General features: G+C 72.5%; 52 protein-coding genes and 1 pseudogene (2 of these 53 running past the window's edge). 27 read left to right on the top strand and 26 right to left on the bottom strand.

Translation table 11 applies throughout. The features are described 5' to 3' along the window. The 6 genes and pseudogenes from OG562_RS34125 to OG562_RS34100 form a co-directional block, all read right to left on the bottom strand. Positions 1-889: the 5' portion of a cytochrome P450 gene (locus tag OG562_RS34125; RefSeq protein WP_266404917.1), read on the bottom strand. 296 nt of this gene lie to the left of the window's left edge; the window shows 889 of its 1,185 coding nt (coding positions 1-889); its start codon is at positions 887-889; its stop codon lies off the left edge, out of view. 44 nt (positions 890-933) lie between these two features. Continuing rightward, on the bottom strand, positions 934-1,182 hold the full coding sequence (locus tag OG562_RS34120) for a response regulator transcription factor (RefSeq protein ID WP_266409671.1): 249 nt from the start codon (positions 1,180-1,182) through the stop codon (positions 934-936). A 33-nt stretch (positions 1,183-1,215) separates the two neighbouring features. Then, positions 1,216-1,693, bottom strand: a pseudogene (locus OG562_RS34115) (sensor histidine kinase); the annotation flags it as partial. Between the two features lie 346 nt (positions 1,694-2,039). After that, positions 2,040-2,426, bottom strand: coding sequence for a ribonuclease (locus OG562_RS34110; protein ID WP_266404916.1), 387 nt, complete (start codon positions 2,424-2,426; stop codon positions 2,040-2,042). 115 nt (positions 2,427-2,541) lie between these two features. Then, the gene (locus OG562_RS34105; protein WP_266404914.1) at positions 2,542-3,150 is read right to left on the bottom strand and encodes a dihydrofolate reductase family protein; all 609 of its coding nucleotides are present in this window, start codon (positions 3,148-3,150) and stop codon (positions 2,542-2,544) included. A 190-nt stretch (positions 3,151-3,340) separates the two neighbouring features. After that, entirely contained in the window at positions 3,341-4,159 is an 819-nt protein-coding gene (locus OG562_RS34100) for an AIM24 family protein (protein WP_266404912.1), read from the bottom strand. A 98-nt stretch (positions 4,160-4,257) separates the two neighbouring features. Here OG562_RS34100 and OG562_RS34095 point away from each other — a divergent pair, with 98 nt between their 5' ends. Further along, the gene (locus OG562_RS34095) at positions 4,258-5,025 is read left to right on the top strand and encodes an SDR family oxidoreductase (RefSeq protein WP_266404910.1); all 768 of its coding nucleotides are present in this window, start codon (positions 4,258-4,260) and stop codon (positions 5,023-5,025) included. Positions 5,026-5,724: 699 nt separating this feature from the next. Here the strand turns inward: OG562_RS34095 and alc are convergent. Continuing rightward, positions 5,725-6,861 (bottom strand): allantoicase, encoded by a 1,137-nt coding sequence (gene alc / locus OG562_RS34090; RefSeq protein WP_266404908.1) that lies wholly within the window; start codon positions 6,859-6,861, stop codon positions 5,725-5,727. A gap of 45 nt (positions 6,862-6,906) precedes the next feature. Continuing rightward, positions 6,907-8,244 carry an allantoinase AllB gene (gene allB, locus OG562_RS34085; protein ID WP_266404906.1) on the bottom strand — a complete coding sequence of 446 codons (1,338 nt, stop codon included), beginning with the start codon at positions 8,242-8,244 and terminating at the stop codon, positions 6,907-6,909. Between the two features lie 321 nt (positions 8,245-8,565). Between allB and OG562_RS34080 the strand changes: the two genes are divergently transcribed. Then, positions 8,566-9,360 carry an IclR family transcriptional regulator gene (locus OG562_RS34080; RefSeq protein ID WP_266404905.1) on the top strand — a complete coding sequence of 265 codons (795 nt, stop codon included), beginning with the start codon at positions 8,566-8,568 and terminating at the stop codon, positions 9,358-9,360. Between the two features lie 300 nt (positions 9,361-9,660). On the opposite strand, the gene OG562_RS34075 is transcribed toward OG562_RS34080, so the two are convergent. Further along, positions 9,661-10,011, bottom strand: coding sequence for a DUF5955 family protein (locus tag OG562_RS34075; RefSeq protein WP_266404903.1), 351 nt, complete (start codon positions 10,009-10,011; stop codon positions 9,661-9,663). Positions 10,012-10,200: 189 nt separating this feature from the next. On the opposite strand from OG562_RS34075, the gene OG562_RS34070 reads away from it, so the two are divergent. Together OG562_RS34070 and aceB are read left to right on the top strand one after the other, a co-directional pair. Next, a complete protein-coding gene (locus OG562_RS34070; protein ID WP_266404901.1) occupies positions 10,201-10,800 on the top strand; it encodes an NTP transferase domain-containing protein in 600 nt (199 codons plus the stop codon). 161 nt (positions 10,801-10,961) lie between these two features. After that, the gene (gene aceB / locus OG562_RS34065; RefSeq protein WP_266404898.1) at positions 10,962-12,596 is read left to right on the top strand and encodes a malate synthase A; all 1,635 of its coding nucleotides are present in this window, start codon (positions 10,962-10,964) and stop codon (positions 12,594-12,596) included. A gap of 6 nt (positions 12,597-12,602) precedes the next feature. Here aceB and OG562_RS34060 read toward each other — a convergent pair whose 3' ends face one another. Together OG562_RS34060 and OG562_RS34055 are read right to left on the bottom strand one after the other, a co-directional pair. Continuing rightward, positions 12,603-12,917, bottom strand: coding sequence for a SelT/SelW/SelH family protein (locus OG562_RS34060; RefSeq protein ID WP_266404896.1), 315 nt, complete (start codon positions 12,915-12,917; stop codon positions 12,603-12,605). Next, positions 12,914-13,828 carry a HipA family kinase gene (locus tag OG562_RS34055; RefSeq protein ID WP_266404893.1) on the bottom strand — a complete coding sequence of 305 codons (915 nt, stop codon included), beginning with the start codon at positions 13,826-13,828 and terminating at the stop codon, positions 12,914-12,916. Before OG562_RS34055 ends, OG562_RS34060 begins: the two co-directional genes overlap by 4 nt. Positions 13,829-13,945: 117 nt before the next feature. Between OG562_RS34055 and OG562_RS34050 the strand changes: the two genes are divergently transcribed. Further along, positions 13,946-15,226, top strand: coding sequence for a cytochrome P450 (locus tag OG562_RS34050; protein WP_266404892.1), 1,281 nt, complete (start codon positions 13,946-13,948; stop codon positions 15,224-15,226). An 89-nt stretch (positions 15,227-15,315) separates the two neighbouring features. Next, positions 15,316-16,848 carry a peroxidase family protein gene (locus OG562_RS34045; RefSeq protein ID WP_266404890.1) on the top strand — a complete coding sequence of 511 codons (1,533 nt, stop codon included), beginning with the start codon at positions 15,316-15,318 and terminating at the stop codon, positions 16,846-16,848. On the opposite strand, the gene OG562_RS34040 is transcribed toward OG562_RS34045, so the two are convergent. Both OG562_RS34040 and OG562_RS34035 read right to left on the bottom strand, forming a co-directional pair. Continuing rightward, positions 16,820-17,134 carry a hypothetical protein gene (locus tag OG562_RS34040; RefSeq protein ID WP_266404888.1) on the bottom strand — a complete coding sequence of 105 codons (315 nt, stop codon included), beginning with the start codon at positions 17,132-17,134 and terminating at the stop codon, positions 16,820-16,822. The genes OG562_RS34045 and OG562_RS34040 overlap by 29 nt on opposite strands. Before the next feature lie 5 nt (positions 17,135-17,139). Next, positions 17,140-19,215: an acetoacetate decarboxylase family protein gene (locus tag OG562_RS34035; protein ID WP_266404886.1), complete on the bottom strand. Its 2,076-nt coding sequence runs from the start codon at positions 19,213-19,215 to the stop codon at positions 17,140-17,142. Between the two features lie 344 nt (positions 19,216-19,559). Here OG562_RS34035 and OG562_RS34030 point away from each other — a divergent pair, with 344 nt between their 5' ends. From OG562_RS34030 to OG562_RS34020, 3 genes are all read left to right on the top strand, one after another. Continuing rightward, positions 19,560-20,516 carry an acyl-CoA desaturase gene (locus OG562_RS34030; protein WP_266404883.1) on the top strand — a complete coding sequence of 319 codons (957 nt, stop codon included), beginning with the start codon at positions 19,560-19,562 and terminating at the stop codon, positions 20,514-20,516. Between the two features lie 167 nt (positions 20,517-20,683). Further along, positions 20,684-21,910, top strand: a complete 1,227-nt coding sequence (locus tag OG562_RS34025) for a beta-ketoacyl synthase (protein ID WP_266404880.1) — start codon at positions 20,684-20,686, stop codon at positions 21,908-21,910. 47 nt (positions 21,911-21,957) lie between these two features. Next, positions 21,958-22,965 carry an acyl-CoA desaturase gene (locus OG562_RS34020; protein WP_266404877.1) on the top strand — a complete coding sequence of 336 codons (1,008 nt, stop codon included), beginning with the start codon at positions 21,958-21,960 and terminating at the stop codon, positions 22,963-22,965. Positions 22,966-22,978: 13 nt separating this feature from the next. Here the strand turns inward: OG562_RS34020 and OG562_RS34015 are convergent, their stop codons facing one another. Next, positions 22,979-24,265 (bottom strand): Ig-like domain-containing protein, encoded by a 1,287-nt coding sequence (locus OG562_RS34015; protein ID WP_266404875.1) that lies wholly within the window; start codon positions 24,263-24,265, stop codon positions 22,979-22,981. A 135-nt stretch (positions 24,266-24,400) separates the two neighbouring features. Here OG562_RS34015 and OG562_RS34010 point away from each other — a divergent pair, with 135 nt between their 5' ends. Then, positions 24,401-25,891 (top strand): hypothetical protein, encoded by a 1,491-nt coding sequence (locus OG562_RS34010; RefSeq protein WP_266404873.1) that lies wholly within the window; start codon positions 24,401-24,403, stop codon positions 25,889-25,891. 31 nt (positions 25,892-25,922) lie between these two features. Continuing rightward, on the top strand, positions 25,923-26,672 hold the full coding sequence (locus OG562_RS34005) for a DUF4239 domain-containing protein (RefSeq protein WP_266404870.1): 750 nt from the start codon (positions 25,923-25,925) through the stop codon (positions 26,670-26,672). Positions 26,673-26,681: 9 nt separating this feature from the next. Here OG562_RS34005 and OG562_RS34000 read toward each other — a convergent pair whose 3' ends face one another. Beyond that, positions 26,682-28,205 (bottom strand): IucA/IucC family protein, encoded by a 1,524-nt coding sequence (locus tag OG562_RS34000; RefSeq protein ID WP_266404868.1) that lies wholly within the window; start codon positions 28,203-28,205, stop codon positions 26,682-26,684. Between the two features lie 94 nt (positions 28,206-28,299). Here OG562_RS34000 and OG562_RS33995 point away from each other — a divergent pair, with 94 nt between their 5' ends. The 3 genes from OG562_RS33995 to OG562_RS33985 all read left to right on the top strand — a co-directional run bounded on the left by OG562_RS33995 (position 28,300) and on the right by OG562_RS33985 (position 32,077). Continuing rightward, positions 28,300-29,895 (top strand): IucA/IucC family protein, encoded by a 1,596-nt coding sequence (locus OG562_RS33995; RefSeq protein ID WP_266404867.1) that lies wholly within the window; start codon positions 28,300-28,302, stop codon positions 29,893-29,895. Between the two features lie 95 nt (positions 29,896-29,990). Further along, on the top strand, positions 29,991-31,253 hold the full coding sequence (locus OG562_RS33990) for a VWA domain-containing protein (protein ID WP_266404866.1): 1,263 nt from the start codon (positions 29,991-29,993) through the stop codon (positions 31,251-31,253). Next, entirely contained in the window at positions 31,253-32,077 is an 825-nt protein-coding gene (locus OG562_RS33985) for a hypothetical protein (RefSeq protein WP_266404863.1), read from the top strand. The genes OG562_RS33990 and OG562_RS33985 overlap by 1 nt, the downstream gene beginning before the upstream one ends. Positions 32,078-32,155: 78 nt before the next feature. Here the strand turns inward: OG562_RS33985 and OG562_RS33980 are convergent, their stop codons facing one another. Continuing rightward, positions 32,156-32,782, bottom strand: a complete 627-nt coding sequence (locus OG562_RS33980) for a helix-turn-helix domain-containing protein (protein WP_266404860.1) — start codon at positions 32,780-32,782, stop codon at positions 32,156-32,158. An 86-nt stretch (positions 32,783-32,868) separates the two neighbouring features. On the opposite strand from OG562_RS33980, the gene OG562_RS33975 reads away from it, so the two are divergent. The 4 genes from OG562_RS33975 to OG562_RS33960 all read left to right on the top strand — a co-directional run bounded on the left by OG562_RS33975 (position 32,869) and on the right by OG562_RS33960 (position 35,948). Then, a complete protein-coding gene (locus tag OG562_RS33975; protein ID WP_266404859.1) occupies positions 32,869-34,077 on the top strand; it encodes a pyridoxal phosphate-dependent aminotransferase in 1,209 nt (402 codons plus the stop codon). Between the two features lie 19 nt (positions 34,078-34,096). Continuing rightward, a complete protein-coding gene (locus tag OG562_RS33970) occupies positions 34,097-34,696 on the top strand; it encodes a histidine phosphatase family protein (protein WP_266404857.1) in 600 nt (199 codons plus the stop codon). A gap of 60 nt (positions 34,697-34,756) precedes the next feature. Further along, positions 34,757-35,431: a hypothetical protein gene (locus OG562_RS33965; protein WP_266404854.1), complete on the top strand. Its 675-nt coding sequence runs from the start codon at positions 34,757-34,759 to the stop codon at positions 35,429-35,431. A gap of 94 nt (positions 35,432-35,525) precedes the next feature. Then, positions 35,526-35,948, top strand: coding sequence for a thioesterase family protein (locus OG562_RS33960; RefSeq protein ID WP_266409669.1), 423 nt, complete (start codon positions 35,526-35,528; stop codon positions 35,946-35,948). Between the two features lie 248 nt (positions 35,949-36,196). Here the strand turns inward: OG562_RS33960 and OG562_RS33955 are convergent, their stop codons facing one another. From OG562_RS33955 to OG562_RS33930, 6 genes are all read right to left on the bottom strand, one after another. Next, the gene (locus OG562_RS33955) at positions 36,197-37,570 is read right to left on the bottom strand and encodes an 8-oxoguanine deaminase (protein WP_266404851.1); all 1,374 of its coding nucleotides are present in this window, start codon (positions 37,568-37,570) and stop codon (positions 36,197-36,199) included. Between the two features lie 55 nt (positions 37,571-37,625). Further along, the gene (pucL, locus tag OG562_RS33950) at positions 37,626-38,522 is read right to left on the bottom strand and encodes a factor-independent urate hydroxylase (protein ID WP_266404849.1); all 897 of its coding nucleotides are present in this window, start codon (positions 38,520-38,522) and stop codon (positions 37,626-37,628) included. Positions 38,523-38,529: 7 nt separating this feature from the next. Next, positions 38,530-38,934: a hydroxyisourate hydrolase gene (gene uraH / locus OG562_RS33945; protein WP_266404846.1), complete on the bottom strand. Its 405-nt coding sequence runs from the start codon at positions 38,932-38,934 to the stop codon at positions 38,530-38,532. Next, positions 38,931-39,446: a 2-oxo-4-hydroxy-4-carboxy-5-ureidoimidazoline decarboxylase gene (uraD, locus tag OG562_RS33940; RefSeq protein WP_266404844.1), complete on the bottom strand. Its 516-nt coding sequence runs from the start codon at positions 39,444-39,446 to the stop codon at positions 38,931-38,933. Before uraD ends, uraH begins: the two co-directional genes overlap by 4 nt. A 161-nt stretch (positions 39,447-39,607) precedes the next feature. Beyond that, on the bottom strand, positions 39,608-39,976 hold the full coding sequence (locus OG562_RS33935; RefSeq protein WP_266404841.1) for a helix-turn-helix domain-containing protein: 369 nt from the start codon (positions 39,974-39,976) through the stop codon (positions 39,608-39,610). Beyond that, the gene (locus OG562_RS33930) at positions 39,973-40,221 is read right to left on the bottom strand and encodes a hypothetical protein (protein WP_266404838.1); all 249 of its coding nucleotides are present in this window, start codon (positions 40,219-40,221) and stop codon (positions 39,973-39,975) included. Before OG562_RS33930 ends, OG562_RS33935 begins: the two co-directional genes overlap by 4 nt. Before the next feature lie 133 nt (positions 40,222-40,354). Here OG562_RS33930 and OG562_RS33925 point away from each other — a divergent pair, with 133 nt between their 5' ends. The 4 genes from OG562_RS33925 to OG562_RS33910 all read left to right on the top strand — a co-directional run bounded on the left by OG562_RS33925 (position 40,355) and on the right by OG562_RS33910 (position 43,447). Next, a complete protein-coding gene (locus tag OG562_RS33925) occupies positions 40,355-41,182 on the top strand; it encodes a TIM barrel protein (RefSeq protein ID WP_266404835.1) in 828 nt (275 codons plus the stop codon). A 46-nt stretch (positions 41,183-41,228) separates the two neighbouring features. Then, a complete protein-coding gene (locus OG562_RS33920; RefSeq protein ID WP_266404833.1) occupies positions 41,229-42,122 on the top strand; it encodes a 2-hydroxy-3-oxopropionate reductase in 894 nt (297 codons plus the stop codon). Positions 42,123-42,393: 271 nt separating this feature from the next. After that, the gene (locus OG562_RS33915; protein ID WP_266404830.1) at positions 42,394-42,633 is read left to right on the top strand and encodes a hypothetical protein; all 240 of its coding nucleotides are present in this window, start codon (positions 42,394-42,396) and stop codon (positions 42,631-42,633) included. 121 nt (positions 42,634-42,754) lie between these two features. Next, positions 42,755-43,447 (top strand): TIGR04222 domain-containing membrane protein, encoded by a 693-nt coding sequence (locus OG562_RS33910; RefSeq protein WP_266404827.1) that lies wholly within the window; start codon positions 42,755-42,757, stop codon positions 43,445-43,447. Between the two features lie 147 nt (positions 43,448-43,594). Here OG562_RS33910 and gcl read toward each other — a convergent pair whose 3' ends face one another. Further along, on the bottom strand, positions 43,595-45,379 hold the full coding sequence (gene gcl, locus OG562_RS33905) for a glyoxylate carboligase (protein WP_266404824.1): 1,785 nt from the start codon (positions 45,377-45,379) through the stop codon (positions 43,595-43,597). Between the two features lie 192 nt (positions 45,380-45,571). On the opposite strand from gcl, the gene OG562_RS33900 reads away from it, so the two are divergent. Continuing rightward, positions 45,572-46,354, top strand: coding sequence for a hypothetical protein (locus OG562_RS33900; RefSeq protein WP_266404822.1), 783 nt, complete (start codon positions 45,572-45,574; stop codon positions 46,352-46,354). Positions 46,355-46,365: 11 nt separating this feature from the next. Here OG562_RS33900 and OG562_RS33895 read toward each other — a convergent pair whose 3' ends face one another. Together OG562_RS33895 and OG562_RS33890 are read right to left on the bottom strand one after the other, a co-directional pair. After that, positions 46,366-48,051, bottom strand: coding sequence for an AMP-binding protein (locus OG562_RS33895; RefSeq protein ID WP_323187583.1), 1,686 nt, complete (start codon positions 48,049-48,051; stop codon positions 46,366-46,368). Then, entirely contained in the window at positions 48,048-49,727 is a 1,680-nt protein-coding gene (locus tag OG562_RS33890) for an AMP-binding protein (RefSeq protein WP_266404821.1), read from the bottom strand. The genes OG562_RS33895 and OG562_RS33890 overlap by 4 nt, the downstream gene beginning before the upstream one ends. Before the next feature lie 179 nt (positions 49,728-49,906). Here OG562_RS33890 and OG562_RS33885 point away from each other — a divergent pair, with 179 nt between their 5' ends. The 3 genes from OG562_RS33885 to OG562_RS33875 all read left to right on the top strand — a co-directional run bounded on the left by OG562_RS33885 (position 49,907) and on the right by OG562_RS33875 (position 54,852). Further along, the gene (locus tag OG562_RS33885) at positions 49,907-50,767 is read left to right on the top strand and encodes a helix-turn-helix transcriptional regulator (protein WP_266404820.1); all 861 of its coding nucleotides are present in this window, start codon (positions 49,907-49,909) and stop codon (positions 50,765-50,767) included. A 225-nt stretch (positions 50,768-50,992) separates the two neighbouring features. Further along, positions 50,993-53,809 carry a helix-turn-helix transcriptional regulator gene (locus OG562_RS33880; RefSeq protein ID WP_266404818.1) on the top strand — a complete coding sequence of 939 codons (2,817 nt, stop codon included), beginning with the start codon at positions 50,993-50,995 and terminating at the stop codon, positions 53,807-53,809. Positions 53,810-54,063: 254 nt separating this feature from the next. Continuing rightward, entirely contained in the window at positions 54,064-54,852 is a 789-nt protein-coding gene (locus OG562_RS33875; protein WP_266404816.1) for a trypsin-like serine protease, read from the top strand. Between the two features lie 158 nt (positions 54,853-55,010). Here the strand turns inward: OG562_RS33875 and OG562_RS33870 are convergent, their stop codons facing one another. After that, positions 55,011-56,117 carry a winged helix DNA-binding domain-containing protein gene (locus OG562_RS33870; protein WP_266404813.1) on the bottom strand — a complete coding sequence of 369 codons (1,107 nt, stop codon included), beginning with the start codon at positions 56,115-56,117 and terminating at the stop codon, positions 55,011-55,013. A 214-nt stretch (positions 56,118-56,331) separates the two neighbouring features. Here OG562_RS33870 and OG562_RS33865 point away from each other — a divergent pair, with 214 nt between their 5' ends. Next, positions 56,332-56,747: the 5' portion of a magnesium and cobalt transport protein CorA gene (locus tag OG562_RS33865; RefSeq protein WP_266404810.1), read on the top strand. Its footprint extends 742 nt past the window's final position; 416 of the gene's 1,158 nt are visible here — the first part of the coding sequence; its start codon is at positions 56,332-56,334; its stop codon lies off the right edge, out of view.

Genomic DNA, 56,747 nt, shown 5'->3' with positions numbered 1-56,747 from the left:
CGCCGATCTCCAGGGGCTCGGCGGCGAAGCGGAACGTGGCGTTCTCCACCGGCCCCTCGTAGCGCAGGGCCTCCTCGATCGCGCCGTCGAGGAGGGTCGGGTCGGAGCGCAGGGCGTCGAGCTGCTCGGGGTGTGTGAGCAGGGCGTGGACGGCGTTGCCGATGAGGTTGACGGTGGTCTCGTGGCCCGCGATGAGCAGGATGAACGCCATGCCGCGCAGCTCGCCGGCCGAGAGTCGGTCGCCGTCCTCGGCGGTGGTGCGGATCAGGTCGCTCAGCAGGTCGCCGCCCGGACCCGCGCAGCGCTTGTCCTCGATCAGCTCGGTGAGGTACTCGGCGAGCCGCACGATCGCCTCGTACGAGGTCTCCGCGCTGGTGGGCGCCACGACCTCCGTGGACAGCTTGCGGAACTCCGTGCGGTCCAGCTCGGGGACGCCGAGCAGCTCGCAGATGACCGTGAGGGGCAAGGGGTAGGCGAGCGAGGCCACGAGGTCGGCGCGGCCGTGCGGCAGCATGACGTCGAGCAGGTCGTCGGTGACGGCCTGGATCCTCGGCCGCAGTTCCTCCACGCGGCGCATGGTGAAGGCGCGGGAGACCAGCGCGCGCAGGCGTGTGTGCTGCGGCGGGTCGACGCTCAGCAGATGCGGGCCGATCACCTGCTCGTCGAGGAAGGTGACCCCGATCCGGTCGGCGCTCTTGGACAGCCTCGGGTCGGCGAGGGCCGCGCGCGCCTCGTCGTACCCCACGACGAGCCAGGTCTCGTGGCCCGCGTCGGCGCCGGGCGCACGCACCCTGTGCACCGGGCCCCGCTCGCGCAGCCGCGCGTACACGGCGTGCGGGTCCCGCCGGAACCCCTCGCCGAACTCCCCCAGGTCGATCACCTCGGCCATGACGCTCCCCCTCCCGTCACACCCCCAACGAGCGGGAGGACCGCCTAGTGCCCGCCGCCGCCCGGCCGTTCGTCGGTATCCGGCCGTTCGTCGACGGCCGGGCCCTGCCCCTCCTCCAGGAGCGCCGCGTCGTAGGCGAGCAGGGCGATCTGCACCCGGTGGTCGAGGCCGAGCCTGGCCAGGACGCGGGAGACATGGGCCTTGACGGTGGCGACGCTCATGAAGAGTTCGGCGGCGACCTCGGCGTTGGACAGGCCCCGGCCGACCGCGACCTCGCGTTCACGCTCGCCCATGAGCGGCGAGGCGCTCACGCGCGCGTGCCGGGCGGGATCGGGGCGCAGCCAGTAGAACGCGGGAACCAGCGCGAGGTCGACGCCGCCCACCCAGGCCACGTACCGCAGGGGCCGGTGCACGGTGAGGGTGAACAGGGCGACCATGCAGGCGCCGCCCGAGGTCGCCGAGAGGAAGCCGACGGGGATCATCGCGACGGCGAAGCCCAGCGGCCATGGGCGGCGCAGCCAGAGCGCGGCGCAGGCGAGCACGCCCAGGGCCTGGTCGAGGACGGCGAGGGCGTGCGGGGGGGGCGGAGGCGTCGTCCAGGGCGTCGGCGGCCAGCAGACCGACGGCGACGGCCAGCAGGAAGCAGCAGAAGTCGACGACCCAGTCGCGCGCGGTGCGCCGGGGCCGCCGTCCGGCCCGTTCGGCGTCCGGGTCGAGCTCCGCGACCACGGCGGACGGGAGCAGCCATCGGCGCCCCGTGAACCCCGACGGCGCCGTCCGTGCCGCGCTGTCCTCAGCCTTCATCAGCCTTCACGGTCGACGAATCCACGCAGCGGACGGCCCCGCCACCTCTTCGCGGACCGGATCGGCTACCGAAGCCGACCCGATCCCCTACCAAAGCCGCGGGGCCGCTGCGAAAGTCGCCCAGCCGCCTTCTTTCGCCACGGTCGGCCCGGGTGGGGCCGGGCCTTCCGTCGCAGGCGCCTCGCCCCGCGGGCGATGCGTGTGGGGGATCCGCGGGGTGAAGCGCTTCTTCATGAAGGAGTTGCCGGGCGCACTCGGTCTGCTCACCCGGACGCCGACCGCGCACGGGCCCGGCCGGCGGCCGGTCGCACCGTTCCTGTGGGGTCAACCGTGACCGGACGCCGGCTCAGCAGCCGTAGTTGATCAGGTTGAACGTGACGTAGTGGTCGGACGTGTAGTAGTCCTCCTGCGTCTTCTTCCCGGTCACGATGCGGCGCGCTCCGCGCGTCGACGACCCGGGGGTCTTCACCGTGTACTCGTGGTAGTACCCGCTGGTCTGGCTGGGCAGGACGCCTTCCCGGTTCTGGAAGACGGCCCCGTCCTGCGAGTACGGGAACGGTCCGCCCTCCTCGATCAGCTCGAGCGTGTCGTACGCCTGGGACGGCAGCTTGGTGTAGCAGATGCTGCCGACCGCGGCGTGCGCCGTCGTGGCGGAGACGGTGCCGCCGACGAGGAGGGCGGACAGGACGGCTGCCGAAGCGCCTATGCGGGTGATTCGTGGGGGGAATCTCATGCCCTCCATGATGACGCGCGTAGACCATGGCATGTCAATGACAACTTCAAGGATTTTCCCGGCAAGTCCGTTGAGTTTTCGGGAAGTTAACCTGCGGTCGGCCGTTGCCCCGGAGTCAGAACGAGCCGTACTCCGGACGTCCTGCCAGGTCGTACGACTGGAGGGAGACACCGGCGGCGGTGATGCGGCCGCCCGCGTGCCGGAAGGCGGTCGGCACGGCGCCCTCCGTGAAGAGACGGCGGCCGGCGCCGAGCACCACCGGGAAGGTCAGCAGGTGGAGGGTGTCGACGAGGCCGAGGTCCAGCAGGGAGCGGACGAGGGCGCCGCTGCCGTGGACCTGGAGCTCGCCGTCGGTGCGCTCCTTGAGGGCCGTGACCTCCTTGGCGAGGTCGCCGCCCACGACGGTGGTGCCGGCCCAGGCGGGGTCGGTGAGGGTCGACGAGGCGACGTACTTCGGCAGCGCGTTCAGCTTCGCTGCGACCGGGTCGGCGGGGTCGGTCTTCTTCGGCCAGTACGAGGCGAAGATGTCGTACGTCCGGCGGCCGAGGAGGAACGCCCCGGCGCGACCGAAGGACTCGGTGACGAACCGGCCGAAGTCCTCGTCGCCGTACGGGAAGCTCCAGCCGCCCTGTTCGAAGCCGCCGCGGGAGTCCTCGTGGGGGCCGCCGGGCGCCTGGTAGACGCCGTCGAGGGTGACGAAGACGGTGGAGACGAGCTTGCTCATGGCGATCGCCTGCTTTCCTGTGCGGGGTCCTTGTCATCGACTCAGACCCCGCCCGCCCCCGCAACTCATCGGTCCGCCGGCGCCTCATCGGTCCGCCGGCGCCTCATCGGTTCGTCCTGCGCCTCATCGGTTCGTCCTGCGCCTCATCGGTTCGTCCGGCATTCCTTCGAGTCGGCCGGCGTTCGTCGAGTCAGCCGGCGTTCGTCGAGAACAGTCCGCCCGTCGGGCCCTGCTTGTCTCCGCCCTGGGCCTTCTTGAGGGCGTTGGCGAGGCTCTCGATGGTGAGCGACTGGAGGATGACCCGGCCGTTGCCCTCCAGGGTGGCCAGGGACAGGCCCTCGCCGCCGAACACGGCGTTCATCAGGCCCTGGCGGTTGAGGCCGCCGACGCGCTGGACGCCGTACTGGATGCCCTCCTCGAAGGCGACGACGCAGCCGGTGTCGACCTCGATGCGGCCGCCGAAGTCGGCGGGGTTGAGATCGATGAAGTTGCCGGCGCCCGCGATGATCACCGTGCCGTGGCCGGTGAACTTCTCCAGGACGAAGCCCTCGCCGCCCTTCGTGCCGGTGCGGCCGCCCTGGAAGGCGATGCCGAAGTCGACGGTGGACTCGGCGGCCACGAAGGCGTCCTTCTCGGCGAACCACGCGCGCGTGCCGGTCAGCTCCAGGGCGCGCATCTCGCCCGGGAGGACGCCCGCGAAGCCGACCGTGCCCTCGCCGCCTTGGGCGGTGAAGTACTGGAACGCCAGCGACTCGCCCGCGAGGGCGCGCTGACCGACCTGCATGGCGGTGCCCATGGCCTGGCGCAGCATGCCGCCCATGCCGCCGCTGCCGCCGCCCGGGGGCTGCTGGCCGCCGGCGGTGGACGGGCCGCCGAGCCGGGTCTCCATGGTCACGTTCGTCGTCTTGAAGAGGAACTTGCCGGCTTCGCAGTACACGGTCTGGCCGGGGTGCAGGGTGACGACCGCCATCTGCATGGCGTTGCCGACGATTTCTTGCTGAAGGGTCACGACAGGAGAACGCGGGAGACGGACGGAAGAGTTCCGGCCCCGACCTCGGTGTCCGTTCGCCGCCAGCGCACCGGGACGCCGACCGCTGGGATGGAGCCATGACGACGACACACACGACGGTGACGGCCTCCGGCAGCACCCTGAACGGCAAGACGGCCCTGGTGACCGGCGGCAGCCGGGGCATCGGCGCGGCCACGGCGCTGCGACTGGCCCGGGAGGGCGCGGACGTGGCCCTGACGTACGTGAACGGCGAGGAGGCGGCCGCGGAGGTCGTACGGGCCGTGGAGCGCCTCGGGAGGCGGGCGGTGGCCCTGCGGGCGGACTCCGCGGACGCGACGGAGGCGGCGGGTGCCGTGGCGCGTACGGCGGAGGCGCTCGGCGGGCTCGACGTGCTGGTGAACAACGTGGGCGTCGGGGTGCTCGGGCCGCTGGAGAGCCTGTCCCTCGCCGAGGTGGACCGGGTGCTCGCGGTGAACGTGCGGGGCGTGTTCCTGGCCTCCCGGGCCGCCGCCGGGCGGATGGGACCCGGCGGCCGGATCGTCACCGTCGGGACCTGCATGACCCAACGGGTGCCCGGTCCGGGCGGGACGCTCTACGCCATGAGCAAGTCGGCGCTGATCGGGCTGACGAAGGCGCTGGCCAGGGAGCTGGGGCCGCGCGGGATCACGGCGAACATCGTCCACCCCGGGCCGATCGACACGGACATGAACCCGGCCGACGGACCCTACGCGGCGGGCCAGGCCGAGCTGACCGCCCTGGGCCGCTTCGGCGCGGCCGACGAGGTCGCCTCCATGGTGGCCTACCTGGCGGGGGCGTCCTACGTCACGGGAGCGGAGTTCGCGGTGGACGGCGGGCACGCGGCGTAGGCCTCCGGCGGCCGGGCCGATCCACCGCACGGGTGCGGTGGGCTCCCGCCCCTGAAGGCTCCCCACCCGACGGCCCGCCCCCGACGGCCCGCCCCTGGGGGCCCGCCCCGGGGGCCCGCGAAGGGGGCCTGCGAAGGGGGCCTGCGAAGGGGGCCTGCGAAGGGGGCCTGCGATGGGCCCGTCCCGGAGGAGACATCCCCGACGGGCCGCCCCTCGGGCTCGTCCCCTGAGGCCTCCGACCCTGGAAGGGTCCCGCACCGGAAGGGCCCGACCTGGGGGTCCCGTCGCCGGGGGCTTCCCACCGTGGAGGAGCTTCCGCCCCTGAGGCTTCCCGCCCCTGGGGGCCGACCCTGGGGGCCTGTCCCGGAGGAGACGTCCCCGCCGGGCCGGTCCTGAGGCTTGTCGGCGAAGCCCCCGACCCTGGAAGGGTCCCGCCCCGGAAGGGCCCGATCTGAGGGTCCCGTCGCCGGGGGCTTCCCACCGTGGAGGAGCTTCCGCCCCTGAGGCTTCCCGCCCCTGGGGGCCGACCCTGGGAGGGGCCGACCCGGGGCGGGCCAGGGTCGGCCCCCAGGGTCGGCAGGGGGGCCGCTCACAGCCCTTCCACCCCGCCCCGGACCGGACGCCCCGCCCTCAGCCTCCCCGGGGGAGCACCCCAGACCGGCTCGAGGTGCGACCGGTGTTCGAGAAGCGAGGCGGGCCTCAGCCGCCCAGCTCCTGGTGGCGCGCCGCCAGGCGGTTCGCGCCCTCCTGGGTCAGTGAGCCGAAGAGCCGCAGGCGCGAGATGCCGCCGTCGGGGTAGATGTCCACGCGCGCGTGGGTGCCCACGGCCGGGGTCGGCAGGACGAAGCGGTGGTTGGTGTCGGGCTGGAGGCGGGTGCGCGGGAGGATCTCCGTCCACGTGCCGCCCTCGCCGCCGCCCTCGTCGTCCTCGCCGTCCCTGACGGACACCGACGCCCAGCCGGCGCTGTTGCCCTTCAGATACGCCGTGTCGATCTCCAGGGCGCGGATCTGCGCCTGCGCGGCCAGCCGGTAGCGGATCCAGTCGTTGCCCTGGTCGCGGCGGCGGCGCGTCTCCCAGCCGTCGTCCATCTTGCGGGAGCGGCCCGGCTGGATGGTGTTGGACGCCGGGGAGTAGAAGAGGTTGGAGGCGTCCTCGGCCCGGCCGCCGTTCTCCAGGGCGACCACGTCGAAGGTGCCGAGGATCTCCAGCCACCGCGGATCCGGTACGACCTCGCCGTAGACGCGCAGCCGGGCGATGCCGCCGTCGGGGTGCTGGTTGACCCGCAGGTGGGTGAAGCGCTGTTCCACCGATATGGAGAAACCATTCGCCGCATGGCCGCCGACCGGTGTGCGCGGGACGAGGGTCGTCCACTTCACGTCGTCGCCGAGCAGGTCCTGCGGGGACGGGGAGCCCGGCACGGAGACGCCCTCGACCGACACCGCCTGCGGGTAGTTGCCCCGGAAGTGGGCCGTGTCGACGACGATGCCCCGGATCACGCCGGGTGCGCCGAGGCGGACCAGCGCCCAGTCGTGGTCCTCGGCCGTGGGCCAGGGGTGCTCGGCGGAGGCGCCGCGCCGGCGGCGGGTCTCCCAGCCGTCCATGATCTTGCCCTTGTGCCCGAAGTGCTCGGGGTCGAACTCGGCTGGCCCCGGCGCCAGCAGGTTCTCGCGCTGGGCGAAGAACTCGTCGTTGGCGGCGATGACGCCGGCGCCGAGCTGACGGCCGGCGAGGTCGGTGTACTGGGTGAACGGGAAGTCGGCGGTGCGGTAGTCCGCGTACGGGTCGCCGCCGCCGTAGGGGTTCGCGTCGCCGGTGAAGCCAGGAATCGCCGTCACGAGGTGTGCCTTTCGGTAGTCGGCCGCTGCGGGTGCGGAGGGGGTTCAGGGGGTGCGGGTGAGAAGGCTGCCCTTCGGCTCGGTGAACTCGCCGTCCTCGACGATGCGTTCGCCGCGCAGCCAGGTGGACTTCACGACGCCGTACAGGGTGCGGCCCGAGTACGCCGTGACGCGGTTGCGGTGCTGCAGGGCCGCCGGGTCGACGGTGAAGGTCTCGTCGGGGGCGAGGACGGCGAAGTCGGCGTCGCGGCCGGCCTCGATGGCCCCCTTCTGTCCGAGGCCCACGAGCTCGGCCGTGCGGGCGGACATCCAGCGGACCACGTCCTCGAGCGTGTGGCCGCGCCGCCGAGCCTCCGTCCAGACCGCCGAGAGGCTCAGCTGGAGGCCGGAGATGCCTCCCCAGGCGGTGGCGAAGTCGTCGGTCTTGAGGTCGGCCGTCGACGGGGAGTGGTCGGTGACCACGCAGTCGATGACGCCGTCGGCCAGCGCCTGCCACAGCAGGTCCTGGTTGGCGGCCTCGCGGATGGGCGGGCAGCACTTGAACTCGCTGGCGCCGTCCGGGACCTCCTCGGCGGTGAGGGTGAGGTAGTGGGGGCAGGTCTCGACGGTGATGCGCACGCCGTCCGCCTTGGCCGCGGCGATCAGCGGCAGCGCGTCGCTGGAGGACAGGTGCAGGACGTGCACGCGCGCGTGGAGGCGCTTCGCCTGCGCTATGAGGCTCGCGATGGCGGTGTCCTCGGCGTCGCGCGGGCGGCTGGCGAGGAAGTCGGCGTACCTGGGGCCGCTCTGCTGCGGGGCCGCGTCGAGGTGGTGCGGGTCCTCGGCGTGCACGATCAGCAGCCCGTCGAACCCGGCGATCTCGGCCAGCGACCGGGCGAGCCGCTCCTGGTCGAGGTGCGGGAACTCGTCCACGCCGGACGGCGAGAGGAACGCCTTGAAGCCGAAGACGCCGGCCTCGTGCAGCGGGCGCAGGTCCTTGACGTTGTCGGGCAGGGCTCCGCCCCAGAAGCCGACGTCGATGTGGGCCTTGTCGGCGGCCACGTCCCGCTTCGTACGGAGGTGGTCGACCGTGGTGGTCGGCGGGAGGGAGTTGAGCGGCATGTCGACGAGGGTGGTGATGCCGCCGGCCGCCGCCGCGCGCGTGGCGGTCCAGAAGCCCTCCCAGTGGGTACGACCCGGGTCGTTGACGTGCACATGAGTGTCGACCAGGCCGGGCAGCAGGACGTCGTCGCCGAAGTCCTCCAGGCGGGCGCCCTCGGGCACGGGGGCGTCGTACGGCAGGACGGCCGTGATCTTCCCGGCGGACACGGCGACCGAGGCGGCGCGCGTCCCTTCCGGGGTGATGACGCGCGTCGAGCGCAGCACCAGTTCAGCGTCGGACACCCGGACCCCTCTTTCTGCCGCCGTTCGCTTCCGCCACTCCGGTTCACTTCCGCTTAACGGAATTTACTTCTACGTAACGGAATTCAACGTTCTGTTGAAGGAGTCTTCACTCCCGCCCTCCCGCCGTCAAGGGCGCACTCCCCCGCGCCCTCGCCGCATCACTCCGCACCTCTCCACAGTGCACCCGCCGTCGACACTCTGGATGTTTCCACAAAGCGGAATTATTATTCCAACACGCAGAACGTAGCTACGCACAAGCCGGGAGTCAACCGACCGCCGGGTAGGCTTCAGCCCTTCCGCCAGTTTCGAAAGGAACGCGCCGTGCCGACGTCCGACGCCAGCACCACCGACTCCGCCAAGTCCGCCAGCGGCGGGGTCCAGTCCCTCGAGCGCGCCTTCGATCTGCTCGAGCGGATGGCGGACGCGGGCGGCGAGGTCGGCCTCAGCGAGCTGTCCGCGAGCAGCGGGCTGCCGCTGCCCACCATCCACCGCCTGATGCGCACCCTGGTCGCCTGCGGCTACGTCCGTCAGCAGTCCAACCGCCGCTACGCGCTCGGCCCGCGCCTGATCCGGCTCGGCGAGTCCGCGTCCCGGCTGCTGGGCACCTGGGCCCGCCCCTTCCTGGCCCGGCTGGTCGAGGAGACCGGCGAGACGGCGAACATGGCGCTGCTCGACGGCGACGAGATCGTGTACGTGGCGCAGGTGCCGTCCAAGCACTCGATGCGCATGTTCACCGAGGTCGGCCGGCGCGTCCTGCCGCACTCCACGGGCGTCGGCAAGGCCCTGCTCGCGGGCTTCCCGGACGCCGAGGTGCGCGCCCTGCTCCAGCGCACCGGCATGCCGGCCGCCACGGAGAAGACGATCACCACGCCCGCCGGTTTCCTGGCGGCGCTGGCCGAGGTGCGCGACGCGGGGTACGCGGTCGACGACAACGAGCAGGAGATCGGCGTGCGCTGCCTGGCGGTGTCCGTGCCGAACTCCCCCACCGCGGCGGCCATCTCCATCTCCGGCCCGGCGGGCCGGGTCACGGAAGCGGCGACGGAGCGGATCGTGCCGGTGCTCCAGCAGGTCGCCCAGGACCTGTCCGAGGCGCTGGCCACCCAGAACCAGGCGTGACGGCGGCGGGGATCCGCCGGAGGCGATGTTCTCCTTCTTCGACGGGAGCCTCCGCTCCCGCCTCCTGGAGTGGGACACGCCCTTGCCCGTCGAGATCGGCCGGCGGACGCGCGGACGGCGGGCGGAAGCCGGCCGGCCCGGACATCGGCCCCTGCCCGACCGGGCGGCAGTCGGACCAGGCGCAGGCGATGCACGCCTTGAGCCGCGTCCCGGAGACCTGGCTCTGCGGACGGTTCGAGCACCGCCCCGCGAGCCGGGGCCACCGCGGCTCGTTCCCCGAACGCACCGCGTGGCGTCGTCCTAACCCCGCCCGTCCCCACCCCGCCCGTCCTCACCCCGCCCGCGCGGCGGCTCCCCGAACAGGTTCACCGCGTCGCGGACGTCCGACAGGCCCCGGGACAGCGCGCTGACGGAGCCGATGGCTCCGGCGATCAGCAGCAGGGAGCGGCGCAGCCGGGGGACTTCCGGGACGCCGTGGGTCGCCATCGCGGCGAGCGCGGCGAGTTCGTCCTCGGCGACGACCCGGTCCGGGAACTCGGCCGGATGCGCGGCGAGTTCGCGGCGCAGCCGGGACACCGCCGTCCGCAGCCGCGTCACCCTCGCATCCTCGTCGCCGCCGATCACTGCCCTCTGCCCCACACTTCGCAACACGGCTCTCCCCCTCGCGCTCCGTCGTGCGCCCGTACGCGTCTTCCCCGCCCCGCATCCCCTGGCGCTGGTCGGACGCCGCGGGACGCGCGGGTCAGTAAACGCCACCCGACGGCGGGTACGCCACTGCCCGGACGGAAATTCAGCCCCCGGAAACCGTGCGGTCGACGCTGCGTCAGGTATGCAGGACGCATGACGCAAAAGGAAGGCCAGGTCGTCGGTCTGCTGCTCGCCGCGGGCGGGGGCCGACGGCTCGGCGGCCGGCCCAAGGCACTGCTCGAACACCGGGGCCGGCCGCTCGTGGAACACGCGGTGGCGGTGCTGCGTACGGCGGGCTGCGCGCGCGTGCACGTGGTGCTGGGGGCCGCCGCCGACTCCGTACGGGAGCGGGCGCGGCTCGACGGGTGTGTGCTCGTGCCGAATCCGGACTGGGAGCAGGGCATGGGGAGCTCGCTGCGGGCCGGGCTCGGCTCGCTCGCCGGGTCGGGGGCGCGGGCCGCGCTGGTCTCGCTCGTCGACCAGCCGGGCATCGGGCCCGAGGCGGCGGCCCGGGTGCTGGCCGCGTACGAGGACGAGGAGTCGCTGGCGGCGGCGGCCTACGACGGGGAGCGCGGCCATCCGGTCCTGTTCGGCTCGGCCCACTGGGCGGGCGTCGCGGCGACCGCGACCGGCGACCGGGGGGCGCGGGCCTACCTGAAGGAGCACGGCGCGGCGCTCACGCTCGTCGAGTGCGGGGACGTGGCCCACCCCTACGACATCGACACGCCTGAGGATCTCGCCCACCTCGAGTGAGACCCACCTTGAGTGAAGCCCACCTTGAGTGAGATGCCCGGCGCTCAGAGTCACCTTTCCTCGACACGGAGAATCTTGACGTCAACAAACCATTGAACTTCCACGATGAGGAAACTAGTATCCACTCACAGAAGTGCCGCATGCGAAGGAAGTGACAGCTCATGTCCGCACCAGCGCCGTCCCCGCTGGCCATCGTCGACGCCGAGCCCCTGCCCCGGCAGGAGGAGGTCCTCACCGAGGCGGCCCTCGCCTTCGTGGGCGAGCTGCACCGGCGGTTCACCCCGCGCCGCGACGAGCTCCTGGCCCGGCGCGCGCAGCGCCGCGCCGAGATCGCCCGTACCTCCACGCTCGACTTCCTCCCCGAGACCGCCGCGATCCGCGCGGACGACTCCTGGCGGGTCGCCCCGGCTCCGGACGCGCTGAACGACCGGCGGGTGGAGATCACCGGCCCCACCGACCGCAAGATGACGGTCAACGCCCTCAACTCGGGCGCGAGGATCTGGCTGGCGGACTTCGAGGACGCCTCGGCCCCGACCTGGGAGAACGTCGTCCTCGGTCAGGTCAATCTGGCCGACGCCTACACCAGGAACATCGACTTCACCGACCCGAGGTCCGGCAAGTCGTACGCCCTGCGCCCCGACGCGGAGCTGGCCACCGTCGTCATGCGGCCGCGCGGCTGGCACCTGAACGAGCGCCACCTCGTGGACGAGCACGGCGCCCCGGTCCCCGGCGCCCTCGTCGACTTCGGCCTGTACTTCTTCCACAACGCCCAGCGCCTTCTCGACCTGGGCAAGGGCCCGTACTTCTACCTCCCGAAGACGGAGTCGCACCTCGAAGCCCGGCTGTGGAACGACGTGTTCGTCTTCGCGCAGGACCACCTCGGCATCCCGCAGGGCACCGTCCGCGCGACCGTCCTCATCGAGACGATCACGGCCGCGTACGAGATGGAGGAGATCCTCTACGAACTCCGCGACCACGCCTCCGGGTTGAACGCCGGCCGCTGGGACTATCTGTTCTCCATCGTCAAGAACTTCCGTGACGGCGGGGCCAGGTTCGTCCTGCCGGACCGCAACGCCGTGACGATGACCGCCCCGTTCATGCGGGCGTACACCGAACTCCTCGTCCGCACCTGCCACAAGCGCGGTGCGCACGCCATCGGCGGGATGGCGGCGTTCATCCCGTCCCGGCGCGACGAGGAGGTCAACAAGGTCGCCTTCGAGAAGGTCAAGGCGGACAAGGACCGCGAGGCGAGCGACGGTTTCGACGGTTCGTGGGTGGCCCACCCGGACCTGGTCCCGATCGCCATGGCCTCCTTCGACGCGGTCCTCGGCGAGAAGCCGAACCAGAAGGACCGCCTCCGCGAGGACGTCGACGTCAAGGCGGCCGACCTGATCGCCGTCGACTCCCTGAAGGCCAGTCCGACGTACGACGGTCTCGTCAACGCCGTTCAGGTGGGCATCCGTTACATCGAGGCGTGGCTGCGCGGTCTCGGCGCCGTCGCCATCTTCAACCTCATGGAGGACGCGGCCACCGCCGAGATCTCGCGTTCGCAGATCTGGCAGTGGATCAACGCGGGCGTCGAGTTCGAGCACGACGGGAAGACGGTGAAGGCCACGCCGGAGCTGGCCCGCGAGGTCGCCGCCGGGGAACTGGCCGCCGTCCGCGCGGAGATCGGCGAGGAGGCCTTCGCGGCCGGCCACTGGCAGCAGGCGCACGACCTGCTGCTGACGGTCTCCCTCGACGAGGACTACGCGGACTTCCTCACGCTGCCCGCGTACGAGCAGCTCAAGGGCTGAGCGCGCTCACGCCGGCCGGTCCGAGTGGCCCAGGGACTTTCCCGGGGCCACTCGGTCGCGTACGAGCTTCTTCACCGCCGTGGGCTCCGGGAAGCCCTGGTCGCGGCGGTTCCAGACGACCTCGTCGTTCACCCGGACCACGAAGACACCACCCTTGCCGGGCTTGAGGGAGAGTTCCGTCAGCTCGGTCTCGAAGGTGGTCAGGAGCTCCTGGGCCAGCCAGGCGGCGCGCGGCAGCCAGCGGCACTGGGTGCAGTACTCGATCTCCACACGGTGCACGCCCGTGTCCGCGCGCCGGTCGTCCGTCTCGTCGTCCGTCATCCCAGGTGTACCGACCAATCCTGTTGCGCCGCCGGTTTGCCGTGCAGGTCGGGGACCTGCTTGAGCCAGTCCGGACGGCCTTGGCGTGTCCTCGCCGCGCGGCGGGCCTCCTCGGCGGCGAGCTCCTCCCGGCCGGGGAAGTCGGTGGGCAGCCAGGCCTCGGACGCCCGCACGCGCGCGTACAGGTACGCGACGTAGGCGTCCCGCACCTCGTCGGGCGCGGTGAAGCCCGCCTCGCCGGCCAGCCAGGCGTCCGGCACCTCCGCGGCGATCGCGCGCAGCAGTTCCTCGGTCACCCGGGGAGCGAGCTCGGCGTCGGCGGCCCGGGTGTCCGGCGTGTAGCGGCCGAGGGCGTGGTGGCGGAAGTCGTAGGCCTTCGTGGGGTCGGAGGCGGCCCAGCGGTGGTGGAAGACGAGGGCGGCGCCGTGGTCGATGAGCCACAGGCGCGGGGGCGCGACGCCGAGGGTCGGCCAGACCATCAGGTTGGAGCTGTGGACCGTGCGGTCGACGTTCACGGTGAGGGCGTCCAGCCAGACGACCTTGCCCGCCTCCAGCGGGTCGACCGTGCAGCGCTCGGCGATCTCCGGGGTGAAGTCCCGCGCGCCCGGCAGATAGTCCATGCCGAGGTTGAGTCCCGCGCTCGCGCCGTGCAGCTCCCGCACCTCCTGGTGGGGCTCCGCGTCGGCGATCGCCGGGTCGAAGCGCACCAGCACCAGCTCGGGGAAGCGCAGCCCGAGGGCGCGCGCCAGCTCGCCGACGATCACCTCGGCGACCAGCGCCTTGCGGCCCTGCGCGGAACCGGTGAACTTCACGACGTACGTGCCCAGGTCGTCGGCCTCGACGACGGCGGGGACGGAACCGCCGGACCGCAGAGGCGAGAGGTAACGGGTTGCGGCGACTTCTCTCAGCATTTCCCGAGCATAGTAACCAAGGGTGACCGCCGACGTCATGGGCGACCGGAGGGGCGGGAACACCCGGATGCGTCACTGACGTGCGATTGATCCCGATGCGCCCGAAAATGATGCACCATGGACTTCCTCACCGCGTACGACGCGGTTCCCGAGGCGGACGCGGCGCAGCGGGTCGCCCTGCTCCGCCGGAAGACGGCCATGGACCGGGCCGGACTGCTGCGGGAACTTCGTGCGGTACGGCCCGTGTTCGCCACGCCCCTCGGTGTGTTCGTCACCCGGCATCCGGACGTCCTGGAGGTGCTGTCCACCCCGGAGGTCTTCACGGTCGGCGTCTTCGGGCCCGCCCTCGAAGAGGTGCTGGGCGCCCCGTTCGTCCTCTCCCGCGACGGCGCGGACGTGCACTGGCGTGAGCGCGGATACGGGCAGCTGGTCCTGGCGCCCGAGGACGCGCCCCGGGTGCGGGCCCTGACCGTCTCGCTCGCCGACGGCGTCCTGGACGCCGCCCTGGCGGGCGCCGCGGAGCGGGGGAGCGCCACGTTCGACCTGATCCAGGACTACGCCTGGCCGGCGGCCGCCCGGGTCGCCGTCGAGTACCTGGGCTTCACCGGCATCCCGGAGGAGACGCTGCACAGCTGCACGCGCCGGATGCAGTGGGCGTTCGCGGTCAACCCGGGCGGGGATCCGGACGTCCACACGGCGGGAACGGCCGCGGGCAAGGAACTGCACGACCGGGTGGCCGCCCTCATCGCCGACCGCCGTGCCTCCTCCGAGAGCCCCGACGACGTGCTCGGCCGGATGCTGCGCACCCGCCTGCCCGCCGAGTTCGGTTTCGACGACGAGCGGATCAACGCCAACCTGGTCGGCTATCTCACCGGGTACCAGCAGAACGCCACCCAGTGCGTGGCCACCGCGATCAAGGAGCTGGCGGTCCGTCCCGAGGTGCTCGCCGAGGCCGAGCGGGCGGCGGCCGAACCCGACCCCGCGCGCTTCGACGCGTACGTCTGGGAGGCCCTGCGCTTCCACCCCTTCGTGCCGGCCACGCCCCGGCTGTGCGTACGCGACCACGTCCTCGCGGCCGGAACGCCCCGGCGGACGGCGATTCCCTCCGGGACCCCCGTCGTGGCCTGGCTGTCCTCGGCGATGTTCGACGAGGACGTGGTCGAGTCCCCCACCGAGTTCCGCACGGGCCGCCCGCCGTCCCACAACCTCGTCCTCGGGTACGGCGCCCACGACTGTCTGGGCAGGTACGCGGCGTCCGTCATCGTGCCGGAGCTGGTACGGCGGGTGCTGCTGCGCCCCGGCGTCCGGCCGCCGCCCGGCGCCGAACAGTCGATGGACCACGCCGGCACCCCGTACCCCCAGCACTACACGGTGACGGCCGGACCGGAGGGCCCATGACCACCATCTCCTCGCGACCCTCGCAGGCCTCGCGATCCGAAGCGCGTCCCGAGGCCCGGACCACCGGTCGGGACGCGTCCAGAGACGGCTTGCGCAACCGTTTCGAGACGCATCTGCTGACCCACTACGGTCCGATGTGGCGCGCGGTGCACAGTCGGCGCTCGCTGCACCGCAGGGTGAACTCCGCCCTCACCGACCTGGCCGTCCTCAAGGCCCCGCCCCGCCCCAACCCGCTGAGCACCAAGAGCCCGTACACCTCCTGGTCGTCGCTGACCGACCGCTCGTACGTCGGACGGCACCTGCCCCCGCACGCCGGCCCACAGCCTGGACGGCCGCCCGTGGAAACGGTTGCCGAGCTGTTCCGGCGCAGCGGCCCCACCCGTCCCTGCGAGCGCTCCAGCGCGCTGCTGCCCGCGTTCGCGCAGTGGTTCACCGACGGTTTCCTGCGCGGTCACGGGGCCACCGGAGACCCGCGCAGGACCGACTCCCCGCACACCCTCGACCTGTCCCAGCTGTACGGCGACAGCGAGGCGGCCACCGCGTGTCTGCGCACCTTCGAAGGCGGCCGGCTGAAGAGCCGTACGGTCGACGGGGGCGAGTTCCCGCCCGCGCTGTGCGAAGGCGGGCAGATCAAGCGGGAGTTCGGCGCGCTGAAGCCGGTCCGGTTCGACGAAGTGCCCGCTCACCTCCGCGACACTCTCTTCGCCTGCGGCGGCGACCGGGTGCACGCGCACATCGGGCCGATGGTGATGAACGTCCTCTTCCTGCGCGAGCACAACCGGGTGGCAGGCGTCCTCGCCGCCGCGCACCCGGACTGGGACGACGAGCGGGTCTTCCAGACCACCCGCAACACCCTGGTGGTGATGATGATCCGGGTGATGCTGGAGGAGTACATCAACCACATCACGCCGTACCACTTCCGCTTCGTCCTCGATCCGGTCCGTACCGACAAAGGGGTCTGGCACCGGGAGAACTGGGCGACCATCGAGTTCAGCCTGGTCTACCGGTGGCACAGTCTGATTCCGTCCACGTACGCGATCGGCGGACACGACGTGCCGCTGGCCGGGACCGTCGCCAACGGGCAGCTCCTGCCGGACCGGGGGCTGGGCCCGCTCGTGCAGGACCTGTCGCTCCAACCCGCGGGCAGATCAGGCCTGTTCAACACCGATCCGCTGCTGCTGCCCATCGAGGCCAGGAGCATCGCCGTGGGCCGGGAGCTCGACCTGGCCTCGTACAACGACTACCGCGCGTACTACGGCTTCCCCCGGGTCACCGACTGGCGGCAGATCTCCGGCGACCCGCAGGTCGTCGAGGGGCTGCGGGACGTCTATCGACACGTCGACGGCGTCGAGCTGTTCGTCGGCCTGTTCGCCGAGGAACCCGGTCCGGGCGCCATCTTCGGCCGGCTCCTCGAACGGGTCATCTCGGTCGACGCCTTCTCCGAGGCGCTCAACAACCCGTTGCTGGCCCCCCGGCTGTTCACCCCGGCCACCTTCTCGCCCGAGGGGATGCGGATCGTCCGGGAGACCCGCGGCTTCTCAGAGCTGCTGCACCGCAACCTGCCGGAGGACGACGGACGTTACGTCGTCTCGCTCACCGCCCCTGCCGGCCGGACGGACTAGCCCGACGAACCAGCCGGACGAACCAGCCGGACGTCGTGCGGGATCGTGCGGCGCGGGCGTGGGCTTCCAACGCCAGGGCCGCGGTGCGCAGTTGCTCCGCGGCGACGAGACAGGCCGCCGCCTGCTGCTGCAGGACGGGGCCGCTCCAGCCCGGCGCCTCGTCCAGGTCGCCGAGGGTCGCGGCGGTGGCGCGCAGGGTCTGCGCGTACTCCTCCATCCTGGCGGCGTCGCCGCGCAACGTGTCGACGAGTGCGGGGAGTCCGCAGGGGACGGTCTCGGTCGCCATGTGTCTCACCTCAGTTCCGCGCCGGCGCTTCGGTGGGACATGAAGGCGTGGCTGGTCAGCACGGACCGCGGCCTGGCGGAGTCCAGGCCGAGCCGGCGCAGCTGCTCCGCCAACGGGTGGGCACGCGTGCCCACCTCCAACCGGACGCGCGGCGCCGGGTGGATCCGCGGTCGGCCGTGACTGCGGACCTGGATCCGCAGCGTCCGTTCGCCCCTGCGGCCGTAGAGCGCCCAGTCCGCGTCGGGGCAGCGGGTGCCGGGGCCGAGCTCGCCCGTCAGACGGATACCGGGCTCCTGGGCGCCGACGCCGATGTCACGGCCCAGCAGATCGACGTCGACGGGCGACACGGACGCCCGCTGGCCCCAGATCTCCTCGGCCGCCGCACGGGCCTCCTCGGTGGAGACCGTCAGCCCGACGACGTAACGCCCGGTGCGCCGCAGGTCCGTGCGCCGCATCAGGTCGAGGGCGAGGTCGTACGGCTTGGGCCGCCACAGGTCGTTGACGATCAGCGACAGGCTGATCTCGCTGTACGGGCCGATGGTGGTGCACCGGTGCTCGTAGCCGGACAGCACCGCGAGCGCCCGGCGTCCGAGGCGGGCCGGGACCATCCAGGTGACGTCGGGGAGCAGGCTTCTCGCCGCGTCCGCGTCGACGGTGAAGAAGGCGTGCGCGGCGGTGGAGTCGTAGTAGCGCACCGGGGTGTCGACCGGACCGGCGGACGTCGTCACGGGGGCGGTGGGCACGGTCAGGAAGGGGTAGCCCTGCGGTGGGTTGGCCCGGTCCCTGAGCTGGTAGCACTGGGTGCGCAGCACCTCGCCCCGGTAGGGCGCGAGCGCCTCGTCGACGTGCCGGGCCGCGTCGGGGATCACCTTCTCGAGGTCCTCGATGTACGTGCCCAGCATGTGGCTGAGGGGGAATTCGTGGGTGGGGCCGGTGTAGTCGACCTCGTACCAGTCCGGGTGGGGGTCGAAGGCCGTGCCGGCCCCTCTGCCGTCGAGGACGGGCACGATGTCGTGCTGGTTGGTGATGGTGGCGGCCCAGGTGCGGGGGTCGGCGGGCTTCTTGTTGTCCACCGGAGAGCCGACCGCGACGGCGTGGGTGACCCGGTAGGCGCGGGAGAACTCCTCGCTCTGGGCGAGGTTCATGACGGCGATGCCGCCTTCGCTGTGCCCGATCAGGGCGACGTCCGCGCCGCGCGGGATGCCGTAGTGCGCGACGGCCAGCAGGATCGCCCGGGTGTACGGGGAGTCGGTCATGAACAGGTTGCGCCATGCGCCCACGAAGTCCTGTGGGGAGTCGTTGCGGGGGCGGCCCGGCGCCATGCCGGGGGCGTGCAGGACGTGGCGGACGACGCCGTCGGGGCCGCGGACGTCCTGGAGGAGGACCCGGCCGTCGGTGGACAACAGGTCGATGTTGCGTAGGAACCCCAGGAACGAGCCCTGGCCGGACAGGCGTTGCAGCTCGTGCTCGGTCAGTTCGACGGGGTCGGCCGCGCCCTCGCCCCGGTCGAGTTCGCACACGTACGACGTGTTGATGCCCTTGATCGGATCGGCGCTGAGCATCCGGCCCGTCGCCAGGGCCCAGCCGGTCTCGTCGTTCATCGGGTCCTCGTCCAACAGAGCCCGGATCGCGAGGAGTTCGGCCATGACCGGTGCGAGCGCGGAGAGCGCCTGCTGAGCGCCCTGGTCCTTGAACAGGGCCCGCAGCGCGCGCAGCGACGCCAGGTCGCGGTCGGCCGTCACCGCGTCCATGAGCCGGCGCATGCCCGGGTGCCGGGCGAGTTCGGGATGGTCGAGCACAACCGCGCCGATCCGCAGGCGCAGCGAGGTCACGGCGACCAGTGCGGCCAGGCTCTCCCGGCCCAGGATCTCGCCGCCCTGTCCCAGCCGGCGCCCCACTCCGCGGTCCGCGGTGATGGCGCAGCCGAGGCCCTGCCGGCCCGTGAGGACGCGCAGGGTGGCCCACTGGGCCGGCAGTCCGGTGCGCGGACGTCTGCGGGCGGCGGCGCGGAACTCCCCGTCGAGCAGTACGGCGGTGGTGCGCGCGGACACCTCGCGGATGCCTTCGGCGACCGCGACCACGTCGCGTGCGCACTGCCGCAGCAGGTCCTTGGCCGGAACGGCCGAAGGGCCGACGGTCGGCCTGTGCGCGTGCCTGTGTGCAGGCCTGTCTGCAGGCCCGTGTGCAGCCCCGTGTGTAGGCCTGTCTTCAGCCCCGTGTGTAGGTCCGTCTGTAGGCGGCGACCCGTCCGTGTCGGTGTGCTCGGCCATGCAGATGGTCCCTTCCCCGGCCGGGCGTCGCTTCGACCTGGCCCGTAACTCGGAATTCCCATCCTCGGCCGCTCGACGGGCCCGCGCACGCCGGGGTCACCCAGGCGGGTACCACCGCACTGCCGAAAGGCTCCCGCTCCTGCACAGTGATCGTCATGGCCTCTTCTCCCTCCGTACCGGACCTCCGCCGGCCGCTCCCCGACACCGTTCCCGTCAGCCTTCCGCTGCGCACGGGCTATCTCGCGATGCTCGTCGTGCTGCCCCTCGTCGTCCTCGCGGCGGCGGTCCCCTTCGCGTGGGGCTGGGGCGTCCACGGCCGCGACATGGTGCTCGCCATCGGCATGTACGCGATCTCCATCATGGGAATCTCCGCCGGATACCACCGCCACTTCACCCATCTGTCCTTCAAGGCCAGGCGCCCGCTGCGGATCGCCCTCGGCATCGCCGGCGGGCTGGCGATGGAGGGCCCCGTCACGATGTGGGTGGCCGAACACCGGCGGCACCACCAGTACTCCGACCGCGACGGCGACCCGCACTCCCCGTGGAAGTACGGCACGAGCCGGCGCGCGCTGGCCAAGGGGCTGTGGCACGCGCAGGTCGGCTGGTTCTCCTCCTCCCCGGTGCGCTCCAACTACCCGCGGTACGTCCCCGACCTGCTGGCCGACCCCGACGTACGCCGTCTGGACCGCTGGTACCCGGCCGTCGCGGCCTTCTCCCTGCTGCTGCCGCCGGCGCTCTCCCTGGCCTGGACGCAGGACTGGCGGGCGGCGGCCACGGCCTTCTTCTGGGCGAGCCTCGTGCGGTACGCGGTGGTCCATCACGTCACCTGGTCGGTCAACTCCGTGGCGCACGCCTTCGGTCCCCGGCACTACACGTCGCGGGACCAGTCGCGGGACGTGCGGTGGGTGGCGGCGCTGACCTTCGGCGAGGGCTGGCACAACCTGCACCACGCCGACCCCAACAGCGCACGCCACGGCGCGCTCAAGGGCCAGCCCGACCCCACGGCACGGTTGATCGCGCTGTTCGAGAGGCTCGGCTGGGTCCACGACGTGCGCTGGCCCGACGAGCGCCGCCTCGCCGCCAAGCGACTGCCCACGGGCCTGCCGGGTTAGGGCCGGACAGCAGGTGCTCTCCGCGCTCGCCGCCTCCGTCCTGCCGGTCCCGGTGTGCGCCGAACGAGTTGCTGAGGCCGGGCTCGGCCGCGTACTGACCGGATAGTCATTGTCTGATATGAATAATCACTCTTCATGCATCCAGCAAAGGCGTCAAAGGCGTACCGATGAGGCGGGGACCCGTGGCCGTCACCGGCCTGGGGCTGATCACACCGGCGGGGATCGGAGTGAAGGCCACCTGGGAGGGCCTGTGCGCGGGGTGTTCCACCGCAGCCGCCGATCCCGATCTCGACGGGCTGCCCGTCGCGTTCTCCTGCCGCGTCCCCGACTTCGACGCCCGACAGCACCTGGGACACCGACGCGGCCGTCGGCTCGACCGGTTCGCCGCGCTCGCGCTGCTCGCCGCCCGGGAGGCCGTGGCGGACGCCGGGCTCGCGGCCGACGCGTCGGCGGGCCCGCGCGTGGGCGTGGTGATGGGGGTCGGCACCGGTTCGATGCAGAGCTGGCAGGCCGAGTTCGACCGGCTCGCGGACCGCGAGCCCACCCGGATCTCGCCCCTGGCGCTGTCCCGCAGCGTGCCCAACATGGCCGCGGCCGAGATCGCCATCGACCTCGGCGCGACGGGCCCCAACATGGTGGTCTCCACGGCCTGCGCCTCCGGGACCAGCGCCATCGGTCTGGCCCGGGACTGGCTGCTCTCCGGGGCCTGCGACGTCGTACTCGCGGGCGGCAGCGAGTCGGCCCGGCTGCGGATGACGGCCGCCTGCTTCGCCCAGATGCGGGCGCTCTCCTGCCGCGGCGACGCGCCGCAAATCGCCTCCCGCCCCTTCGACCGCGACCGCGACGGCTTCGTCCTCGGCGAGGGCGCCGCCGTCCTCGTCCTGGAACGCCCCGAGGACGCCCGGGCCCGGGCCGCACGACCACGGGCGTACGTCGCGGGCTTCGGGGCGAGCTGCGACGCCTACCACTTCACGGCGCCCCACCCGCACGGCGACGGCGCCGCCCTGGCGATCCGCAGCGCTCTCGCCGACGCCGGCCTCTCCCCCGAGGACGTGGACCACGTCAACGCCCACGGCACGGCCACGCCACGCGGGGACGCCGCCGAGTGCCACGCGCTGCGCCAGGTGTTCCGCCGTCCACCGCCGGTCACCGCGCTCAAGGGCACGATCGGACACGCCATCGGCGGCGCCGGGGCCATCGAGGCCGCCTGCACGGTGCTGTCCCTGGAGCATCAGCTCATCCCGCCCACCGCCAACCTGGACACGCCCGACCCGCAACTGGACCTCGACGTCGTCGCCAAGGTCCCGCGGCCGCATCCCCTGCGGGCGGCGATCAGCAACTCCTTCGGCTTCGGCGGCCAGAACGCGGTGCTCGCCCTCACCGCCGCCGAGTGACGCACCGGCCCGCCGAGCCCCCGCCACGAGCCTTGCGAGAAGGAACCATGACCGCGTCCTCCGAGTCCTCCGCACCCGAGCATCCCGCCGCCGCCTCCGCCTCCGTCTCCTCCGCCTCCTCCGTCTCCTCCGCCTCCTCCGTCTCCTCCGTCTCCTCTCTCTCCTGGCCGTCCGGCGAGCAGTTCACCATCGGCGTCTTCATCGCCGTGCCGTTCCTCGCTCTGCTGGTGGCGGTTCCGGTGGCCTGGGGACGTGGTCTGAGCATGGTCGACCTCGTCCTCGCCGTCGTGTTCTACCTGGTGAGCGGGCTCGGCATCACGGCCGGCTTCCACCGTCACTTCACCCACGGCTCGTTCAAGGCGAAACGCCCGCTGCGGATCGCGCTCGCCCTGGCGGGCAGCCTCGCCGTGCAGGGGCCGCTGATCACCTGGGTCGCCGACCACCGTAAACACCACCGCTACTCCGACCAGGACGGCGACCCGCACTCGCCCTGGCGTTACGGACACTCCGTACGAGCGCTGGCCAAGGGCATGGTCCACGCCCATGTCGGGTGGCTCTTCGAGACCGAGCACGCCTCTCCACGCCGGTACGCCCCCGACCTGGTCCAGGACCGTGCCCTGATGCTGATCTCCCGTCGCTTCGGCGTCCTCGCCCTGGCCTCGCTCGTCCTCCCGGCCCTGTCGGGCGCGCTGCTCACCTGGTCCTGGCAGGGGGCGCTCACGGCGTTCTTCTGGGCGTCCCTGGTCCGGATCAGCCTGGTCCACCACGTCACCTGGTCCATCAACTCGATCTGCCACGCGGCCGGTTCGCGCCCGTTCCGGTCCCGGGACAGGTCCGGGAACGTGTGGTGGCTCGCCCCGCTCTCCCTCGGCGAGTCCTGGCACAACCTCCACCACGCCGACCCCACCAGCGCCCGGCACGGAGTCCTGCGCGGCCAACTCGACGCCAGCGCCCGCCTCATCCGCTGGTGCGAACAACTCGGCTGGGCCTACGACGTGCGCTGGCCGGACCGACGCCGGATCGACGCCAAGCAGGCTGTACGGCGGCCGAGTTGACCGGCGGCCCCGGTCAGATCCGCGGGCGCAGCCTCGCGGCGGAACCCGGGCGCCTGGAGTCGGGGCGCGGTCCGGCGGCGGGCAGCGCACTGCCCTGGCGCCACTGCTCCCACGACAGGTTCCAGTCCCCGAATCCGTTGCCGAAGGCGGGCATCGGCTTCCCGCGGCTTCCGGCGACCCTGACGACGTCTCCCGCGCGCACGGCCCGGTAGAACCAGGCCGCGTCGGCGGTGCTCATGCCGACGCAGCCGTGGCTGACGTCGGAGCGGCCGAGCGAGCCCTGCGACCAGGGCGCGGCGTGGGCGTACTCGCCGCTGAGGGTCAGACGGACGGCGTAGTGCACCGGATGGTCGTAGGACTCGCCGCTGCTCGCGGGGATGCCGATGCTGGCGCTGCGCATGCGGACGACGCGTTCGCGGCCCAGGACGACCTTGAAGCCGTTGCGGGTGGCGAAGCCGGGCTTGCCCGTGGTGACGGGGATGGTGCGCACGGTCGTATCGCCCCGCCTGACCGTCATCGTTCGCGCCGCCGCGTCGACGACGGCCTCGACCCGGTCGCCGGTCGTGAGGGTCAACGGCTCGGCCGCGCCGCCGTACAGCCGGCCGACGAGTCTGATGCCCCGCAGTTCGCTGTGGACGTGGATCGTGGCGCGGGCGGGCCAGTACGTCCTGGGTCGGTAGTGCAGGGTCGTGGCGTCCACCCAGTGCCAGGCGCCCTCCGCCGCCGGGGACGAGTCGACCCGCAGAGCGGACTCGACGAGCGCACGGGCCTTGCGGCCCTTCACCGGCGCGTCGAGTCTCGCGGTGATCGGCTGGCCGACGCCGTACGGGCCCGCGCCGGGGCCGAAGGCGATCCTCAACTCCCGTTCGGCGGGGGCCGTTTCGTAGTGGAGTGTGGTGCGGCCGGGCGATCCGCCGTGGTGCTCGGTCGCGACCTCCACGGTGTAGCGCGTCCCCGCGGCCAGCGGGGTGACGCTGCGCCAGCGAGAGCCGTCGGCGCTGAGTTCGCCCGCGAGCCGGCGTCCCGCGCTGTCGACGGCGCTCACATCGGCGAGGGTGACGTCCCGTCCTCGGGCGGCGACCTCCAGCGGCCGCTCGGGGTCGGCCCCGGCCACCGCGCCTCCTGCCCCGCTCCGCACTCCGCTTCCGGCCGGCACGGCGAGGACGGCCCGGGGGCCGACGCCGGGCGGCTCCGCGTGCGGCGCGCGCCCACCGTCGCCGCAGGCCGAGACGGTGACGCCCAGCAGCGCCGCTGCCAGCGCCCGCCGGAACGCCGCTCTTCCCCTCCTCGAGGATGACATTGCATACGATCATCACATAGCGATGTTTCCGTACGAAGCATCCCTGTATGTGCATTCGGATGAATCCGGGTCGATGATGAGCGGGGCGCGGCGTGGCCGGTCCGGCGGTCGAGCGCCGTTGATCACGATACGAGTATGACAATCGGACCGTTAAGGGCTGTCGGGCGCTGCCGTTGGACCGTGCCGCCGGTGCTCGCGGTGTCCCTCCTCGTCACGTTCGGGTGGCTCGCTCCCCCGCCGGCCGCCCACGCCGACGGCGCCGGGACGCACGGGCTGACTCTGCGAGTGACCGTGAACACCCGCGCCGGGCTCGGCGCCCTGCGGCCCGGCATCCGGGTGGGCGATCCCGTGGTCAAGACGTACTGGCTGGTCAACCGGGGCGGAGCAGACCTGTACGACGTACGCGTGACCGATCCGGGCCTCCCCGGCGTGGCGATCCGCTGCCCCGGCGGTCCCGCGGTGCCCCTGCTGCCCGGACTCCGCTCCGCGCGCTGCACCGCCGAGACGACGGCGCGTCCCGGCGCCTGGACCGGCGAGGTCCGGGCCTCCGGCCGCATCCCCTATCTGCACGCCGACTCGAAGGCCTCGGCGCGATCCGGGTACCAGGGCATCGGTGGCGCCCTGGCGCTCTCGGAGACGGTGTCGGTCACCGGCCGAGAGGCGACCGTCCGATACCGCGTGACGAACCGCGGCAACCGGCTCCTGTACGACGTCCGGCTCCGCGACCCGCTCATCAGCGCGGGGGTCATCGACTGCGGCGGCGGACTCCCCGTCATTCCCCGGCTGGGTCCCGGGCGCTCCCGCCCCTGCCGTGCGGTGGTGCGTCGTGGTCCGGGCGTGTACGTGAGCGAGGGGTCCGCCCAGGGCGGCGACCGGACAAGCACGCTCGGCCGCGCGGGCGGCACGGTTTCGCCGCCCCGGCTCGACGCGCGTTCCTCCGTACGCTTCCGACTGGTCGCGCCGCCGCCCCCGAAGCCGTCCGTGCGTCCGCGACCGCCCTCCCGTCCGCCGACCCCACCTCGCACCCCACCCCGCACTCCGCCGTCCAGGCCGCAGGCCTCCGCTCCTCCGCCGACGGCGGGACCGCCCCCCGCGCCACGGACGTCCGCTGCTCCGCTGCCGGGACCGCCGCCCGCCGCCGACCGGTCACCTCGTGCTCAGCCACCCGTGCCGCCGGCCGCAGCGGCGGCGCCGCCGTTGCCGCCACCGGCCATCGCGGCTCCCGGACTCCTGAGCAAGGCCGCGGCCGAAGCCGCCGCCGCCCCGGCCGAGCAGCCACCGGGCGTCGCGGCTCCCGCCCTTCCGCCCGGGGTCCCGGCCGAACCCCCCGCCGCCCCCGCCGGGCAGCCGCCGAGGGTCGCCGTACCTGGCACGGGCCTGGGCACGGGCCTGGGCACGGGCCTGGGCGTGAACTCGGGCGGAGTCGGCGTCCGGCCCGTGACACCGTCGCAGCGGGCGCAACCCCCGTCGACGCCGATGCAGGGGCAGCTACGACACCCGTCGATCCTGAGCCGCTTCTACCGCCCGGCCCAAGGCCCCACAGGCCTGGGGCTGCTCACCGCGTTCTTCCTCCTGCTGCTCCCCGCCGCCCTCGCGGCCGTCGTCCTCGGATCCCGCCGGGGATGACGGTCGCCTCCCGACAGGAACCCGGAAGCTGATGATCGAAGTCATCGCCATCGTCCTCGGCGTCTCCCTGCTCGCCGCCGGCTGCGTGCTCCTGCGGCACCGCTACTGGCCTCTCGGAGCGGACGACGAGCCGCGCGAGGACGTCGCGGAGTACATCTCGATGATGGTCGGCGTGCTCTACGCCCTGGTCCTGGGCCTGGCACTGGTGTCGGTCTGGGACTCCCGCTCCAGCGCCGAAGGCCATGTGCAGACCGAGGCGAGCGCGGCCCACCAGGTCTATCTGCTGGCCGACGGACTGCCCGCCGACAGCGCCGACCGGGTGCGGACGACGGTGACCGCGTACGTCCACCACGTCGTGCGCGCCGAGTTCCCGGCGATGGGCGCGCAGCAGCCGCTCGGCGCACAGGGCTGGGCCCTGCTCCACCGGGTGCGCGACGCCCCGCGCATCCCCGACAGCGCGACGCCCGGTCAGGCCGCCACCGTGCAGGAAGTGCTCGCGCAGCTCAGCACGCTGGACGACGCGCGGCGCGGGCGGGAGGCCGACGCCGTCAACACCCTGTCTCCGGCTCTGTGGTTCGGCCTGATCGTCGGCGGTGCGCTCACCGTGGCGTTCATGTTCATGTTCGGCGTCAGACGCAGCTTCACCCACGTAGTCATGGTCATGGGCCTCACCGCGCTCATCACCTTCACCGTGCTGCTCGTCTACCAGCTCAACCTGCCGTTCAAGGGCCTGCTCTCGGTCGACCCGTCGTCCTTCACCCGCTACTTCCCGGGCGCATAGCGCTCGGGATCAGGCACGGGCCAGCGGGTTGGGCAGCGGCAGATAGCGCGCGTCGGCGCCGTCCGCGCCCGTCCAGCGCAGCAGCAGGTTCGTCTTGCCGGGCAGGGTGGGCGCGGTGAGCAGGGCGTGCGCCTCGGGCAGGTCATGCCGGGCGAACTCGCCGCGTACGGCAGGCCAGGGGTCGAACCCGGGGTGCCGCTCGGCCAGGGCCGCGGCGGCCTCGGTGAGATGGTTGACGACCAGGCAGTACACCAGCCGCTCCCACCCCGCGGCCCGCTCCACGTCCGCCAGCAGCTTGACGCCCTCCGCGTCCCGGAACAGCGCCTGCACGGGCATGCCGTCCGCGTCGACGGCGAGCAGCGTGTTCTGCGCATGCGCTTCGAGTACGACGCCGTGGTCGGCGAAGGCCGCCAGCGCCGGAGGGACGACCGCCCCGAGGTACGCCCGCCACCAGGCCGCGGGGTCCGAGGCGCCGGCGAGCGGGCTGCCGTCGAAGCCCTCCGCCAGGCCGGCGGCGAGCAGCGGGGTCGCGCCGGGCAGGACGTGGTCGTGCAGCCCGTCGCGGACCAGGACGGCCAGTTCCTCGAAGGCGAAGGAGGCGGTGCGGTAGCCGCGGTCGCTCAGCCAGGCCGCGGGGCCGCCGATCGCCTCGAAGGCCTTGGCGACGGCCGCGTCGGTCCGGCGGAGCCTGAGCAGGTCGTGCCGCCACAGCCGGCGGACGTCGTTGGTGATGCGGACGTCGAGGCTGACCTTGACGCACAGGTCCCGCTCGGGCGCGTACAGCGTGCGCACGGCGGCCGTGGGCCAGACCTCGAACGCCGTCGTGCCGAGCCGCAGCAGCCGGCCGTCGGCGAAGGCGGGCGCGAGGGCGCGGGCGGTGAGGTCGAGCTGCCAGGGGTGGGCGGGCAGCAGCCGGTAGCCGGGCGGGGCCTCGCCGAGGGCGTCCAGCGCGGAGGTGTCGCCCTCCTCGACGACCGCGTCCTCGCGCACGCCGAGCAGGGCGAGCGGGAAACGGGCGTACGCCTCGGGGGCGTACGGCAGCCAGGAGGCGGCCGGGCCGCCGCCGCGCGCCTTGGGGGCGGGGTGGTGGGGGTGGCCGGTGATCAGGGACTGCTCGGAGCGCAGGTGGAGACCGGCGGGCGGGGTCGCACGCGCGCGTGCGGCGAGCAGGGCGGCCACCACGTCCCTGCTGTCGATCATCTCGGCGGGCAGTTCACGGTTGTCCAGGCCGGTGTGCCGGCGCAGTTCCTCGGCGACCAGCTCGACGAGCTCGCCGTGCCCGAGGCGACGCCAGGCTCCGCCGACGTACACCTCGGGCGCGACGGGACGACGGGCGCCGCGCACCCGCAGCAGCCGGCCGCTGGCGGACAGGCGGTAGCGGAGACGGGCGTCGCGCGGCGGGAGCGGGCCGTCGTCCTCGGGGAGCGGTTCGGCCAGCTCCCGCAGCAGGCAGTTGAGCAGCGGCGCGGCCGCGTAGGCCTCGGCGGAGGCCGGGCCCTCGGCGGGCGGAAGGATGGGGTCCACGCGATCCACTCGTTCCCTACGGTTCTTCTGGGCGGAGACGATCAGTATCCCGGTCGTCGCGGCCCCTCCGTGACGCCGTACCCGTACCAAGAGGAGCCCTCCCGTGCACCGTCCCCCCACCGCCGAGGCCGAGGTGGCCGCCGAACTCGCCGCCCTGCGCCCGGCTCTCGTGCCGCGCTGGACGGCCGAGCTGCCCGGCGCCCGGGCCGCCGTGCTGACCCGGCTGTGGCGGGCCCTCGCCCATGAGCCGCTGCCGTGGATCGAGCGCAGCGAGCGGAGCCGGGCCGGAGGCCAGGACGGAGACCGGGCGGGGAATCGGGAGGGAAGCCGGGAGGGGCTCCTGCTGCGGCTCGCCGACGGTCGCCGGCTGCACGGCCCGCACGCCGACCCGTACGCGACCTCCGACTATGTGACGGAGGTACGGCTGGACGGCGTGGCGTACACCGAGCCCGCGCGGCTGATGACGGAGCTGGCGGTGCCGCACGGCGCGGACTTCGCGGTCGAGCTGGACCACAGCACGGCCTCGTTGGCCCTGTCGCGGGCCGGGCAGGAGGCGCAGTCCGCTCTCCCGGATCCGGGCCCGCCGACGGGAGCGTGGCCCCGGACCGACTGGGAGTGGGAGCAGCGGGTCGTCGACGGGCATCCCTATCACCCCAACTGCCGTTCCCGGCCCGGCTTCTCGGTGGCCGAGCAGCTGGCGTACGGGCCGGAGCACCGGCCGTCGGTGCGGCTGGCGCTGCTGGCCGTGCCGGCCGAGGAGTGCCTGGTGTCGGGCGAGTGGCCGGACGCCCTGCGGGACGGGGGGCGGTTGGCGATCCCGGTGCATCCCTGGCAGGCGGCGCATGTGCTCAAGCGGTCGGGCGAGCTCGACCACTCGGGCGAGGAGGTGCTCACGGCGCATCCGCTGATGTCGTTGCGCACGCTGGCGCTGCCCGACGGCCCGCACGTCAAGACCGCGTTGAGCACCCGGCTGACGTCCTCGGTGCGGGACATCTCGGTCGCGTCCATCGTCGCCTCCGCGGCCCTGTCCTCGTTCGCGGAGTCGCTGGCGACGCGCACGGACGGTCTGCTGCACATGACCCGCACTCTGGGCGCGGCCACCGCCGACTCCCCCGATCTGGCCGCCGTACTGCGCGAGTCGCCGCGGGTGTACGGGGCGCCGGGCGAGCACGTGGTCCCGGTGGCCGCCCTCGCCGGCACCGAACTCGCCCGCTCCCCGGCCTGGTTGGCGGAGTTCGCACGGCTCACGTTGACGGTCGGGCTGCGGCTGCTGGAGCTGGGTGTGGCGTTGGAGGCGCACGGCCAGAACCTGTTGGTCGTGCTGTCGGCGTCGGGCGCGCCGCTGCGGCTGGTCTACCGCGACCTGGCCGACATCCGGGTCAGCCCGGCGCGACTGGCCCGGCACGGCGTCCCGCTCCCCCCGGACCTGCCCGACCGCATCCTCACCGACGACGTGACGGCGCTGCGGCGCAAGCTGTTCGGCTCGCTGGTGGCGGGCGCGCTGGCGGGCACGGCGGGCAGCCGTGAGGCGCTGCGGGCGGCGCTGGAGGCGGCCGTACGGGAGCTGCCGCGCACGCCGGACCTGGTGGCGCTGTGCGAAAGCCCGTTGCCCGTCAAGGCGTTGACGCTGATGCGGCTGTCGCCGGGGGTGGCCGGGGACCAGTGGGCGGGGCTGCCGAACCCGCTGACGGAGGGGTGAAGCACCGGCTGACGGAGGGTGAGGCGCTGCTTCGGGGGCGTGCGTCGCGTGCCGCCGTTTTGTGGCGGGACGCCTCTGATCAATAGGATCCGCCGATGATCAGAACACAACGGCTGGCGGCGGGCGTCTGCGCCCTGCTCGCCGCGCTCACGGCCGGGTTCGCGTTCCCGGCCGGGGCGGTAGCCGACGAGACCACCGCCCTCGCGCCCAAGGTCGACCTGGTCCTCGACGTCAGCGGTTCCATGCGGACGAAGGACATCGACGGCGGGACGCGGATGGCCGCGGCCAAGCAGGCGTTCAACGAGGTGCTGGACGCGACCCCGGAGGAGGTCCAGCTCGGCATTCGCACCCTGGGCGCCAACTACCCGGGCGACGACCAGAAGACGGGCTGCAAGGACACCGCGCAGCTCTACCCGGTCGGCCCGCTGGACCGGACCGAGGCCAAGACGGCGGTGGCGACCCTGTCCCCGACCGGCTGGACGCCGATCGGTCCCGCCCTGCTGAAGGCGGCCGACGACCTCGACGGCGGCACCGGCTCCAAGCGGATCGTGCTGATCAGCGACGGCGAGGACACCTGCGCTCCGCTCGACCCGTGCGAGGTGGCCCGGGAGATCGCGGCCAAGGGCATCGGTCTGACCATCGACACCCTCGGCCTGGTGCCCAACACCAAGATGCGTCAGCAGCTCAGCTGCATCGCCGAGGCGACCGGCGGAACGTACACCTCGGTGGAGCACACCGACGAACTCACCGACAAGGTCAACCAGTTGGTGGACCGCGCCGCCGACCCGGTGGTCACCCCGGTCGCCACCGAGGGCGCGGCCTCCTGCGCGAAGGCGCCCACTCTCAAGTCGGGTCTGTACACCGACCGCGAGGAGTTCGGCCAGGAGCGCTGGTACCGCGTGGACCTCGACCCGGGCAAGGAGCTGCGCGCCTCGGTGAGCGTGTCGGCGGACCGGGCCATGAACCCCGACTACGGGGTGCTGCTGCGGGCGGTCACGGTGCACGGCCGGGAGATCGTGCGCGGCGAGGCCGCGGGCAACGGCCGCACCGACGTGGTCTCCACCGGGCTGCGCTACCCGAAGGCGGAGAGCGACGAGGACGAGGCGCCCGCCGAGACGGTGTGCCTCCAGGTGACGAACTCCTTCTCAGCGGCCTCCGGGGTGAAGACCACTCCGGGCATGCCGCTGGAGCTGACCGTGGACGTGGTGGACAGTCCGTCGCAGGCGAGCGACGTGGCGTCGTTCGGCCTCGGCCGCGGGTGGTGGCTGCTCGGCGTGCTGGTGCTGGTCGGCTTCCTCGCGGGTCTGATCTGGGGCTGGGTGTCCCGCTGGCGTGTCGCGGTCTGGAGGACCAACTGATGCGGATCACACGCGTGTTGAACGTCATGGGCGGAGCCCTGCTGGGGCTCGGGCTGGCGCTCGGCCTCGCGGTCGCGCCGGCCGCGGCCGACTCCACCCCCTCCGCCAGTCCGTCGGACGACGGTTCCGCGCCCACCGAGGCGGGCACGTCGTTCCGTACGGCGACGGAGGTCGAGCAGGGACAGACGGCCACCGCGAGCGGCTCCACGGGCGACTATCTGTACTGGTCGTTCCCGGCCGACACCGGCCAACGCCCCACCGTCAAGGCGACGGTGAAGCTCCCGGACGAGCATGTCACGCAGACCTGGCAGCTCGACGTGTACGACGGTCTGCGCCGCCGTCAGGCCTGCCAGTACGGCGCCCAGACGCGCACCGCCGCCCAGGGCACGGCCTCGGTCGAGCTGGCCTGTGTGCTGCGCACGGTCCGCGCCTGGTCGGAGCCGTGGGCGAACGACCCGCTGCCGGGCACGTACTACGTCCGGCTGACGGCCGTCGACCTGAAGGCGTCCGACCTGGGCCTCCCGGTCGAGGCCGAACTGCGGGCGGACTCCAAGGACATCGGCGGGGCCGCGGCCGTGGACGGCTCGCTGGCGAAGCCGCTGGTCCCCGGGATCGCGGTCAAGTCCGAGGCGGAGGAGGACGATTCGTCGGCCTCGGCCGTGCTGTCGAGCATCGAGCCGGACGACGGCTGGGCGTCCGGCTGGTGGTCCGACCGCTGGGTGTGGACCGGGCTGGGCGCGGCGCTGGCCGCGCTCGCCGGCATCGGCGGTTACACGCTGACCCGAGGGTCGGGCCGTCCCCGTCAGGTCCCCCCGGGCGCCTGACGACCCAAGGCCGCCGTCCCGCATTGATGCTCCGTCAGAAGGCCCACCACGACACCGCGGTGGGCCTTCGCCTTGCCCTCACGCCTCCCGCAGCGCCTTCGCGAGCGTCCCGTCGCCGCTGACGTCGATCCGCCCGGCGCGCACCGCGTCCGGCACGCTCAACTTCCCCTGCGCCACGGCCGTGCCGGTCCCGGCGTCCAGGACGAGCCGCGCGTCGGGCTCCCGGGGAGCGGGCCCGTCGCCGTACAGGGGGCCGTCCGCCGCACCGACGTACACATGGAAGTCGCCTTCCTCCAGCCGGACTTCGACCAGCCCCTCGCCGTCCAGCGCGCGCAGCACGGGCAGGGCGAACCAGTGTGCGCGCAGGGCGTCGGTGGGCCGCCGCTCGCCGAGCTCGGCTTGCCCCCACTCCCCCAGCGCCTGGATCACCGGCAGCAACTCCCGTCCGCGTCCGGTGAGTTCGTAGACGTAGGCCGCGCCCGGCGGGGGCAGTCGGCGGCGGGTGGTGAGCCCGTCGCGTTCCATGTCCTTCAGCCGCCCGGCGAGCACGTCCGTGCTCACGCCCGGCAGGTCGGCGTGCAGGTCCGTGTAACGGCGCGGGCCGGCGAGCAGCTCCCGGACGATCAGCAGGGTCCAGCGGTCGCCGACGACGTCGAGCGCGCGGGCGGCGGAACAGTACTGGTCGTAGCTTCGGCGAGGTGACATGTGACGCAGTCTAGACATGTCGTTGGACTTTCCAAGCTCGAACTTGGTAAAACCAAGCAACACAACGAACCGGAGGGCGAGCGCGCATGGAGTTCCGGCAGTCCAACAAGCTCAGCGAGGTCTGTTACGAGATCCGCGGCCCGGTGATCGAGCACGCCGACGCACTGGAGGCGGCGGGCCACAGCGTCCTGCGGCTGAACACCGGCAACCCCGCGCTCTTCGGTTTCGAGGCGCCGGAGGAGATCCTCCAGGACATGATCCGGATGCTCCCGCAGGCGCACGGCTACACGGACTCGCGCGGTGTCCTCTCCGCCCGCCGGGCCGTCGCGGGGCGCTACCAGACGCTGGGCCTGGAGGTCGGCGTCGACGACGTATTCCTCGGCAACGGCATCTCCGAGCTGATCTCGATGGCCGTACAGGCCCTGGTCGAGGACGGCGACGAGGTCCTGATCCCGGCCCCCGACTTCCCGCTCTGGACGGCCGTCACGACCCTCGCGGGCGGCAAGGCGGTCCACTATCTCTGCGACGAGCAGGCCGACTGGTACCCGGACCTGGACGACATGGCGTCGAAGATCACGGACCGCACGAAAGCGGTGGTGATCATCAATCCGAACAACCCCACCGGCGCGGTCTACCCCAAGGAGATCCTCGAGGGCATCCTCGACCTCGCCCGCCGGCACGGCCTGATGGTCTTCGCCGACGAGATCTACGACCAGATCCTGTACGACGACGCCGTGCACCACTCGGTCGCCGCGCTCGCCCCCGACCTGGTGGTCCTGACCTTCTGCGGCCTGTCGAAGACATACCGGGTGGCTGGCTTCCGCTCGGGCTGGCTGGTGGTCACCGGCCCGAAGCAGCACGCGAAGAACTACCTGGAGGGCCTGACCATGCTGGCCTCCATGCGGCTGTGCGCCAACGCGCCCGCCCAGTACGCCATCCAGGCCGCGCTCGGCGGCCGCCAGTCCATCTACGACCTCACCGCCCCGGGCGGACGCCTGCACGAGCAGCGCACCGTGGCCTGGGAGAAGCTCAACGAGATCCCCGGCGTGTCGTGCGTGAAGCCGAAGGGCTCGCTGTACGCGTTCCCGCGTCTGGACCCCAAGGTGCACAAGATCCACGACGACGAGAAGTTCGTCCTGGACCTGCTGCTGAGGGAGAAGATCCAGGTCGTCCAGGGCACCGGCTTCAACTGGCCCACCCCCGACCACTTCCGCATCCTCACCCTCCCGCACGCGGACGACCTGGAGGCGGCGATCGGGCGGATCGGGCGGTTCTTGAGCGGCTATCGGCAGTAGCTGCTCCTAGCCTGTGCCCATGGGTGATCTCTTCCTCGTCCGGCACGGTGAGACCGAATGGTCCCGTTCCGGGCGGCACACCGGATCGACGGACGTCCCGCTCACCGAGCACGGCCGGGACGAGGCGCGGCGGCTGGCGCCGTTGATCCGCCCGCTCCGGATCGCGGCCGCGTTCGTCAGCCCGCTGAGGCGGGCGCGCGAGACGGCCGAGCTGATCGGGCTGCACGACGTCCGCATCGACCCCGACCTGCGGGAGTGGGACTACGGCGGGTACGAGGGCGTGACCACGGTCGACATCCAGCGCACCCGGCCCGGCTGGTTCCTGTTCACGGACGGGGTCGCGCCCGGACCGCCGGACCACCCCGGGGAGACGCCGGAGCAGGTCGGGGAGCGCGCCGACCGGGTGCTGGCCGAGGCGGACGCGGCGCTCGCCGACACCGAGGACGCGGTCGTGCTGGTGGCGCACGGACACTTCCTGCGGGTGCTCACCGCACGGCGGCTCGGACTGCCCCCGTCGGCGGGGGCGCTGTTCCAGCTGGCGACGGGGACGCTGGGCCGGCTGGGCACCGAGCACGGGCGGCCGGTGATCGCCGGCTGGAATGTCAGTCCCCCGTCGTAGCCTTCGTCGTAGCCTTCGAGAACTGCGAGGAGACGGCACGGCCACGGGAGGGGGTACGTCGTGACAGCACCGCCGAGCGCCGCGCAGCTGCGGGTGATCGACGCCGCCGATCCCGTCACCGGGCGGCTGCGGGGTACGGAGACGCAGCTCGCGGCCCTGGTGAAGCGGGGGCTCGCCTTCCGCCACCCACGCCCGCCGCACGACTGCTTTCTGACCCCGGCCGGGCATCGAGTACGGGATCGGATACCGGATCAAGTGCCGGATCGGGTACGGGAAGCTGATCCCGTCGCGTCCGAGGCGGCCCCTGGGTCCCCGAAGGCGAGCGCGGACACCGGTGTGTTCGCCGCGCGGGTCGGGGGCGAGGAGAAGGCCGACGACGGCCCCTCCCGGGTGCGTGAGGTGCACAGCGCCTGGCAGGGGCTGCTGGAGCTGCGCCGGATGACCAACCCGGACGGCAGTACGGACCGGCCCTGCGGCTGGGAGCGCGCGCATCTGGTGCGGGCCGCCGCCCTCGCCCTGGAGGCGGCCGGCCACCGCCCCGCCGGTCCGGACGGCGCCGACGGCTACCGGGTGCGCGCGACCCCGCAGCCCGAGGCGGTCGCCGTGCACGGACCGGACGACGCGACGCTGCGGGCCTGCGCGGCGACCCTGGAGAAGGCGGGCTGGCAGGCCGGCGAGCACACCGAGCCCCGGACGAGGGCGCGCTATCTGCTGGCGTCCCCCCGCCGGGTCTGACGGACGTGCCAAGATGCCCGTCGATGAACAGGCGGGAAGACCAGCGGGCATGAAGACGAGCAGGCGAGAAGAAGAGGAAGCAGTGGGGGAAGCAGTGAGCGAGCCGTTCTCCGTCCGGATCACCGTCCGCGGGTACGAGACCGACGTACAGGGTCACGTCAACCAGAGCGTGTACATCAACTACGCGGAGCACGCCCGCTGGTCGTGGTTGCAGGCGGCGGGCATCACCCAGTCCGGACTGCGGGACAGGGGTGTGGGCCCGGTCGGTCTGGAGACGACCATCCGCTACCGGCGCGAACTGCTCGCCGGGGACGAGATCGACGTGACGTGCTCCTTCGAGTGGGGCGACGGCAAGACGTTCCGGATCCAGCAGACCATCAGCAAGGCGGACGGCACGGTCGCCGCCGAACTCACGTCGGTCGGCGGTCTGCTGGACCTGGAGAAGCGGCGGTTGGTGGCGAATCCGCGGGACTGCTTCAGGGAACTGGCGTCGGATCCGGCCCTGTTCGACCTGTAGATCCCCATCAACCCGTAGGTCCCCATCGGCCCGTAGGTCCCCATCGGCCCGTAGATCCCCATCGGCCCGTAGATCCCCATAGGTCCCGGGGGCGGGCGGTGACCGTTCCGGGGCGCGCGTCCCCGCGCGCCCCGGTCACAGCCGCCGTGAGCCCACCGGGTCCACGGCTCCCGGCCGAGGGCCGTCCCCCTCGGCCGGAGTCTTCAACGGGTCGGCCCTGCACGGGTCGGCCCTGCGCCGCACTCCGCTCAGCCCTGCGCGGCGATCCGCGCCAGTCGCCGCGCCTCCTCGCGCGTGGAGCGGGCGATCGCGTCCTCGTCGGCGTGCAACAGGCGGCCGTTCTCCACGATCTGACGGCCGTTCACGAAGGAGGCGGTGACCGGGGCCGCCGCGCCGAAGACCAGCGCGGTGACCGGGTCGGCGATGGAGGCGTGGGCGAGGGTGTCCAGCTTCCACAGCACCAGGTCGGCGAGCTTGCCGGGCTCCAGGGAGCCGATCTCGCGGGCGCGGCCGAGGACCTGGGCGCCGCCGTAGGTGCCCAGGCGCAGCGCCTGACGGGCGTTCAGGGCGGCCTCGCGGTGCGCCCCGAGGCGGTTGACCAGAAGCGCGTTGCGCAGCTCGGTGTGCAGTTCGCCGGACTCGTTGGAGGCGGTGCCGTCGACGCCGAGGCCGACGGGGACGCCGGCGGCGAGCATGTCGGGGACGCGGGCGATGCCGGCGGCCAGCCGGGCGTTGGACGACGGACAGTGGGCGACCCCCGTCCTCGTCCGCGCGAAGGCGGCGATGTCGGAGTCGTTCATGTGGACGCAGTGCGCCATCCACACGTCCTCGCCGAGCCAGCCGGTGGACTCGAAGTAGTCGGTCGGGCCCATGCCGAACAGTTCCTTGCAGAACTGCTCCTCCTCGACCGTCTCCGAGCCGTGGGTGTGCAGGCGCACACCGAGCCGACGGGCCAACTCGGCCCCCTGGCGCAGCAGTTCGGTGGAGACGGAGAAGGGCGAACACGGGGCGACGGCGATCTGGGTCATCGCGTCGAAGGAGGCGTCGTGGTGCTGCCTGACGGTCTCCTCGGTGGCGGCGAGCGCGCCGTCCAGGGTCTCGACGGCGAAGTCCGGAGGCAGGCCGCCGTCCTTCTCGCTGCGGTCCATGGAACCGCGGGCGAGGGTGAAGCGGACGCCCATGTCACGGGCGGCGCCGATGATCGCGCCGGACAGGTCGCCGGAGCCCTTGGGGAAGACGTAGTGGTGGTCCATGGCGGTGGTGACGCCGCCGCGGGCCATCATCGCGAGGGAGCCCTGGGCGGCCGCGCGGACCATCGGCTCGTCGATGCGCGCCCAGGTCGGGTAGAGCGCGACGAGCCAGTCGAAGAGGTTGTGGTCGGTGGCCAGGCCCCGGGTGATCCACTGGTAGAAGTGGTGGTGGGTGTTGACCAGGCCGGGGGTGACCAGGTGTCCGCTCGCGTCGATGCGCCGGACCACGTCCTGCAGGCCCTCGGGGGCCTGGCCCGGGCCGAGCGACTCGATGCGGTTGTCCGCGACGACCACATACCCGTCGGGGTGTTCGGTGTCGGCTGCGTCCACGGTCGCGATCGCGCAGTTCTCGATGACGATGCGCTGAACCATCGTTCGTCCGTCCTCTATTTCCGTCTCTGCGTCTGTCTCGACTGCCCTGGCCTCGTCAGAGGTTGGTGAGGTCGACCGGGATCCTCGCCTCGCAGCCGTCGCGCAGGACGGTCGCCTCGATCAGGCCGTACGGCCGGTCGGCGGCGAAGTACACCTCATTGTCGTTCTTCAGCCCGAAGGGCTTCAGATCCACCAGGAAGTGGTGCTTGTTGGGGAGCGAGAAGCGGATCTCGTCGATCTCGTCGCGGTGTTCGATGATCCGCGAGCCCATCTGGTAGAGGGTCTGCTGCAGCGAGAGGGAGTACGTCTCGGCGAAGGCCAGCAGCAGCTGCTGCTTGACCTGCGCGTACGACTCCTCCCAGTCCGGCGTCTCCTGCGCGTCGTCGGACCAGTTGAAGCGCCAGCGGCTGGACACCTCGGTCGCCAGGATGCGGTCGTACGCCTCGGGGAGGGTCGTGTACTCGTCCTTGACGTAGCCCCAGAACTCGGAGTTCGTCGAGTTCATGACGGTCAGGTCCTTGAGGCCGGAGACGACCTCCCAGGACGAGCCGTCGTAGGTGATCTGGGCGACGCGGGTCTCCTGGCCGCGGCGGACGAAGGAGTGCTCGCCCTCGCCCGGAGTCTCGATCCGCTCCCAGCCGTACTCCTCGATGCGTATGCGGGCCGACTTGATCGGCTCCTGCGAGGTGACGAAGTGGCGGGCGAGGTGGATGCCGAACTGTTCGGCGGACTCTATGCCGTGCTCCTTGGCGAAGGCGTACACGGTGTTCTTGGTGGTGTCCGTCGGCAGGACGTTGGCGTTGGAGCCGGAGAGGTGGACCTCGTCCATGTCGCCGCTCAGCGACACGGAGACGTTGAGGTCCTTGATGTGGTGGACGGCGCCGTCCCGCGTGATCCGCACGACGCGGTTCTCCGCTTTGCCGTACTGGTTCTGGCCGAGATACGTGGGCATGTGTCTGCTAGCTCCCTCGGTATACGGAGTAGCCGAACGGGTTGAGCAGCAGCGGTACGTGGTAGTGCTCGCCCGGCACGACGGCGAACGTGATCGCCACCTCCGGGAAGAACACCGGGGCGCCGCTGTCCCGATTCGCGGGGGCGTCCTGCTGCGTATCGGCTTGCTTCTTCGCGGAATCCTCGAAGTACCGCTCGACCTCGAAGTCGAGCCGTACGTGGGTGGTCCCCGCCGGCAGGGCCGGGAGGTCCTTGCACCGGCCGTCCGAGTCGGTCGCGGAGCCGCCGAGCGCCCGCCAGTCGCCGTCGCGCCCATCGCGGGCGGCGAGGCGGACGGCGACGCCCGCGGCGGGACGGCCGACGCTGGTGTCCAGGATGTGGGTGGACACGGAGGCGGTGGTGTCGGTGCTCATGCCTGATCGTCCTCCACGAGGTTGCCGAGACGGATGCGGTTGATCTTGCCCAGCTCCGTGCGGACGATCTCCCGTTCCTTCTCCGGCGGGTTGCCGATGCGCTCCTCGACCGCGTCGCGCATCTGCTCGCCGGTGCGGCCGGTGGCGCAGATCAGGAAGACGTGGCCGAACTTCTCCTGGTAGGCCAGGTTCAGTTCGAGCATCCGCGCCTTCAGCTCCTCGGAGGCGTCGGCCATGCCGCGCTGTTCGCGGGCCGAGGTCGGGTCGCCGGGCTTGGGGCGGCCGATCGGCGGGTGTCCGGCCATCGCCTCCGCGAGGTCCGCGGCGGTCAGCTCGGTCATGGCCGCGTCACTGGCGGTGTACAGCTCGTCGGCGGTGGCGTAGGGGCGAGCCTTGAGCAGCCTGTTCGCCCAGGCCGTGGAGGCGCACGCCTCGTGGAGCGCGGCGCGGGCCACGGACTCCTCGAGGTCGTTGAACCGGGCGAGGCCCGGGGGCGTGGATGTCGAAGTCACGGGAGCCTCCGTGGCCGCGAACGGCCTTCGTACGAGACGGGCTGCAGCCAGCTAACGCCTCCCCACGACACCGCGTCAACACTTTGTTGAAAATTCCGGGTAAACGAAACCCTGCCCCTAAGGGATCACCAAGGAACCCGTCAGGGGCCCAGGAGGACCCGTCAGGCCCCCTTCTCGCGGTTGAGGTAGTTGTAGACCGTGAAGCGGCTCACCCCGAGCGCGCTCGCCACGGTCTCCACGCCGTGCCGTACGGAGAAGGCGCCGCGCGCCTCGAGTATCCGCACGACCTCCTGCTTGGCCTTGCGGTCCAGGTCGGCCAGAGGCCTGCCCTTCTTGCGCTCCATGGCGGCGAGGATGTGGTCGAGGGAGTCGGCGAGCTGCGGCAGGCGTACGGCGACGGCGTCGACGCCCTCCCAGGCGAGCACCACATCATCCGGGCCGGCCTCGTCGGGCGGGACCATCTCGCCGCCCATCGCGTCGACCAGCGGCTTCACGGCCGCGATGAAGGGCTCGTCGCCGGCGCCGCTCACTCACCCTCCCCGAGGACGTTGACCTGGAGCGAGATCCGGGTGGCGCCCGCGCCGAGGGACTTGCGCAGCAGGGCGTCCACGGCGGCGAGCACCGCGTCGACGCCGCCCTCCGCGGTGTTGCCGAACGGTCCGACGTCCACCGCGTCCAGGTCGGCCGCCTCGATGACCTCACGGGCGACCAGCGCATGCGCGGGCGCCTCGTCGAGGTCGAAGGGCTCGGTCGTGAACTCCACTTTCAATCGCACGCGCTCAACCTAACGCGCGCCGCCGCTTTCCGCCGGGCCCTCTTGACAAGCTTCTACACACAGCGACAATCTTCCAGTAGGCAGAAAGCAACTTCCACATTACGGAATTCATCGCGAAGGGAGCGCAGGTCCCATGGGATTCGCAGAGCAGCGCTTCAACGTCAACCTGTCGATCCTCTTCACGGAACTCCCGCTCCTGGAGCGCCCCGCGGCCGCCGCCGCGGCCGGCTTCACCGCGGTCGAGCTGTGGTGGCCCTGGGTCGACTCCCCCACCCCCGTGCGGTCCGAGCTCGACGCCCTGAAGCGGGCGATCGAGGACGCGGGCGTACAGCTCACGGGCCTGAACTTCTACGCCGGACAGCTCCCCGGCCCGGACCGCGGCGCCCTGTCGCTGCCCGGCGTGGAGTCGGAGCGGTTCCGCGCCAACATCGACGTGGCCGCCGACTTCGCCCAGTCCCTGGGCTGCCGGGCGCTCAACGCCCTCTACGGCAACCGCGTGGACGGCGTCGACCCGGCCGCGCAGGACGCGCTGGCGCTGGAGAACCTGGTGCTCGCCGCCCGCGCCGCGGACCGGATCGGCGCGATCCTGCTGATCGAGGCCCTGAACCGGCCCGAGTCGCCGCGCTACCCGCTGGTGTCGGCGCCGGCCGCCGTCGACGTCGTGGACAGGATCAACGACGCGACCGGGCTCGGCAACGCGAAGTTCCTGATGGACCTGTACCACCTGTCCATGAACGGCGAGGACCTGCCGTCGACGATCGAGCGGTACGCGTCGAAGACCGGTCATGTGCAGATCGCCGACAACCCCGGCCGCGGCGCACCCGGCACCGGCGCGCTCCCCTTGGCCGAGCTCCTCGGCCAGCTGAGGAAGGCGGGCTACGAGGGCTGGGTGGGCCTGGAGTACAAGCCCGGCGCCGAGTCCTTCGGCTGGCTCCCGCGCGAGGCCCGAGCCGCCCGCTGAGCGGTCCCCGCAGACGTAGCACAGCAGCAGAGCAGAGAGGCACCCCATGACAACCACCCTCCCCAAGGTCGCCTGGATCGGCCTCGGCATCATGGGCTCCCCCATGTCCGAGAACCTGATCAAGGCGGGGTACGACGTCACCGGCCACACCCTGGAGCAGGACAAGCTCGACCGGCTGACCGCCGCCGGCGGCACCGCGGCCGGCTCCCTCGCCGAGGCCGTCCGGGACGCCGACGTCGTGATCACGATGGTCCCCGCGTCCCCGCAGGTCGAGGCCATCGCCTACGGTCCCGAGGGCGTCCTGGAGAACGCGCGGTCCGGCGCCCTGCTGATCGACATGTCCTCGATCACCCCGCAGACCTCGATCGACCTGGGGAAGGCCGCCGCGGCCAAGGGCATCCGGGTGCTGGACGCCCCGGTGTCCGGCGGCGAGGCCGGGGCCGTCGAGGCCGTGCTGTCGATCATGGTCGGCGGCGAGCAGACGGACTTCGACGAGGCGATGCCCCTCTTCGAGGCGCTCGGCAGGACCATCGTGCTGTGCGGTCCGCACGGCTCGGGCCAGACGGTGAAGGCCGCCAACCAGCTGATCGTCGCCGTGAACATCCAGGCGTGCGCCGAGGCCGTGGTCTTCCTGGAGAAGTCGGGCGTGGACCTGAAGGCCGCGCTCGACGTGCTGGGCGGCGGGCTGGCCGGATCGACGGTCCTGGCGCGGAAGAAGGACAACTTCCTGCGGCGCGACTTCAAGCCGGGCTTCCGGATCGATCTGCACCACAAGGACATGGGCATCGTCACGGACGCCGCCCGCACCGTCGGCGCGGCGCTGCCCGTCGGCGCGGTGGTCGCCCAACTGGTCGCCAGCCTACGGGCGCAGGGCGACGGCGGGCTGGACCACTCGGCGCTGCTGCGGGCCGTGGAGCGACTCTCCGGCGCCCAGGTCTGACACGCCCCCCAGACTCCGGGCGGCTCCGGCGTTGACATCTGTCCTGTCGCGCCCAGGCGCCGGCGCCGCCCGGACACCGACCCCGCGGCGGTGTGCGAGCCAGTGCGGTGGTGAAGGACCGGAGCCCGTTCCCGACCCGAGGGAAGAGGCTCCGACTCCGTCGCACCCGCCGCGGTCCCTGCCCTGTACTCCCGGGCGTTCCCCAACACTCCCGGGCGCTCCCGGGCACTCCCGGCGTGCGGATCCGCGCCGCCCGCCGGAGGCTGAGGGCATGGGCAATCCGACGCACTATCCGCACATCGTGGTCCACGCCCCGGCGCTCGACGGGTCACGGCGGGTCACCTCGGGAGACGCCGTGCTCGGGGTCGCCTCGCATCTCGACGACGTCGTCGAGATCCTGCGCCTGGCCGACCTGGACCGGATCGAGGTGGAGGTGAGCGACCTCATCGAGTGGCAGGGCGGCGGCCCGGAGGACTGGCCGGGCCTGTCGGAGCAGCACGAAGGACACTAACCTCAAATCAAGCTCTGAACATGGCTCGGCGCGCTTCAACTCCCCTTCCAGCGGGGCACATTGAGGTCACAGGAGCCCGTCGGCACGGGGGCCGCGGGCCTCGCCCACCGGGGGGGTTGCCATGCGTGACGACAAGGTGTTCCGGCTCCAGCCGCACGAGGTCGCACTGCTGCGCGCCGGGGCGCGCGCCGCCGTCACGGTGGCCGTCGCGGACCTGCATCTGCGCGGACACGTCGAAGCGGGCCGGCCCGGCACGTTGCGGACCTCGGAGGCGTCCACCGAGGGTGCCGGGCAGGCCTCACCACCGGTGACGCCTCCTGAGTCCGCTGCGTCTCCGGTACCCCCTGCGTCTCCCGTTCCCCCTGCGTCCCCTGCATCCCTGTCGCCTCTTCCGCAGCTCGCGGAGGCCGTGCGCACGGCCCTGCGCCGACCTGCCGGTCTGGAGCAGGTCCTCAAGGATCCCGACGTACGGAAGGCGCTCGCCGAGGTGCGGGCCGGGCTTTCGGCCGCCGGGCTGCTGCGCGCGCTTCCGCCGCACCGGACGCGCACCGCCCGGAACGGGCTTGTGGCGCTGTCCGCCGAGCATCCCCTCCCCGCCGGCCGCAAGGGACTGTCCGCGGCCGACACGCTGATGGCCGTGGCGCTCCACGACGACCGGGCCCTGAACGTCCTCCTGCCGCGCTTCGCCCTGCGAGCCGGGCTGACCGCCCGGGCCGAGGTGGCGGACAAGGGATTCCACCGACGCGCTCCCCGCGGCGGCGGCACGGGCGGACGCGACTACGTCTCCTGCGGCGGGAGCAGCAGCACGGACTGAGCGCACGCGGGCGGCACGCACAGCGGCGGCCCATCTTCCGGATGGGCCGCCCTTGTTCGGTGCGGAGGGCGTCAGACCCTCCGCGGTCCGTCAGACCCTCCGCGGTCCGTCAGACCCTCCGCGGTCCGTCAGACCCTCCGCGGTCCGTCAGACCTTCAGCGGTCTGATCGACGTCGGAGCGTGCTCCGGCTCGGTGGCGATCTCCTCGAACTCGACGACGTTGCCGATGTCGTTGGTGCCGCTCATCGAGATGTCGGTGACGCGTTCCAGGATCGCCTCGACGACGACCGGCACCTGGAACTCGGCGGCGAGCTTCTTGGCCTGCTCGAAGGCGGCGCCCAGCTCACCCGGGTCGGTGACCCGGATCGCCTTGCAGCCGAGGCCCTCGACGACCTTGACGTGGTCGACGCCGTAGACGCCCAGCTCGGGCGAGTTGATGTTCTCGAACTCCAGATTCACCTGGAAGTCGATGTCGAACGCCCGCTGCGCCTGCCGGATCAGGCCCAGATAGGAGTTGTTGACGAGGACGTGGACGTACGGGATCTTGTGCTGCGCGCCGACCGCCAGCTCCTCGATCATGAACTGGAAGTCGTAGTCCCCGGAGAGGGCCACGACCTGCGCCTCGGGGTCGGCCTTCGCGACGCCGAGCGCCGCCGGGACGGTCCAGCCCAGGGGGCCCGCCTGGCCGCAGTTGATCCAGTGGCGCGGGCGGTAGACGTGCAGCATCTGGGCGCCGGCGATCTGCGAGAGGCCGATCGTGGTGACGTACCGGGTGTGAGGGCCGAAGGCCTTGTTCATCTCCTCGTAGACGCGCTGCGGCTTGATCGGGATGTCGTCGAAGTGCGTACGGCGCTGAAGGGTGGCCTTCTTCTCCTGCGCGGCGGCGGCCCAGTCGGAGCGGTCGGGCAGCCGGCCGGCCGCCTTCGCCTCCCGTGCCGCCTCCACGAAGAGCTCCAGGGCGGCCTTCGCGTCGGAGGCGATGCCGTAGTCCGGGGCGAAGATCCTGCCGATCTGGGTGGGCTCGACGTCGACGTGGACGAAGGTGCGGCCCTTCGTGTAGACGTCGACGCGGCCGGTGTGGCGGTTGGCCCAGCGGTTGCCGATGCCGAGGACGCAGTCGGACTCCAGGAAGGTCGCGTTGCCGTAGCGGTGCGAGGTCTGCAGGCCGACCATGCCGGCGTTCAGTTCGTGGTCGTCGGGGATCGCGCCCCAGCCCATCAGGGTCGGGATGACCGGGATGCCGGTCACCTCGGCGAACTCCACGAGGAGTTCGCAGGCGTCGGCGCCGATGACCCCGCCGCCCGCGACGATCAACGGCCGCTCGGACGCGTTCAGCAGCCCGAGCGCCTTGTCGATCTGGGCCCGGCTCGCGGTCGGCTTGTAGACCGGCAGCGGCTCGTAGGCGTCCGGGTCGAACTCGATCTCCGTCTGCTGGACGTCGACCGGCAGGTCGATCAGCACCGGGCCCGGCCGCCCGGAGCGCATCAGGTGGAAGGCCTGCTGGAAGACGCCGGGGACCTGGGCCGCCTCCAGGACGGTGACCGCCATCTTGGTCACCGGCGCGGCGATCGAGGCGATGTCGACGGCCTGGAAGTCCTCCTTGTGGATCACGGCGGTCGGTGCCTGGCCCGTGATGCACAGGATCGGGATCGAGTCGCCGAGGGCGGAGTACAGCCCGGTGATCATGTCGGTGCCGGCCGGGCCGGACGTGCCGATGCAGACGCCGATGTTGCCGGGACGGGTGCGGGTGTAGCCCTCGGCCATGTGCGAGGCGCCCTCGACATGCCGGGCGAGGGTGTGAGCGATGCCGCCGGAGGCCTTGAGCGCCGCGTAGAAGGGATTGATCGCCGCGCCGGGGACACCGAACGCGGCGGTGACGCCCTCACGCCTGAGGATCTCAACTGCCGCACGGGCAGCGGTCATTCGAGCCATCGAGTACTCCTGCTTCGACTGCTTGAGCTGCTTCAGCTGTCGGATGCGTACTCCCGTCGCGCCCCGCGGCGAGCACTTCCGTATTGTGGAAATTGTTTTCTGCTATCTGGAAGCAATGTAGGTGGGCGCGCGAAGGTCGTCAAGAGTCGTCAAGAGAAGGACAAGCAGGGGTCGAAGGAGGACGATGGGGCCATGTCCGAGAGCGTGCCGGTGCGCTGCCCGGCCTGCCGGCGCGAGCGCCTCTACACCGTGCCCTCGTATCCGTGCGTCTGCGGCGCCCCCGTCACCCCGGCGGTCGACCGACGGACGGCGCCCACGGCCGTGGCCCACCGCGCCTGGGACGAGGAGTGGATCGCCCTGCGCTGCACGGCCTGCGGCCGCCGCGACCAGTGGCCCCACCCGGAACTGGGCTGCCCCTGCGGGACGGTCCTGCGCGTACCGGTGGCCGAGGGGCCCGCGGACTCGTCCGCCCGCTCCCCTGCCGACCCACCCGCGGAGCGGGAACAGGCCCCGGAGACGACCGCGCCACCGACCCCCACGCCCCGATCCGCACCCGCACCCGCACCCGCACCCGCACCCGCACCCGCACCCGAGCGTCGCGTCTTCCGGTCCGTCGCGATCCATACCGCTCGCGACGCGGTCACGGCCACCGCGCTCTATCTGGGCTGGCTGGGTTACCGGGGCATCCGGCGGGCCGACCGGCGGCCCACCTCCGGCATCGGTCTCGCCGCCCGCGGACTGCTGGCGCAGGTGGACCCGAGCGTGCGTCCGGCCTCGCTGCGGGACGTGGAGTGTCTGTGGCTGACCGCCATGACGGAGTCCTCGGACTGCGTGTACTTCTCCCTCGCCGGGTACGCCGACGACGCCCGTGCCGGCGCCGACCGACTGCGCGTCCCGCTGTTCGTCCTGGACCTCACGGGCGCGCCCCAGCCGGTCAACGCGGTGGCGGACCGCCTCGCCGCCCGGGGCGGCTGAGCCGACGGGCTCTACAAGGCGTACTTCTCCCGCAGCTCGATCTTCCGCACCTTCCCGGACACGGTCATCGGGAAGGCGTCCAGCACCTGGAGCCGACTCGGGATCTTGTAGTGCGCCAGACGCCCCGCACAGTAGGCGCGCAGCTCCTCCAGCGTCGGCGGGTCCGTCGCCTCGCGCGGGATCACACAGGCGAGGACCTCCTCGCCGTACCTCTCGTGCGGGACGCCGACGACCTGGACGTCCTGGATCTTGGGGTGGCCGTAGAGGAACTCCTCGATCTCGCGCGGGTAGACGTTCTCCCCGCCCCGGATGATCATGTCCTTGATGCGGCCGACGATCTCTACGTAGCCGTCCTCGCGCATCACCGCCAGGTCGCCGGTGTGCATCCAGCGTCCGGCGTCGACGGCCTCGGCGGTCTTCTCGGGCTCGTTCCAGTAGCCGAGCATCACGCTGTAGCCGCGGGTGCACAACTCGCCCGCCACGCCCCGTGGCTGGGTCACACCGTGCGCCGGGTCGACGACCTTGACCTCGATGTGCGGCAGGACGCGGCCCACCGTGCCGGTGCGGTGTTCCAGGTCGTCGTCGCGGCGGGTCTGGGTGGAGACGGGCGAGGTCTCCGTCATGCCGTAACAGATCGACACCTCGGCCATGTTCATCTCGGCGACCACCCGTTTCATCACCTCCACCGGGCAGGGCGAGCCCGCCATGATGCCGGTGCGCAGGGAGGAGAGGTCGTAGGTCGCGAAGTCGGGCAGGTTCAACTCCGCGATGAACATGGTCGGGACGCCGTACAGGGACGTGCAGCGCTCCTGCTGGACCGCCTCCAGCGTGGCCTTCGGATCGAAGGAGGAGGCCGGGATCACGATGCAGGCGCCGTGGGAGGTGGCCGCCAGGTTGCCCATCACCATGCCGAAGCAGTGGTAGAAGGGCACCGGGACGCAGATCCGGTCCTGCTCGCCGTAGGCGATCGCCTCGCCCACGAAGTAGCCGTTGTTGAGGATGTTGTGGTGGGAGAGGGTGGCCCCCTTGGGGAAGCCCGTCGTGCCCGAGGTGTACTGGATGTTGATCGGGTCGTCGCAGGACAACTCGCCCGCACGGACCGACAGTTCCTCCCGCAGGTCGGGGGTCCCGGATTCGGGGGTCCCGGATTCAGGAGTCCCGCGCTCGATCAGCGCGTCCCAGCTCGGATCGGCGATGTACACGGTCTCGCGCAGGTGCGGACACCTGCCGCGCACCTGGTCGACCATCGCCCGGTAGTCGCTCGTCTTGTGGGCGAGGGACGCGAACAGGACCGAGACCCCGGCCTGGTTGAGGACGTACTCGACCTCGTGGGTGCGGTACGCCGGGTTGATGTTCACCATGATCGCGCCGATCCGGGCGGTGGCGTACTGCACGAGCACCCACTCGGCGCAGTTGACCGCCCAGATGCCCACCCGGTCGCCCTTGGCGACCCCGCTCACGAGCAGGGCGCACGCCAACCGGTCGACGTCCGCCACGAATTGGGCGTACGTCCAACGCCGCCCGGACGGCACGTCGACGAGTGCCTCGCGGTCCGGCCAGGCGGCCACGGCCCGGTCGAGGTTCGCGCCGATGGTGTCCCCGAGCAGAGCGGTCCCGCTCGTCCCGTGCGCATACGACAGTCCGCTCGTCGGCCGACCCGCCGGCCCGCTCCCCGCCTCGCTCACCGTCCCGCTCACCGGAAGTCCTCCTCGCGGTACTCCTGCGCCGAGCCCGCCGCCGTCGCCTCGCGCAGTTCGATGCGCCGGATCTTGCCGCTTACGGTCTTGGGCAGCGGGGCGAACTCCAGGCGGCGAACGCGCTTGTAGGGGGCGAGGACCTGGCGGGAGTGCTCGAACAGCACCTTCGCGGTGTCGGGACCGGGCTCCCAGCCCTCGGCCAGGACGACGTACGCCTTGGGCACGGCCAGGCGCAGCTCGTCCGGGGCCGGCACGACGGCCGCCTCGGCCACCGCCTCGTGCTCCAGCAGCGCGCTCTCCAGCTCGAAGGGGCTGATCTTGTAGTCGGAGGCCTTGAAGACGTCGTCACTGCGCCCGATATAGGTGATATAGCCGCTTTCGTCCCGTGCGCCGATGTCGCCGGTCCGGTAGTAGCCGCCGGCCATCGCCTCCGCCGTGCGGTCGGGATCGCCGTGGTAACCGGTCATCAGGCCGACCGGGCCCGCCGACAGGTCGAGCGCGATCTCGCCCTCGTCCGCGCCGGGCGCGCCCGACACCGGGTCCAGGAGCTCCACCCGGTAGCCGGGGCTCGGCCTGCCCATGGAGCCGGTCTTCAGCTCCTGTCCGGGGCTGTTGGCGATCTGCACGGCGGTCTCCGTCTGGCCGAAGCCGTCCCGGATGGTGACGCCCCAGGCGCGCCGGACCTGCTCGATGACCTCGGGGTTGAGCGGCTCGCCGGCGGCCACGGCCTCGCGGGGCGGGGTGCGCAGCTGGGTGAGGTCGGCCTGGATGAGCATGCGCCAGACGGTGGGCGGGGCGCAGAACGTGGTCACGCCCGCGCGGTCCATCTCCGCCATCAGCCGGGCCGGGTCGAAGCGCGTGTAGTTGTGGATGAAGACGGTCGCCTCGGCGTTCCACGGCGCGAAGAGGTTGGACCAGGCGTGCTTGGCCCAGCCCGGCGAGGAGATGTTGAGGTGCACGTCGCCGGGTTGGAGGCCGATCCAGTACAGGGTCGCCAGATGGCCGATGGGGTACGAGGTGTGGGTGTGCTCGACCAGCTTGGGGCGGGCTGTGGTGCCCGAGGTGAAGTAGAGCATCAGCGGGTCGTCGGCCAGGGTGGGGCCGTCGGGCAGGAACTCGGCGGGGGCGACGTAGGCGTCCTCGTACCGCTGCCAGCCCTCCGGGAGGCCGCCGACGGCGGTGCGCGTGTAGTCGCCGGGCACGTCGTCGAACTTGGCCGCGTCCTCGGCCCGCACGATCACATGCCGGACCCGGCCGCGCTCGACGCGGTCGCGCAGGTCGGCGGGGCCGAGCAGCGGGGTGGCCGGGATGACGACGGCGCGCAGCTTCATCGCGGCCAGCGCGGTCTCCCACAGCTCGGTCTGGTTGCCGAGCATGACGAGGATGCGGTCTTCCGCGCCGACCCCGCGCTCGCGCAGCAGGTTGGCGACCCGGTCCGACCGCTCGGACAGCTCCGCGAAGGACAGCCGGACCTCGGAGCCGTCCTCCTCGACGATGTGCAGGGCGATGCGGTCGTTGCCCTCCGCGATGACGTCGAACCAGTCGAGGGCCCAGTTGAAGGCGGGCGGGCGGGGCCAGGCGAAGCCCTCGTAGGCGCCCGCGTAGTCCTCGCGATGGGCCAGCAGGAAGTCGCGCGCGCTGCGGAAGAGCTCCGTCGCCGTCGTCGCCGTCGTCATCTGTACTCCTTCATGCTCATCGGTCGTTCGCCTCCGGGGCGTCCCGACCCCTGTGACTCACTCCCGTGATGCCGGACCATTGCCGGGCGGCTCTCTGACATCGTGTAATCCGTGATGCAGGTCTCACTACCCCCGAACGGGGGTGTGCGGCACCCAAGCCACCCGGAAGGGGCGAGGACGTGGCGGCAGACCCGGCCGGAACGGTGGAGATTCGCGGCGCGCTGGCGCGGCTGCGACGGACGACGCAGCTGCCGGTCGCGTTCGGCGGTCTGGTGGAGCCGGGCCGTCGGCGGATGCGGATCAGCGAGTTCAGCGGCGCGACCACGCTCGCGCTCAGCGGACTCGCGGTGACCTCGGGCAACGGGCTCGGCGGCAAGGCGGTCGCGCTGGGCCGCCCGTGCGCCGTGACCGACTACTCCCTTTCCCGGCAGATCAGCCACGAGTACGACGCGGCCGTCGCCCAGGAGGGCCTGCGCTCGGTCCTGGCGATCCCGGTGGTGGTCCGCCGCCGGGTGCGCGGGGTGCTGTACGGCGCGCTGCGCACGGCCCAGCCGCTGGGCGACCGCACGCTGGACGCGGCCGTGGCGGCGGCGCGGGACGTGGAGCAGGCGCTGGTGATCCTGGACGAGGCGTGCGACCTGCTGACGGCGGTCCGGCCCGCTTCCGTCCCGCCGCAGGCCGCGGACGACGCGCGGTGGGAGCAGGTGCGGGAGGCCCACACGGCCCTGCGCGCCCTGGCCCCGCGGATCGCCGACCCGGCCGTGCGCGCCGAGCTCCTCGACGCCTGCGGGCTGCTGACCCCGGGGAGCGGGCAGGAACCGGCGCAGGGGCCCGCGCCGCGGCCGGTCGGGCTCGCCCCGCGGGAGCTGGACGTGCTGGCGTGTGTGGCGGCGGGGGCGACGAACGCGGCGGCGGCCGAGCGGCTGGGGCTGCGGCCGGAGACGGTCAAGGGGTATCTGCGGTCGGCGATGCGCCGGCTGGGGGCGCGCACCCGGGGGGAGGCGGTGGTCGCGGCCCGGCGAGCGGGACTGCTTCCGTGACACGGGACTGCTTCCGTAACAGGGGCGTGGAAGAGTGCTCGCACACTCGCGGGCATCGATCGGATCAAGCCAGGGAGGGTCCCCCACGACAACCACTCATTCACCCGCCGCCGCAGTGAATTTCCCTATGCTTCACGTTGTTATGCGCCTCACCTCGCCGTCCCTCCGAATTTCAAAGGGACGTTGCCTAGAATTTGGCCCGGACACGACACTAGGAGGGGAGCGGTGACCGTGCGACGGGACTTCAAGGAGCCTGCCAGATGCCGCCCCGACCTGGTCATCGGCAGGGAGGAGCTGTTCACGTCGGCCCGCGACCAGCTGGCGCGCGGCGGCAGTGTGCTGCTCCACGGCCCCGCCGGAATAGGAAAGTCGACCGTGCTGCGGGCATTGGCCGCGGATTACGGCGACCCGGCGCGCACCGTCTTGCGCTGCTCGGCGACCGAGTCCGAATCCCACCTCCCGTTCCTGGCCCTGGCCGATCTGTTCGGTCTGGTCCTTGACGAGATCTCGGACAAGCTGCCCGCCGCCCAGCGCACGGCCCTGGAGTCGGCGCTCACCGGCCGCGGCGAATCGACTCTGCAACGCGACGGCCTCGCCCTGCGTCTGGCCGTGCTGTCGGCGCTGCGCGCCCTGGCCGCCGAGCGCCCCGTGCTGCTCGTCGCCGACGACCTGCAGTGGCTCGACTCCGCCAGCGCCGAACTCCTCGGCTTCGCCGCCCGCCGCCTCGGCGACACCCCCGTCCAACTGCTGTGCGCGGTGCGCACGGAGGGCCAGGAGTACGACCGTCATCTACGCGCGTCCCCGCCCGACACCCTCGCCGTCCGGCTGAACCCGCTCTCCCGCGCCCAGGTCTCTGCCCTGCTCGACCACCGCGGCTACACCGACCTGCCCCGCTCGACGATGCGGGAGATCCACCGCACCAGCGGCGGCAACCCCCTGTTCGCCCTGGAGCTGGGCCGCGCCCTGGGCGAGAACCCGACCCCGCCCCGCCCCGGCGAGCCGCTGCCCGTGCCGACCTCCCTGCGCGCCCTGGTGCTCAGCCGGCTCGACCTGCTCTCCGACGACGCCCGCCGCACCCTGCTGGTGGCCAGCGCGGGCGCCCGGCCCACGCTGGCCCTGCTGCACGCGGCCGGCCGGGAGAACGCCGAGGCCGAGACCGCCCAGGCCGCCGAGCTCGGGCTGCTGGCGACCGAGCCCGAGGGCCCCGCCGTACGGTTCGCGCATCCGCTGATCTCGGCGGCCCTGTACGCGGAGGCGCCCGTGCAGGAGCGTCGGGCCGCGCACGCGGCGCTGTCCACGGCCGCCTCCGATCCGATCGAGCGGGCCCGCAACCTCGCCCTGGCGACCACCGGCACCGATCCGGAGGTGGCCGCCCGACTCGCCGAGGCCGCCGCGCTGGCCCGGGACCGGGGAGCCCCCTCGGTCGCCGCCTCGCTCGGGCTGCTCGCCGCCCGGCACACCCCGCCGGACGGCACGCCCGCCCCCGACGAGCGCCGGCTCCAGGCGGCCGAGGACGCGATCACGGCCGGCGAGGTGGACCTCGCCCGGGACGTCGCGCGCGAGGTGCTGACCCGGGCCACCGTGCCCGCCGACCGGATCCGCGCCTGGGAGGTGGTGATCGAGGCCGCCGGGCAGTCCCTCGGCGAGGTCGACGCCGTCTTCCCGCAGGCCCTCGCCGACGCCGGCGACGACCCGCGACTGCTCGCCCTGGTCCACTACCGGCTGGCCTGGCGCAAGCTGATCGTCGACGGCGACTTCTCCGAGGCCCGTCAGGAGGCCGCGCACACGGCGGAGCTGGCCGCGCGCGGCGGCGACCGGCGCACCGAACTGATGGCGCTGTCCTTCCAGGCCTCGACCGAGACCCTGATGGGCCATCCGAACGCCCCCGCCACCATCAAGCGGGCCCTGAAGGAACCTCAGGACCCGTATGTGGCGTGCCATCACAACGGCGTCGGCGCGGCCCGGTTCCGCTGGCTGCTGATGAGCGATCAGCTGCCCGAGGCCCGCTCCACCATCACGGCGCTGCTGCGCGAGGCGCGCCGGCGCGGCATGGTCGAGAGCGAGGTGCACTTCCAACGCTTCCTCGCCGACACCGAACTGCGCTCCGGGCACTGCGGGCGCGCCCTGGACCTGTCCCGCGAGAGCCTGCGGCTGGCCCGCGACTCCGGTATCGGTCTCGGCGCCTCCGCGATGCTCGCCTCCCTCGCGGAGGCCTCCGGCGGCGACGTGGACCGGGCTCTGGCACTGGCCCGGGAGGCCGCGGACCACGCCGGGGAGGACGGCGACCAGATGTATCTCTCGCGGGCCCTGGCCGCACTGGGGCACGCCCAGTTGGTGGCCGGGGACGCGGCGGGCTCGGTCGCCTCGCTGCGCCGGGTGCGGGAACTGGAGCTGGGCCTGGGCATCACCGACCCGGCCCGCGGCCGCTGGCAGGGCGACCTCGCCGAGGCGCTGGTGCGGGTCGGCGAGCCGGGCGAGGCGCAGGACGTCATCGACGTCACCCGCGAGCACGCGCTCAGGCTGGGCCGGGAGAGCGTGCTGGCGGTGCTGGACCGGGCGGAGGCCCTGGTGCGGGCGGCGCACGGCGACCACGAGGCGGCGCTGGCCCGGCTGACGTCCGTTCAGGACCGGCTCGCCAAGCTGGGATACGGCCTGGAGGAGGCCCGGGCGGCCTTCGCGCTGGCCCGGCTGCGCACCCGCCGGCCGGGACCGACCTCGTACGACGAGGCGGCGCGGCTGTTCCGGCGGTGCCGCGCGCTGCCGTGGCTGCGTCAGGTGGACGCGGCGGCGGCCGAGGATCCGGCGGGTCCGGCGCCCGTCGCCGCGCAGCCGCCCGCGGCCGACGCGCTGGAGGGGCTGGCCGCGATGGAGCGTCAGGTCGCCGCGCTGGTGATGGAGGGCGCGACCAACCGGGAGATCGCCGCGCGTCTGTTCATCAGCGTCAAGACGGTCGAGGCGACCCTGACCCGGGTCTACCGCAAGCTGGGGATCCGTTCGCGGGTGGACATCGTCCGACTGGCCGCAGGACGTCACGCGAAGTGAGGAATCCGCGGGGCGCGCGCCCCGCGCGGGCCCGCTGAGCGGGGTCTGAGAGGCGACTGTGGGTTCCCTGGGGCGACCGAGGGTTTTCCCTGCCCCAACTCCCCTAGGGGGTTCCCTCATTGGGAGGAGGGCCCGCGGGTCCTAGCGTAAGGGGCGTGCCGCTCGCCCGGGCACACGGGGGTCGGTCCCGCGACCCCCGTGCACACCCCCACACCCGCGCGACCCCCCACCGGCAACACCCAGCGAGGAGACCCATGTTCGGCCTCACCGTCAAGAAGACCGCCGCCGTCCTCGCGGCGACCGCCGCCGCGGCGGCGACCGCTCTGCTCAGCGCCCCCACCGCTGTCGCAGCGCCCCAGCCGATCGTCGGCGGCACGACGACCACGACGACCACGTACCCGTTCATGATGCAGATCACGGACGCCTCGCAGAACCAGTTCTGCGGCGGCACCCTCGTCTCGGCGACCAAGGTGGTCACGGCCGCCCACTGTATGGTCGGCGAGACCACGTCCAGCGTCAGAGTGGTCGGCGGCCGCACCTACCTGAACGGCACCAACGGCACGGTCAGCAAGGTCAGCAAGATCTGGATCAACCCTGACTACACCGACGCCACCAACGGCGACGACGTGGCCGTCCTGACTCTGGCGACCTCGATGCCGTACACCACGGCGTCGTACGTCTCCTCCTCCCAGACCAGCGTGTACGCGGCCGGCACCACCGCCCGCATCATCGGCTGGGGCACCACCTCGGAGAACGGCAGCTCCTCCAACCAGCTGCGGACCGCGACCGTCCCGATCGTGTCCGACACCAGCTGCAAGAGCTCCTACGGTTCCGACTTCGTCGCGACCGACATGGTTTGCGCCGGATACACATCCGGCGGCGTAGACACCTGCCAGGGCGACAGCGGCGGTCCCCTGCTCATCGGGGGCGTCCTGGCAGGTATCACTTCTTGGGGCGAGGGCTGCGCGGAGGCCGGTTACCCGGGTGTCTACACCCGGCTGACCACCTTCTCCAGCCTGGTGACGACGCAGGTGAACTCATAGTCGCCGCGCCGCCCCAGAAGCACTCCTGAGCACCCCTCAGGTGAATGACCAGGGGGCGCTGCGAGCCTCCACGAGCGGCCCGCAGCGCCCTCTATCCAAACGTCCGGGCCCTCACCGATCACCGGTGAGGGCCCCTCGCCACGCCCCGCGACGAGGCGTCACGTGCGCACGACGGTCCCGAACCGGATGTCGTACGGCTGCCCCGGGTGCATCGTGCGCAGCAGCCGCGCCGCCTCCTCGGCCACGTCCTCCCGCCGGGCCCTGGTGAGGCGGCCGAAGGGCTCGACGACGAGCGCGTCCGGCTCCAGCCTCCACACGCCCGCGAGGAAGCCGTCGACCAGGAGGGTGCAGTAGGCCTGGTTGCCCTGCCAGCTGCGGCCCCGGTGCTCCTCGGGCACCACGCGGGTGCGGTCGGCGTGGGAGAGGAGCAGGTTGTCGAACTCGGGCAGGAACCGGGGCGGGGCCGGGGTGTCCGGGTCCGGGCGCGGAGCGTCGGGGAGGTCGAAGAGCTCGACGCCGTGCTCGTCCCGGTAGGTGCGAAGCCGCGGCCGGAGCCGCTCGAAGACCGGGCGCAGCCGGGTCAGTCCGGCCCAGGTCTGCATGTCCTTGACGGAGGCCGGTCCGAAGGCGGCGAGATAGCGCAGGACGACCGCGTCGGGCGTCGGGGCCGGCTCGGCGGGCCTGCCCAGCCAGTGCTCGGCGGTGGTCAGCGCCACCTGCCCGCTCCTGCCCCACAGTCCGCGCGGGGTGACCTGGACCAGCGGCAGCCGGCAGCGGGCGGCGACGGCCAGGGACTGCGGGTCGGCGTCCGGCCACTCCTCGGCGAGGGCCTCGCGCAGCTGCTTCATCGTGCGCGGCCCGGCCTCGACGAGGTCGCGGGCGAGAGCGGCCAGCCGGTCGAGGTCGACGCCGGCCAGGCCCTTGCGGAAGTACGTCAGCTCACGGTCGCGGGCGGGCTGGACCAGCGGCCGCAGCGTGAGGCAGTCGTCCGCGGTGTGGGTGTGGATGGTCGAGCGCATCGTGACGATCCGGACGACCTCACGGTCGGCCATCAGCGCCGACAGCTCCTCGGGGACGAAACCGTCGAGACGGGCGGCGAGCGCGTAGTACGGCGGCTTGACGTTCTGCGCCTGAAGCCCCAGAAGGTGCTCCACCGCCGCCTTCGGCGACAGCCCGGAGGGCCGCAGCAGCAGCTGCCGGTCGAGGGTCGCGCGATTGAGCGCGCGGGTGCCGAGCACAGGAGCGGCGGCCGTCGTCTTCGTCATGTACGGCAAGCTAGCCGGGCTTGCGGACACCTGGTGGCCGCTGCCGTCCGCGACGCCCGCCGAATCCGCCGCCCGGCGCCTCACGTCGATGCCGTTCGCCCCGTATATCCTGCTCCGTGATCACGCCGTTCCCTCCGCGGGACGCAGATCACGCAGCCGTAGGCTCGACCGACTCGACCGTCTCCGTCTCCGTCTCGACCGAGAGGCAGCCGCGATGCCCGAGCGCCGTACTCCCCGGAAGTCCGCCTGGCGTCGCGCCCTGCCGGGCGCCGCGCCCTCGTCGCAGCCACCCGCCTCCCGCCCGGCGCGGCCGCCCGCCGATCCGCCGCCGCCCCCCGAGCCGTCCGAGCCCGGCAGCGTCGTCCAGGCGGTGCTGTACCGCGACGGCGTCCGCGTCCTGGCCACCGCCACCCTCGCCGAGACCTTCCGGGCCCTGCGCGAGCAGCCGGCCGGCATGGCGTGGATCGGCCTGGCCCGCCCCACCGAGGACGAACTGCACTCCCTGGCCGCGGAGTTCGACCTGCACCCCCTCGCCGTCGAGGACGCGAAGGAGGCACACCAGCGGCCCAAGCTGGAACGCTACGGCGAGACCCTCTTCGTCGTCCTGCGGGCCGCCCGCTACCTCGACGC

This window comes from Streptomyces sp. NBC_01275 (assembly GCF_026340655.1).
In the GTDB taxonomy this organism is placed as follows: Bacteria; Actinomycetota; Actinomycetes; order Streptomycetales; family Streptomycetaceae; genus Streptomyces.
This window is presented reverse-complemented; position numbering and strand designations above follow the sequence as displayed.

Coding starts and splice junctions, on each gene's coding strand:
- OG562_RS34050 (WP_266404892.1), top strand. CDS start 13,946: ATGGACTTCCTCACCGCGTACGACGCGGTTCCCGAGGCGGACGCGGCG.
- OG562_RS33920 (WP_266404833.1), top strand. CDS start 41,229: ATGACAACCACCCTCCCCAAGGTCGCCTGGATCGGCCTCGGCATCATG.
- OG562_RS34055 (WP_266404893.1), bottom strand. CDS start 13,828: ATGCTGAGAGAAGTCGCCGCAACCCGTTACCTCTCGCCTCTGCGGTCC.
- OG562_RS34060 (WP_266404896.1), bottom strand. CDS start 12,917: ATGACGGACGACGAGACGGACGACCGGCGCGCGGACACGGGCGTGCAC.
- OG562_RS33900 (WP_266404822.1), top strand. CDS start 45,572: ATGTCCGAGAGCGTGCCGGTGCGCTGCCCGGCCTGCCGGCGCGAGCGC.
- OG562_RS33915 (WP_266404830.1), top strand. CDS start 42,394: ATGGGCAATCCGACGCACTATCCGCACATCGTGGTCCACGCCCCGGCG.
- uraH (WP_266404846.1), bottom strand. CDS start 38,934: ATGAGCACCGACACCACCGCCTCCGTGTCCACCCACATCCTGGACACC.
- OG562_RS34030 (WP_266404883.1), top strand. CDS start 19,560: ATGGCCTCTTCTCCCTCCGTACCGGACCTCCGCCGGCCGCTCCCCGAC.
- OG562_RS33990 (WP_266404866.1), top strand. CDS start 29,991: ATGATCAGAACACAACGGCTGGCGGCGGGCGTCTGCGCCCTGCTCGCC.
- OG562_RS33910 (WP_266404827.1), top strand. CDS start 42,755: ATGCGTGACGACAAGGTGTTCCGGCTCCAGCCGCACGAGGTCGCACTG.
- OG562_RS33975 (WP_266404859.1), top strand. CDS start 32,869: ATGGAGTTCCGGCAGTCCAACAAGCTCAGCGAGGTCTGTTACGAGATC.
- OG562_RS34120 (WP_266409671.1), bottom strand. CDS start 1,182: ATGGGCGAGCGTGAACGCGAGGTCGCGGTCGGCCGGGGCCTGTCCAAC.
- OG562_RS33985 (WP_266404863.1), top strand. CDS start 31,253: ATGCGGATCACACGCGTGTTGAACGTCATGGGCGGAGCCCTGCTGGGG.
- OG562_RS34070 (WP_266404901.1), top strand. CDS start 10,201: ATGACGCAAAAGGAAGGCCAGGTCGTCGGTCTGCTGCTCGCCGCGGGC.
- OG562_RS34025 (WP_266404880.1), top strand. CDS start 20,684: ATGAGGCGGGGACCCGTGGCCGTCACCGGCCTGGGGCTGATCACACCG.
- OG562_RS33875 (WP_266404816.1), top strand. CDS start 54,064: ATGTTCGGCCTCACCGTCAAGAAGACCGCCGCCGTCCTCGCGGCGACC.
- OG562_RS34095 (WP_266404910.1), top strand. CDS start 4,258: ATGACGACGACACACACGACGGTGACGGCCTCCGGCAGCACCCTGAAC.
- OG562_RS33970 (WP_266404857.1), top strand. CDS start 34,097: ATGGGTGATCTCTTCCTCGTCCGGCACGGTGAGACCGAATGGTCCCGT.
- OG562_RS34020 (WP_266404877.1), top strand. CDS start 21,958: ATGACCGCGTCCTCCGAGTCCTCCGCACCCGAGCATCCCGCCGCCGCC.
- gcl (WP_266404824.1), bottom strand. CDS start 45,379: ATGGCTCGAATGACCGCTGCCCGTGCGGCAGTTGAGATCCTCAGGCGT.
- OG562_RS34015 (WP_266404875.1), bottom strand. CDS start 24,265: ATGTCATCCTCGAGGAGGGGAAGAGCGGCGTTCCGGCGGGCGCTGGCA.
- aceB (WP_266404898.1), top strand. CDS start 10,962: ATGTCCGCACCAGCGCCGTCCCCGCTGGCCATCGTCGACGCCGAGCCC.
- pucL (WP_266404849.1), bottom strand. CDS start 38,522: ATGCCCACGTATCTCGGCCAGAACCAGTACGGCAAAGCGGAGAACCGC.
- OG562_RS34010 (WP_266404873.1), top strand. CDS start 24,401: ATGACAATCGGACCGTTAAGGGCTGTCGGGCGCTGCCGTTGGACCGTG.
- OG562_RS34040 (WP_266404888.1), bottom strand. CDS start 17,134: ATGGCGACCGAGACCGTCCCCTGCGGACTCCCCGCACTCGTCGACACG.
- OG562_RS34005 (WP_266404870.1), top strand. CDS start 25,923: ATGATCGAAGTCATCGCCATCGTCCTCGGCGTCTCCCTGCTCGCCGCC.
- OG562_RS33925 (WP_266404835.1), top strand. CDS start 40,355: ATGGGATTCGCAGAGCAGCGCTTCAACGTCAACCTGTCGATCCTCTTC.
- OG562_RS34105 (WP_266404914.1), bottom strand. CDS start 3,150: ATGAGCAAGCTCGTCTCCACCGTCTTCGTCACCCTCGACGGCGTCTAC.
- OG562_RS33890 (WP_266404821.1), bottom strand. CDS start 49,727: ATGACGACGGCGACGACGGCGACGGAGCTCTTCCGCAGCGCGCGCGAC.
- OG562_RS33980 (WP_266404860.1), bottom strand. CDS start 32,782: ATGTCACCTCGCCGAAGCTACGACCAGTACTGTTCCGCCGCCCGCGCG.
- OG562_RS33955 (WP_266404851.1), bottom strand. CDS start 37,570: ATGGTTCAGCGCATCGTCATCGAGAACTGCGCGATCGCGACCGTGGAC.
- OG562_RS34110 (WP_266404916.1), bottom strand. CDS start 2,426: ATGAGATTCCCCCCACGAATCACCCGCATAGGCGCTTCGGCAGCCGTC.
- OG562_RS33870 (WP_266404813.1), bottom strand. CDS start 56,117: ATGACGAAGACGACGGCCGCCGCTCCTGTGCTCGGCACCCGCGCGCTC.